The sequence below is a fragment of the Aggregatibacter kilianii genome, from assembly GCF_003129965.1.
GTDB classification, from domain to species: Bacteria; Pseudomonadota; Gammaproteobacteria; order Enterobacterales; family Pasteurellaceae; genus Aggregatibacter; species Aggregatibacter kilianii_A.
In genome coordinates this window covers 114,851-172,521 of the sequence record NZ_NRCJ01000006.1, presented here as the reverse complement: position 1 = coordinate 172,521, position 57,671 = coordinate 114,851, and the positions used below count along the sequence as shown (strand labels likewise).

55 protein-coding genes (2 of these 55 running past the window's edge) are annotated in these 57,671 nt (G+C 45.7%); 31 read left to right on the top strand and 24 right to left on the bottom strand.

Annotation, left to right across the window (positions count from 1 at the left end):
- A protein-coding gene (gene glnA, locus DK430_RS06190; protein WP_109078221.1) for a type I glutamate--ammonia ligase crosses the window boundary here: on the bottom strand, nt 1-543 show its 5' end (the start). Its footprint begins 867 nt before the window's first position; the window shows 543 of its 1,410 coding nt (coding positions 1-543); it begins with the start codon at nt 541-543; its stop codon lies off the left edge, out of view.
- A gap of 393 nt (nt 544-936) precedes the next feature.
- On the opposite strand from glnA, the gene typA reads away from it, so the two are divergent.
- Together typA and DK430_RS06180 are read left to right on the top strand one after the other, a co-directional pair.
- Nucleotides 937-2,787, top strand: coding sequence for a translational GTPase TypA (gene typA, locus DK430_RS06185; protein WP_109078220.1), 1,851 nt, complete (start codon nt 937-939; stop codon nt 2,785-2,787).
- 217 nt (nt 2,788-3,004) lie between these two features.
- A complete protein-coding gene (locus DK430_RS06180; RefSeq protein WP_109078219.1) occupies nt 3,005-5,689 on the top strand; it encodes an adhesin in 2,685 nt (894 codons plus the stop codon).
- 61 nt (nt 5,690-5,750) lie between these two features.
- Here DK430_RS06180 and bcp read toward each other — a convergent pair whose 3' ends face one another.
- Nucleotides 5,751-6,215 (bottom strand): thioredoxin-dependent thiol peroxidase, encoded by a 465-nt coding sequence (gene bcp, locus DK430_RS06175; protein ID WP_109078218.1) that lies wholly within the window; start codon nt 6,213-6,215, stop codon nt 5,751-5,753.
- A 158-nt stretch (nt 6,216-6,373) separates the two neighbouring features.
- Between bcp and dapA the strand changes: the two genes are divergently transcribed.
- The 7 genes from dapA (at nt 6,374) to DK430_RS06140 (ending at nt 13,233) form a co-directional block, all read left to right on the top strand.
- Nucleotides 6,374-7,267, top strand: a complete 894-nt coding sequence (dapA, locus tag DK430_RS06170; protein ID WP_109078217.1) for a 4-hydroxy-tetrahydrodipicolinate synthase — start codon at nt 6,374-6,376, stop codon at nt 7,265-7,267.
- A gap of 112 nt (nt 7,268-7,379) precedes the next feature.
- Complete coding sequence (bamC, locus tag DK430_RS06165; RefSeq protein WP_109078216.1) at nt 7,380-8,384, top strand: NlpB/DapX family lipoprotein; 1,005 nt, start codon at nt 7,380-7,382, stop codon at nt 8,382-8,384.
- A gap of 190 nt (nt 8,385-8,574) precedes the next feature.
- Nucleotides 8,575-10,092: an ABC transporter permease/substrate-binding protein gene (locus tag DK430_RS06160; RefSeq protein WP_109078215.1), complete on the top strand. Its 1,518-nt coding sequence runs from the start codon at nt 8,575-8,577 to the stop codon at nt 10,090-10,092.
- Between the two features lie 10 nt (nt 10,093-10,102).
- Nucleotides 10,103-11,056 (top strand): zinc-binding dehydrogenase, encoded by a 954-nt coding sequence (locus tag DK430_RS06155; RefSeq protein ID WP_109078214.1) that lies wholly within the window; start codon nt 10,103-10,105, stop codon nt 11,054-11,056.
- A gap of 12 nt (nt 11,057-11,068) precedes the next feature.
- Complete coding sequence (locus DK430_RS06150) at nt 11,069-11,932, top strand: SDR family oxidoreductase (RefSeq protein ID WP_109078213.1); 864 nt, start codon at nt 11,069-11,071, stop codon at nt 11,930-11,932.
- Nucleotides 11,933-11,937: 5 nt separating this feature from the next.
- Nucleotides 11,938-12,378 carry a hypothetical protein gene (locus DK430_RS06145; RefSeq protein WP_109078212.1) on the top strand — a complete coding sequence of 147 codons (441 nt, stop codon included), beginning with the start codon at nt 11,938-11,940 and terminating at the stop codon, nt 12,376-12,378.
- 18 nt (nt 12,379-12,396) lie between these two features.
- Nucleotides 12,397-13,233 carry an ABC transporter ATP-binding protein gene (locus DK430_RS06140; RefSeq protein WP_109078211.1) on the top strand — a complete coding sequence of 279 codons (837 nt, stop codon included), beginning with the start codon at nt 12,397-12,399 and terminating at the stop codon, nt 13,231-13,233.
- Between the two features lie 212 nt (nt 13,234-13,445).
- Here the strand turns inward: DK430_RS06140 and DK430_RS06135 are convergent, their stop codons facing one another.
- On the bottom strand, nt 13,446-14,132 hold the full coding sequence (locus DK430_RS06135) for a YggS family pyridoxal phosphate-dependent enzyme (RefSeq protein ID WP_109078210.1): 687 nt from the start codon (nt 14,130-14,132) through the stop codon (nt 13,446-13,448).
- Nucleotides 14,133-14,443: 311 nt separating this feature from the next.
- Between DK430_RS06135 and thrA the strand changes: the two genes are divergently transcribed.
- The 7 genes from thrA to hflC all read left to right on the top strand — a co-directional run bounded on the left by thrA (nt 14,444) and on the right by hflC (nt 22,656).
- Nucleotides 14,444-16,891 (top strand): bifunctional aspartate kinase/homoserine dehydrogenase I, encoded by a 2,448-nt coding sequence (gene thrA / locus DK430_RS06130; RefSeq protein WP_109078209.1) that lies wholly within the window; start codon nt 14,444-14,446, stop codon nt 16,889-16,891.
- 11 nt (nt 16,892-16,902) lie between these two features.
- The gene (thrB, locus tag DK430_RS06125; RefSeq protein ID WP_109078208.1) at nt 16,903-17,847 is read left to right on the top strand and encodes a homoserine kinase; all 945 of its coding nucleotides are present in this window, start codon (nt 16,903-16,905) and stop codon (nt 17,845-17,847) included.
- Between the two features lie 24 nt (nt 17,848-17,871).
- On the top strand, nt 17,872-18,312 hold the full coding sequence (locus DK430_RS06120; protein ID WP_109078207.1) for a hypothetical protein: 441 nt from the start codon (nt 17,872-17,874) through the stop codon (nt 18,310-18,312).
- Nucleotides 18,313-18,365: 53 nt separating this feature from the next.
- Nucleotides 18,366-19,640: a threonine synthase gene (gene thrC, locus DK430_RS06115; protein WP_109078206.1), complete on the top strand. Its 1,275-nt coding sequence runs from the start codon at nt 18,366-18,368 to the stop codon at nt 19,638-19,640.
- A gap of 57 nt (nt 19,641-19,697) precedes the next feature.
- The gene (locus DK430_RS06110) at nt 19,698-20,417 is read left to right on the top strand and encodes a 4'-phosphopantetheinyl transferase family protein (RefSeq protein WP_109078205.1); all 720 of its coding nucleotides are present in this window, start codon (nt 19,698-19,700) and stop codon (nt 20,415-20,417) included.
- Nucleotides 20,418-20,512: 95 nt separating this feature from the next.
- Nucleotides 20,513-21,769, top strand: coding sequence for an FtsH protease activity modulator HflK (hflK, locus tag DK430_RS06105; RefSeq protein ID WP_109078204.1), 1,257 nt, complete (start codon nt 20,513-20,515; stop codon nt 21,767-21,769).
- The gene (gene hflC / locus DK430_RS06100) at nt 21,769-22,656 is read left to right on the top strand and encodes a protease modulator HflC (RefSeq protein WP_109078203.1); all 888 of its coding nucleotides are present in this window, start codon (nt 21,769-21,771) and stop codon (nt 22,654-22,656) included. The genes hflK and hflC overlap by 1 nt, the downstream gene beginning before the upstream one ends.
- A gap of 167 nt (nt 22,657-22,823) precedes the next feature.
- Here hflC and tig read toward each other — a convergent pair whose 3' ends face one another.
- From tig to proC, 4 genes are all read right to left on the bottom strand, one after another.
- Nucleotides 22,824-24,122: a trigger factor gene (gene tig, locus DK430_RS06095; RefSeq protein ID WP_109078202.1), complete on the bottom strand. Its 1,299-nt coding sequence runs from the start codon at nt 24,120-24,122 to the stop codon at nt 22,824-22,826.
- Nucleotides 24,123-24,286: 164 nt separating this feature from the next.
- Nucleotides 24,287-25,180, bottom strand: coding sequence for a site-specific tyrosine recombinase XerD (xerD, locus tag DK430_RS06090; RefSeq protein WP_109078201.1), 894 nt, complete (start codon nt 25,178-25,180; stop codon nt 24,287-24,289).
- Between the two features lie 2 nt (nt 25,181-25,182).
- Nucleotides 25,183-26,343 carry a 3-phenylpropionate MFS transporter gene (locus tag DK430_RS06085; protein WP_109078200.1) on the bottom strand — a complete coding sequence of 387 codons (1,161 nt, stop codon included), beginning with the start codon at nt 26,341-26,343 and terminating at the stop codon, nt 25,183-25,185.
- On the bottom strand, nt 26,343-27,158 hold the full coding sequence (gene proC / locus DK430_RS06080; protein WP_109078199.1) for a pyrroline-5-carboxylate reductase: 816 nt from the start codon (nt 27,156-27,158) through the stop codon (nt 26,343-26,345). Before proC ends, DK430_RS06085 begins: the two co-directional genes overlap by 1 nt.
- A gap of 62 nt (nt 27,159-27,220) precedes the next feature.
- On the opposite strand from proC, the gene rdgC reads away from it, so the two are divergent.
- A complete protein-coding gene (gene rdgC / locus DK430_RS06075) occupies nt 27,221-28,126 on the top strand; it encodes a recombination-associated protein RdgC (protein ID WP_109078198.1) in 906 nt (301 codons plus the stop codon).
- Between the two features lie 94 nt (nt 28,127-28,220).
- On the opposite strand, the gene DK430_RS06070 is transcribed toward rdgC, so the two are convergent.
- The 3 genes from DK430_RS06070 to epmB all read right to left on the bottom strand — a co-directional run bounded on the left by DK430_RS06070 (nt 28,221) and on the right by epmB (nt 31,165).
- Nucleotides 28,221-28,595 carry an MliC family protein gene (locus DK430_RS06070; RefSeq protein ID WP_204352522.1) on the bottom strand — a complete coding sequence of 125 codons (375 nt, stop codon included), beginning with the start codon at nt 28,593-28,595 and terminating at the stop codon, nt 28,221-28,223.
- 61 nt (nt 28,596-28,656) lie between these two features.
- Entirely contained in the window at nt 28,657-29,976 is a 1,320-nt protein-coding gene (oapA, locus tag DK430_RS06065; protein ID WP_109078197.1) for an opacity-associated protein OapA, read from the bottom strand.
- Between the two features lie 169 nt (nt 29,977-30,145).
- Nucleotides 30,146-31,165 carry an EF-P beta-lysylation protein EpmB gene (epmB, locus tag DK430_RS06060; RefSeq protein WP_109078196.1) on the bottom strand — a complete coding sequence of 340 codons (1,020 nt, stop codon included), beginning with the start codon at nt 31,163-31,165 and terminating at the stop codon, nt 30,146-30,148.
- Between the two features lie 32 nt (nt 31,166-31,197).
- Here epmB and efp point away from each other — a divergent pair, with 32 nt between their 5' ends.
- The 3 genes from efp to DK430_RS06045 all read left to right on the top strand — a co-directional run bounded on the left by efp (nt 31,198) and on the right by DK430_RS06045 (nt 34,850).
- Nucleotides 31,198-31,764, top strand: coding sequence for an elongation factor P (efp, locus tag DK430_RS06055; RefSeq protein ID WP_109078195.1), 567 nt, complete (start codon nt 31,198-31,200; stop codon nt 31,762-31,764).
- A 333-nt stretch (nt 31,765-32,097) separates the two neighbouring features.
- Nucleotides 32,098-33,474, top strand: a complete 1,377-nt coding sequence (locus tag DK430_RS06050; protein WP_109078194.1) for a tyrosine phenol-lyase — start codon at nt 32,098-32,100, stop codon at nt 33,472-33,474.
- Between the two features lie 161 nt (nt 33,475-33,635).
- Nucleotides 33,636-34,850 carry an aromatic amino acid transporter gene (locus DK430_RS06045; RefSeq protein ID WP_109078193.1) on the top strand — a complete coding sequence of 405 codons (1,215 nt, stop codon included), beginning with the start codon at nt 33,636-33,638 and terminating at the stop codon, nt 34,848-34,850.
- A gap of 59 nt (nt 34,851-34,909) precedes the next feature.
- Here DK430_RS06045 and DK430_RS06040 read toward each other — a convergent pair whose 3' ends face one another.
- From DK430_RS06040 to lpxH, 3 genes are read right to left on the bottom strand one after another with little or no spacing between them, the layout of a single operon-like run.
- Complete coding sequence (locus DK430_RS06040) at nt 34,910-35,587, bottom strand: helix-turn-helix transcriptional regulator (RefSeq protein WP_109078192.1); 678 nt, start codon at nt 35,585-35,587, stop codon at nt 34,910-34,912.
- A 55-nt stretch (nt 35,588-35,642) separates the two neighbouring features.
- Nucleotides 35,643-36,149, bottom strand: coding sequence for a DUF2301 domain-containing membrane protein (locus tag DK430_RS06035; protein WP_109078191.1), 507 nt, complete (start codon nt 36,147-36,149; stop codon nt 35,643-35,645).
- The gene (gene lpxH / locus DK430_RS06030) at nt 36,142-36,885 is read right to left on the bottom strand and encodes a UDP-2,3-diacylglucosamine diphosphatase (RefSeq protein WP_109078190.1); all 744 of its coding nucleotides are present in this window, start codon (nt 36,883-36,885) and stop codon (nt 36,142-36,144) included. Before lpxH ends, DK430_RS06035 begins: the two co-directional genes overlap by 8 nt.
- A 108-nt stretch (nt 36,886-36,993) precedes the next feature.
- Here lpxH and DK430_RS06025 point away from each other — a divergent pair, with 108 nt between their 5' ends.
- Both DK430_RS06025 and DK430_RS06020 read left to right on the top strand, forming a co-directional pair.
- Nucleotides 36,994-37,737: a 1-acylglycerol-3-phosphate O-acyltransferase gene (locus tag DK430_RS06025; RefSeq protein WP_109078189.1), complete on the top strand. Its 744-nt coding sequence runs from the start codon at nt 36,994-36,996 to the stop codon at nt 37,735-37,737.
- 7 nt (nt 37,738-37,744) lie between these two features.
- Nucleotides 37,745-39,157: a multicopper oxidase domain-containing protein gene (locus DK430_RS06020; protein WP_109078188.1), complete on the top strand. Its 1,413-nt coding sequence runs from the start codon at nt 37,745-37,747 to the stop codon at nt 39,155-39,157.
- 72 nt (nt 39,158-39,229) lie between these two features.
- Here the strand turns inward: DK430_RS06020 and DK430_RS06015 are convergent, their stop codons facing one another.
- From DK430_RS06015 to focA, 5 genes are all read right to left on the bottom strand, one after another.
- Complete coding sequence (locus tag DK430_RS06015) at nt 39,230-40,093, bottom strand: DMT family transporter (RefSeq protein ID WP_109078187.1); 864 nt, start codon at nt 40,091-40,093, stop codon at nt 39,230-39,232.
- A 327-nt stretch (nt 40,094-40,420) separates the two neighbouring features.
- Complete coding sequence (gene pflA, locus DK430_RS06010) at nt 40,421-41,161, bottom strand: pyruvate formate lyase 1-activating protein (protein WP_109078186.1); 741 nt, start codon at nt 41,159-41,161, stop codon at nt 40,421-40,423.
- A 59-nt stretch (nt 41,162-41,220) separates the two neighbouring features.
- Nucleotides 41,221-41,508: a putative quinol monooxygenase gene (locus tag DK430_RS06005; RefSeq protein WP_109078185.1), complete on the bottom strand. Its 288-nt coding sequence runs from the start codon at nt 41,506-41,508 to the stop codon at nt 41,221-41,223.
- Nucleotides 41,509-41,600: 92 nt separating this feature from the next.
- Nucleotides 41,601-43,913 carry a formate C-acetyltransferase gene (gene pflB / locus DK430_RS06000; RefSeq protein ID WP_109078184.1) on the bottom strand — a complete coding sequence of 771 codons (2,313 nt, stop codon included), beginning with the start codon at nt 43,911-43,913 and terminating at the stop codon, nt 41,601-41,603.
- A gap of 99 nt (nt 43,914-44,012) precedes the next feature.
- Nucleotides 44,013-44,864, bottom strand: a complete 852-nt coding sequence (gene focA, locus DK430_RS05995) for a formate transporter FocA (protein WP_109078183.1) — start codon at nt 44,862-44,864, stop codon at nt 44,013-44,015.
- A gap of 313 nt (nt 44,865-45,177) precedes the next feature.
- Between focA and hinT the strand changes: the two genes are divergently transcribed.
- From hinT to rlmC, 4 genes are read left to right on the top strand one after another with little or no spacing between them, the layout of a single operon-like run.
- On the top strand, nt 45,178-45,528 hold the full coding sequence (gene hinT, locus DK430_RS05990) for a purine nucleoside phosphoramidase (protein WP_109078182.1): 351 nt from the start codon (nt 45,178-45,180) through the stop codon (nt 45,526-45,528).
- A complete protein-coding gene (locus tag DK430_RS05985) occupies nt 45,529-45,882 on the top strand; it encodes a YcfL family putative periplasmic lipoprotein (RefSeq protein ID WP_109078181.1) in 354 nt (117 codons plus the stop codon). It abuts the gene before it with no gap.
- Between the two features lies 1 nt (nt 45,883).
- Nucleotides 45,884-46,930: a beta-N-acetylhexosaminidase gene (nagZ, locus tag DK430_RS05980; protein WP_109078180.1), complete on the top strand. Its 1,047-nt coding sequence runs from the start codon at nt 45,884-45,886 to the stop codon at nt 46,928-46,930.
- A 1-nt stretch (nt 46,931) separates the two neighbouring features.
- Complete coding sequence (gene rlmC / locus DK430_RS05975; protein WP_109078179.1) at nt 46,932-48,116, top strand: 23S rRNA (uracil(747)-C(5))-methyltransferase RlmC; 1,185 nt, start codon at nt 46,932-46,934, stop codon at nt 48,114-48,116.
- 85 nt (nt 48,117-48,201) lie between these two features.
- Here the strand turns inward: rlmC and pfkA are convergent, their stop codons facing one another.
- The 5 genes from pfkA to ung all read right to left on the bottom strand — a co-directional run bounded on the left by pfkA (nt 48,202) and on the right by ung (nt 52,187).
- The gene (gene pfkA, locus DK430_RS05970) at nt 48,202-49,167 is read right to left on the bottom strand and encodes a 6-phosphofructokinase (RefSeq protein ID WP_109078178.1); all 966 of its coding nucleotides are present in this window, start codon (nt 49,165-49,167) and stop codon (nt 48,202-48,204) included.
- Between the two features lie 61 nt (nt 49,168-49,228).
- Entirely contained in the window at nt 49,229-50,149 is a 921-nt protein-coding gene (locus tag DK430_RS05965) for a cation diffusion facilitator family transporter (protein WP_109078177.1), read from the bottom strand.
- Complete coding sequence (locus tag DK430_RS05960; protein WP_109078229.1) at nt 50,149-50,709, bottom strand: HI_0983 family protein; 561 nt, start codon at nt 50,707-50,709, stop codon at nt 50,149-50,151. The genes DK430_RS05965 and DK430_RS05960 overlap by 1 nt, the downstream gene beginning before the upstream one ends.
- Nucleotides 50,710-50,713: 4 nt before the next feature.
- Nucleotides 50,714-51,493: a peroxide stress protein YaaA gene (gene yaaA, locus DK430_RS05955; RefSeq protein ID WP_109078176.1), complete on the bottom strand. Its 780-nt coding sequence runs from the start codon at nt 51,491-51,493 to the stop codon at nt 50,714-50,716.
- 25 nt (nt 51,494-51,518) lie between these two features.
- Nucleotides 51,519-52,187, bottom strand: a complete 669-nt coding sequence (gene ung, locus DK430_RS05950; protein WP_109078175.1) for a uracil-DNA glycosylase — start codon at nt 52,185-52,187, stop codon at nt 51,519-51,521.
- Nucleotides 52,188-52,473: 286 nt separating this feature from the next.
- On the opposite strand from ung, the gene grcA reads away from it, so the two are divergent.
- The 5 genes from grcA (at nt 52,474) to era (ending at nt 57,449) form a co-directional block, all read left to right on the top strand.
- Complete coding sequence (gene grcA / locus DK430_RS05945) at nt 52,474-52,857, top strand: autonomous glycyl radical cofactor GrcA (protein WP_109078174.1); 384 nt, start codon at nt 52,474-52,476, stop codon at nt 52,855-52,857.
- A gap of 170 nt (nt 52,858-53,027) precedes the next feature.
- Complete coding sequence (gene lepA, locus DK430_RS05940) at nt 53,028-54,824, top strand: translation elongation factor 4 (protein WP_109078173.1); 1,797 nt, start codon at nt 53,028-53,030, stop codon at nt 54,822-54,824.
- Between the two features lie 9 nt (nt 54,825-54,833).
- Nucleotides 54,834-55,856 carry a signal peptidase I gene (lepB, locus tag DK430_RS05935; RefSeq protein WP_109078172.1) on the top strand — a complete coding sequence of 341 codons (1,023 nt, stop codon included), beginning with the start codon at nt 54,834-54,836 and terminating at the stop codon, nt 55,854-55,856.
- Between the two features lie 7 nt (nt 55,857-55,863).
- On the top strand, nt 55,864-56,544 hold the full coding sequence (rnc, locus tag DK430_RS05930) for a ribonuclease III (protein WP_109078228.1): 681 nt from the start codon (nt 55,864-55,866) through the stop codon (nt 56,542-56,544).
- Nucleotides 56,541-57,449: a GTPase Era gene (era, locus tag DK430_RS05925; protein WP_109078171.1), complete on the top strand. Its 909-nt coding sequence runs from the start codon at nt 56,541-56,543 to the stop codon at nt 57,447-57,449. The genes rnc and era overlap by 4 nt, the downstream gene beginning before the upstream one ends.
- A 55-nt stretch (nt 57,450-57,504) precedes the next feature.
- Here era and mnmE read toward each other — a convergent pair whose 3' ends face one another.
- Nucleotides 57,505-57,671, bottom strand: the 3' portion of a protein-coding gene (gene mnmE / locus DK430_RS05920; protein ID WP_109078170.1) for a tRNA uridine-5-carboxymethylaminomethyl(34) synthesis GTPase MnmE. 1,189 nt of this gene lie beyond the right edge of the window; 167 of the gene's 1,356 nt are visible here — the last part of the coding sequence; its start codon lies off the right edge, out of view; its stop codon occupies nt 57,505-57,507.

The window sequence follows — 57,671 nt, the reverse complement described above, 5'->3', positions numbered from 1 at the left end:
GCCGCCTTTTTTCAGCGGGCGATAGGCATTGTTGCCATCTTCATAACGTTTATTGGTGTTCCATGCCGCTTCAATATCGTCCACTTGATAAGAATTGCCGTTCATAGAGACATCAAAACGTACGTCGTCAAACAGGAAAAACTCCGGCTCCGGTCCGAAGAACACTTGATCCGCCACACCGGTAGAGCGCATGTAATTTTCTGCGCGAAGCGCGATAGAACGCGGGTCGCGATCGTAGCTTTGCATAGTGGTCGGCTCAAAAATACTACAACGAAGAGAAAGGGTCGGAATCTGTGCGAAAGGATCAACAACGGCGGTTTCGGCAATCGGCATTAATAACATATCCGCTTTATTAATCGCCTTCCAACCTTCAACGGAAGAACCGTCAAACATTTTGCCGTCTTCAAATAAATCTTCATCAATCAAATTTACCGGCAGGGAAACACCATGTTCTTTGCCTTGAATATCGGTAAAACGCAGTAATACAAATTTGATGTCATTTTTTTCAATGAGCTTGAATACATTCTCAATCGCGTTGGACATAAGTAAATCCTCTGTAATAGATGTGGGTAAAATGAAAGAAAAAAGAATGCGTGTAAAAATAGCATAACATTCATAAAATTCAAGTGGTTTTTGAATAAAAACAAACAATAAAAATAAATAATTAGATAAAATCTAAAAATCACCACAAATAACAAAATAAAAAATCAAAAATCAATCCATTCTTTATACGCGCACTATTTTATTTCACAAATTTTTAGCGGGATCACGATCACAGAATTTGTCTCTTTTCTTCTGATTTCGTTCAAATTTTCCGCCATTATTTAATAGCCGATCATGTTAAAACGTTGTATAATCTGCGCCCTTCCGCCCCCTGTAAGGCCAAAAGTGCGGTGGAAAAAATCAGAATTTTTTAACTTAGCTCAAGAACTCTCAATGACAGATCAAATAGATATTAACAAATTACGCAACATCGCTATTATCGCGCACGTTGACCACGGCAAAACCACTTTAGTGGATAAACTATTACAACAATCCGGCACATTAGAAGCGACTCGCGGCGATGCCGATGAGCGCGTCATGGACTCTAACGATATCGAAAAAGAACGCGGTATTACTATTTTGGCAAAAAATACCGCCATTAACTGGAACGGTTACCGCATTAACATCGTAGACACCCCGGGACACGCGGACTTCGGCGGCGAAGTGGAACGCGTATTATCCATGGTGGATTCCGTATTGTTGGTTGTAGATGCCTTCGACGGTCCGATGCCGCAAACCCGTTTTGTCACACAAAAAGCTTTCTCCCACGGTTTAAAACCGATTGTGGTCATCAACAAAGTTGATCGCCCGGGCGCCCGTCCGGACTGGGTTGTAGATCAAGTATTCGATTTATTCGTCAACCTTGGTGCTACCGACGAACAATTAGACTTTCCGATTATTTACGCATCCGCCTTAAACGGGGTTGCAGGCTTGGATCACGAAGATTTAGCCGCCGACATGACGCCGTTATTTGAAGCCATCGTCGAGCACGTTGAACCACCGAAAGTGGAACTTAATGCACCGTTCCAAATGCAAATTTCCCAATTGGATTACAACAGCTATGTAGGTGTTATCGGTGTGGGGCGCATTAAACGCGGTACGGTTAAACCAAACCAAAGCGTCACCATCATCGACAGCTTCGGCAAAACCCGCAACGGCAAAATCGGGCAGGTATTAGGTCACCTTGGCTTACAACGCTACGAAGAAGACATTGCCAGTGCAGGCGACATCGTGGCGATTACCGGCTTAGGCGAACTGAACATTTCCGACACCATTTGCGACATCAACAACGTAGAAGCCTTGCCGGCATTAAGCGTTGACGAACCGACCGTGACCATGTTCTTCTGCGTCAATACGTCGCCATTCTGCGGTAAAGAAGGCAAATATGTCACCTCCCGCCAAATTTTAGAACGCTTGAACAAAGAATTAGTGCACAACGTGGCATTGCGCGTGGAAGAAACCCCGAACCCGGATGAATTCCGCGTTTCCGGTCGCGGCGAATTGCATTTATCCGTATTAATCGAAAACATGCGTCGCGAAGGTTACGAATTGGCCGTATCCCGCCCGAAAGTGATTTTCAAACAAGTTGACGGACATAAACAAGAACCGTTCGAGCAAGTGACCATCGACATTGAGGAACAACACCAAGGCGCCGTGATGGAAGCCTTAGGTATCCGCAAAGGCGAAGTGAAAGACATGGTACCGGACGGCAAAGGTCGCACCCGTTTGGAATACGTCATTCCAAGCCGTGGCTTAATCGGTTTCCGTAACGAATTCATGACCATGACTTCCGGTACCGGATTGCTCTACTCCAGTTTCAGTCATTACGACGACGTGAAACCGGGCGAAATCGGTCAACGTAAAAACGGCGTGCTCATTTCCAACGCTACCGGTAAAGCCTTGGCTTACGCCTTATGGGGCTTGCAAGAACGCGGCAAACTGATGATTGATCACGGTGCCGAAGTGTACGAAGGGCAAATCATAGGCATTCACAGTCGTTCCAACGACTTAACCGTGAACTGCTTACAAGGGAAAAAACTCACCAATATGCGCGCTTCAGGTAAGGATGATGCCATTGCGTTGACGACACCAATTAAATTCAGCTTGGAACAAGCCATTGAATTTATTGACGATGACGAATTGGTGGAAATTACCCCGCAATCTATCCGAATCCGCAAAAAATTATTAACGGAAACGGATCGTAAACGTGCCAATCGAACCACCACCAGTACCAGCACGCATTAATTAATTTCTCCCCATAAAAAGTGCGGTGCGTTTTTCAAAAGTTTTGTAAAACGCACCGCACTTTTGTATTTTATTTCTATTAATATTTCCTATTAAAAATATATTTAAAAAAAAATATATTAGGAATATAATAACGCCGCTTTCATTGTATTATTTTTTAAAAGTACAGCATTATAAATATATTTAGAACTTTATTTTTAGATAAATCCTAAGCCCTATGAAAAACCTACTAAAACCTTTTCGCTATTCAATTATAGCAACCGCTATCGCACTGGTATTTAACCAACCTGCTTTTGCCTCCGATACACTTTCCCAAACAAATAATCAACAATCCTCCACGGTTAAAACTAAAGGCAAAACACAGGCTCAAAAGAAAAGTAATATTGCTAATACACCAAAAGAATCCGTTGATCCTCAGCAAGCAGAAATTCAACGGATTACATCCGAACAAAGAATTGCCCGCCAAAAAGCAGAAGCCGCACAAAAAGAAGCGGAAGCGCGCGCAATCGCTCAAATAAAAGAAAAACGTCAACAAAGTCAGGCTCAAGAAAAAGAACTCGCACAAAAAAATGCCGAACTTATTCAACGTGAATATTTAGAAGCCAAACGTAAAATTCGCGAACAAGAAGCGGCCCGCCAAAAAACCGAAGAGTATCATCAGGCAACTCAAGCCCTTGCTGCAGTAAAACTAAAAAATACAAACCAACAGCATTTAACCGACGCACAACAGAAAGCACAGGAAGAAGCTGAACGTTTGGCAAGCGAACAAGAGATTGCCCGTCAAAAAATTAAAGCGAATAAACTTCAACAAGCGATTGATGAACAAAATAAATTAGCGGAAGTTGCTCGGGTTAAACGTGCGCTTATCGAACAAAAACAAGATACACCAAATCAGCAAACCGATGAAAAACTTCGCCAACAAGCTATTGAAGAAGAACGCAGAAAAGAAGAATTGGCAAATGCAGAACGTGAGCGTTTAGAAGCGGAACGTCGTGCCCGCGAAGAAGAAATTGCGAATAAAAAAGCAGAAGAAGCGCGTAAAAAATCTGAAGAGCTTGCTCGTCGTGAACGTGAACGCCTAGCACGTGAGCAAGAAATTGCACGTCAAAAAGCGGAAGAGGAAGATCGTCAGCGTGCCCTTGAAGAGCAAAAGCTCAGAGAGGAAGCGGCTCAAATTGAGCGCGAATATAAAGAAGCCGAACGCCTCGCCCGCGAACAAGAAATCGCCCGCCAAAAAGCATCGGAAGAAGAACGTCAACGCGCAATTGAAGCGCAACGTCAGCAGGAAGAAAATGCCCGACTGGAACGTGAGCGTGCTGAACGGGAAGAAGCCCAACGTCTCGCCCGTGAACAGGAGCTCGCCCGTCAACAAAAAGCGGCGGAAGAAGAACGTCAACGCGCAATTGAAGCGCAACGTCAGCAGGAAGAAAATGCCCGACTTGAACGTAATCGTGTAGAACAGGAAGAAGCACAACGTCTCGCCCGCGAACAGGAAATCGTCTCTCAAAAAATTGAAGAAAAACCGGAGGAAAATCCTGTTATTCTTGCTCGCTCGGCTTCCTCTATGAATTTGGCTAATGACATGGAACCTTTGGATATTGAGGCAATCCATGAAGAAAATGCCGAGGTAGAGAACACAGCGGATAGTACACCAAAGGAACACCTTGAAATTACCCACAACCAATCTCTTGCCGAAACAATCGAAACAACAGAGGTTATCGTTAACGCAGATGAGGTATCCGGTGCTTCTGAAAATCCTCAACCTGTAGAAACGGTTGCACAAAATTCAGACCAAACCACAACCGAGGTCGTAGCACAGGCAGAAGGAAATCCTCAATCAGGTGACGAAGCCACCATTGCCGTTGCAAAATTATTAACTGCCGAAGTGCCTTCAGCTATGCCGGAGACTCTTGAGCCGGTCCTTACGGAAGCTGCAGTTATTAGCGAAACAGAAGTAACCTCTCAGCCTGAAGTTGTCGCCCTTGCAGAAAGCGCAGAAGCGGAAGTAGCACCGCAAGCACCAACCGCAGCCTACAATCCAAATGAAATGTTTGTAAGCAATGCGATTGTTTCCGATGCGGCAATCTTAAATGCCTTGAATTTGGATCTGTCAGGACGTTTAGACAGAAAATTAGATAGAAGTAACTTCTATCGTCCTCTAGGTGGTGTTTGGGTAGAGTATGTTAATAGTGATATGCATGGTCGTGGTGGCGATACCAAAAATTATCGCGCGAAGAGTAGCCAAATTACTTTAGGCAACGACGAAGCACAGTTGGACAATGGTGTTGTTTTAGGCGGCACATTTACTCACGCCAAAACGAACAATGAATATGGCCCGTTGAGCGGCAAAAACACGTTCACCAAAATCACAGCATACGCCAAACAAAACTTTGATGAATACAGCAAATCCATTGATATTGGTTACGGCTGGTCAAGCAGTAAAATTGGCGATAGTAAACTTAAACGTAAAATTATCAGTGTTGGTATGAACTTCGCCTACGATATTGAATTCGAGGATTTGAAAGTCACGCCAATCTGGGGCTTGCGTTACCATCACTTAAGCTCTACCGGCGGTGAAGTAAATGGCTTATCGGTCAGAAGTCCGGGCTTCAGCATGGTGGCTTACCATGCGGGGTTAAAATTCAGTAACACCTATACGGTTGACGGCATTGAAGTGACGCCTGCATTCTCAACCTACTATGTAACGACCTTAGGTAAATCCTACAACCAAAATGTTAACGGTAAAGAATTTGGCGTAAACATCGGACCTTATTGGCACAATGACGCCAGCTTAAGTATCGGTTTGCAAGATTGGAATGTATCCGCCTATGCCGGGGTAAATCAAGGCAAACACGGAGAACGCCAAAATCAACTCGGTGTAAAACTGAATTATTACTGGTAAAAACACTTAAAAAAACGACCGCACTTTTTATGCGGTCGTTTCATTTCAAGCCAAAGACACATCATTTTTGTAAATAATCCAAGACCACTTGATGATGATCCGTGGTTTTAAATTTATCAAATACTTGCTCGATTTTGCCCTGTTCATCAATTAAAAAACTAATGCGGTGAATGCCGTCAAAAGTGCGTCCCATAAACTTCTTTTCACCCCACACACCGAATTGTTCGGCAACCTGATGATCTTCGTCAGACAACAAAGTGAAGTTCAATGCTTTCTTTTCGGCGAATTGAGCCAGTTTTTTCGGGCTGTCCGGGCTGATACCTAAAATCACTACGCCTAATTTTTCCAGTTCCGTTTTGCTGTCGCGCAAACCACAGGCTTGTGTCGTACAGCCCGGCGTTAAGGCTTTCGGATAAAAATAAACCAACACTTTTCTACCTTGAAATTGTGTTAAAAACACCGTTTGGTTGTGTTGATCTAACAAGGTAAAGTGCGGTGCGTTTTCGCCAACTTTTAATGTTTCCATTTGAAATCCTTCTTAAAATACAAAAAAATAAAAAAATCTCTTGCAAATTAAGGCTATTTTAGCGATCTTAAATAGCTATTAGCAAGCAAACACAACGGTTTTCGATCCCTTTTTATTCGGATTCCGATGACAAAATAACAAATAAAACGGAGGCTTTTATGTCAAATCATCCTTTATTTCAAGGTAGTATTGTTGCGTTAGTCACACCAATGGACAGCCATGGTGAAGTCGATTTCGAAACCTTAAAAAAATTAGTGGAATTTCACATCAAGAGCGGCACTGACGCTATCGTTTCCGTCGGCACGACCGGTGAGTCCGCAACCTTAAGCATTGATGAAAATGTAAAAACCATCCTGAAGACCGTTGAATTTGCCGCAGGTCGCATTCCTGTTATCGCCGGCACCGGTGCCAATGCCACCAGCGAAGCCATCACCATGACCAAATTACTCAACAACAGCGGCATTGCCGGCTGTTTATCCGTTGTGCCTTACTACAACAAACCGACTCAAGAAGGCATGTATCAACACTTCAAAGCAATTGCCGAATGTACCGATATTCCACAAATCCTCTATAACGTACCGGGACGTACCGGTAGCGATTTATTGCCGGAAACCGTCGGTCGTCTGGCAAAAATCAGTAATATTGTGGGAATCAAAGAAGCCACCGGTGACGTAAGCCGCGTACAAAAAATCAAACAACTTGCCGGCGAAGATTTCATCATTTTAAGCGGTGATGATGCCACCGGTTTCGAAGCCATGAAATTAGGCGCAGAAGGCGTGATTTCTGTCACCAATAACGTAGCAGCGGCAGACATGGCGAAAATGTGCCATTTAGCCCGCGCCGGTAAATTTGATGAAGCGGAGCAAATTAACCAACGCCTAATGCCATTACATAAAAACCTGTTTGTAGAATCCAATCCGATTCCGGTGAAATGGGCGTGTTATAAATTAGGCTTGATCCCAGAGCCGGTTTTACGTTTGCCGCTCACCACCTTAAGCGAACAAGCTCAGCCGAAAGTGTTAGACGCATTAAAAGCCGCCGGTTTGGTTTAACACAATAATCATCAGGGTCTATACACATAGGCCCTGAACTTTTCAAGTATTATTCTGTCGAAAAAAGACAATTTTCAAGTACCATCCTAATCATGAACCAAAAGGGTAATTTATGAAAAAGTGGCTATTAACTGTCGCAATCGTCACCGTACTTACCGCCTGCTCCACCAGCAACGAAAGCAAACAACAAGCAGGCGACACCTATCAAAAATCTAACAACGAATTACCATATTTTTCGCCCTTAGCCAGTGGCGGTGTCAACTTACCGGCACAAAGCGCAGAGTATCAATTACCGCAAGTCAAAATCAGTCGAACCGACGGTGTCGATATTCGTCCGCCATCGCTGCCCTTAGCTATTATCAACAATTCCGTCACTCAGTTTGACGGCGAACGCGCACTCATCGCTTATACGCCGGACAAACAAAGCGTTTACAACCTAAAACAGGTTGAACGCCTGTTAAAAGAACAGGACATCAGCTACACTGTCGAAGGCAATAAATTAGTCACCGACTGGGCGAATACCGGTCGTGCCGATGACTTGGAAAACACCAAAATCCGTTATCAAATTGAAGAAATTAACGCGCAACACGCCAGCGCATTGGTGGTTTCCGTGCAACAAATGAAACGTGACGACACCATTTACACGCCGAACTTTACGGACAAACAACGCTATGCTTCCGATCGATTAAATCAACTGGTAGGCGAATTAAATTCTGCGTATCAAAAACAACAACAGGATCTGAACAGTGCCTCATCCTCACCAATTCAATCAGCGATCTCTACCGATTCCAACGGCAGAACCGCTTTAGTTTTAGGCACATCCTTTGATAACGCTTGGCAACGTTTAGGTTCCGCCTTGCCGAAACTGGGTTTTGAAATTAAGGAAGAAACCGGTAGCCGCGGTATTCGCGAACTGGATTACAAACCGCTCTCCGAAGAGGAATGGCGACGGGTCGGCATGCAACTACCTGACTTAGAAAAAGGCACTTACCAAATGCAGCTTGCCGCTGTCGGCAAACAAAGTGCGGTCGTTATTTCCGATGAAAATAAAAATGCCCTCTCCGGCGAACAAGCACAAATTATTTACCAAGCACTGCAAAACGTCTTGGCAAAATAATTTCTGTCATCTCTCTCCGAAACGCCACTTTGATGAAAAGTGGCGTTTTTCTTTTTCCGTTGAGATGTAGAAATGATGTAAAACATCCCGAAAAACGACCGCACTTTATTATGTCTATTGACGAACCCCATTTCCCTTATCGCCTCAAAACCGATACAATCCAAATACTCTCAGTTTTAAGGACGAATCTATGTTTGAAACGCTCCCCTTCACCTTGTCTGAAGTCAGCGCCATGTTGCTCACCCACCTTTGGCTTTCGCTGTTGGCATTACTTGCCGCCGTGGCGATTGCCGTGCCTGCCGCCGTGTTGTTATCGCGGAAACGTCATCTGGCAGAACTGGTGTTGCAATTCACCAATGTTTTGCAAACCATTCCATCTCTGGCGTTACTTGGTTTGCTCATCCCTTTCGTCGGCATCGGTTCAGCACCTGCGCTTATCGCGCTGACGCTGTATGCACTACTCCCGATTTTCCAAAACACCTATCTGGGCTTAAGCCAAATCGACCAATCCATTCAAGATGCTTACACCGCCTTTGGCTTATCCCGCTGGCAATCCTTGTGGCGCATTGAACTGCCGATGGCGTTACCGGCAATGATGTCGGGCATCCGCACCGCCGCAGTGTTGATTATCGGCACGGCAACCTTGGCGGCGCTGATTGGCGCGGGGGGATTGGGCAATCTGATTTTGCTCGGGATCGATCGCAATAATATGGTGATGATGTTTACCGGCGCGTTGCTTTCAGCCTTACTCGCCATTGGTGTGAGTGGGTTCATCGGCATTTTGCAAAAAACTCGCCATAAAAAACCCCTTGTCATCGCCTTAATCTTAGGGCTAAGTGCGGTTGGTTTTTCACAAGTTTCTTCGGTAATGTCAGGCAACACGCCAACACAAAAAGTCGTGATTGCAGGCAAACTCGGGAGCGAACCCGATATTCTGATTAATCTATATAAGCAGTTGATTGAGCAAGAAAATCCTTATATTCAGGTGGAACTTAAACCGAATTTCGGCAAAACCGCCTTCTTATTTAATGCCTTAAACAGCGGCGAAATTGATATTTACCCCGAATTTACCGGCACGGTGTTGGAAACCTTGGTGCAGGTTCCTAATGAACAGAAAAACCGTCATATTTCCCCTGAAGCCACCTATCAGCTTGGCAAACAATTATTGGCGGAACAATTCCATCTTACGTTGCTACCGCCAATGGCATATCAAAACACCTACGCGCTAGCGGTAAAAGAAAGCTATGGCGAAGCGCATCAACTGCGCACCATCAGCGAATTACGTAACGTCGAAAACCAAATTCGCGCGGGCTTTACCTTAGAATTTCTTGACCGCGCCGATGGCTACAAAGGCATGAAGGCTCAAGGCATTGTGCTTAAAAACATCGCCACCCTTGAGCCTGCACTGCGTTACACCGCGTTGCTGAATAACAAAATTGATTTAATCGAAGCCTATTCCACCGATGCGGAACTGAAACAATATCAGCTTCGCTTGCTGAAAGATGACATCAATTTATTCCCCGCTTACCAAGGCGCACCACTCATGCGTGCGGACTTTGCCGCCAAAAATCCGCAAATTTTGACCGCACTTAACCGCCTCGCCAACCGCATTTCCGAACAAGAAATGAGCGAAATGAATTATCGGGTGAAAGTGCAGGGAGAAAGTGCGGAAGCTGTGGCGAGAGAATATTTGGACAAAATGAAGTAGAGGGAAAAATATGAAAGCCATCAAAATTTATGAACCCGGCTCTCCCGACAAACTCATCTACCAAGAAGTGCCGACACCGCAAGTCAAAAACGGTTGGTCGTTGGTTAAAGTCAAAGGCTTCGGTATCAATCATTCGGAAATTTTTACCCGCGAAGGGAAATCGCCAAGTGTGCAATTTCCCCGAATTTTAGGAATTGAATGCGTGGGCGAAGTGACAGAAAGCACCACATCTGCACTTCAAGTTGGGCAAAAAGTGATTTCCATTATGGGCGAAATGGGGCGCGCGTTTGACGGCAGTTATGCGGAATATGTACTACTACCCAACGAGCAAATTTACCCGATTGAAACCCATCTGGACTGGACAACGCTTGCCGCCATTCCCGAAACATATTACACCGCCTTTGGCTCAATGCAACAATTACGCATTGAACCCAAAGAGTGTGTATTGGTACGTGGCGCAAGCAGTGGCGTGGGCGTGGCATTTGCTCAGCTGCTCAAAGCGCAATTTCCGCAGATAGTTTTACACGGTAGCACAAGAAATTCAGCAAAAGCCGAACGCCTACTGTCGGTCGGATTTGATCAAATCATTGTAGAAACGAACGGCGTACTGCAAACAGAACACACCTACGACAAAATCCTTGAACTGGTAGGGCCCGCAACACTGCGTGATTCTTTCAAGCACATCAATGAAAACGGCATGATTTGTAGCACAGGACAACTCGGCAATCAATGGTATCTCAACGAATTCGACCCGATTATTGAGCTTAAACACAACAGCTATCTCACCACTTTTTATTCAGGCTTGGTTTCGCAAGAACGATTGGAAAAAATGTTCCGTTATATCGAACAATTTAACGTGAACATTCTGATTGAACGCGTGTTTAACCTAGAACAAGTGCCGGAAGCGCACCGGTTTTTACAAAGTGCGACAGGCTTTGGTAAAGTGGTTGTCATCAACGAATAACGGGAGAACAACATGAACATTGCAATTACAGGCGCAAGCGGAAATATCGGTGGCATGGTGGCACGCCATTTAAGCGAACGCGGCTTTTCATTGATTTTGCCGTTACGCAATCCTGCCAAAGCGCCGAATTTACCCAACATGGAAACCCGACGTTTTAGCTATGGCGATTTTGAACTGGCGAAAACTGCTTTGAGCGGCGTGGATTTGCTGTTTATGGTGTCGGCGGCGGAAAGCCCGACGCGCGAGCAGGAACATTTAACCCTAGTGCGTGCCGCCGAAGCGGCAGGTGTGCAACATCTGGTTTATCTTTCCTTTGCCGGCGCGTCGTTAGACAGCACTTTTACACTGGCGCGCACCCACGCCGTGACCGAAAATGCAATTCGTCAAACAGCAATGCATTACACCTTCCTACGCGATAATTTTTATAGCGAAATGATGGCGCACCTTGCCAATGCGGAAAATGTGATTGCCGGCCCTGCGGAAAATGGGCGCGTGGCGTGCGTATCACAAAAAGACGTCTCAGAAGCGACGGCAAATGTGTTGACGGACATCGCCCGAAAAAACACCGTACATTCCGACCGCACTTATACGCTTACAGGCAGTGAATCCCTCAACTTTAGTCAAATTGCCAATATGTTGACGACAATCACCGGCAAGACTTATCGCTATCACAACGAAACCTTGGACGAAGCCTTCGCCAGCCGCAAACACGACTATCCCGACACCCCCGACTGGCAAATCGAAGCCTGGGTTTCCACTTACACAGCAATCGCCAAAGGCGAACTGGCGGAAGTTTCCCCCGATTTAGCGCAATTGCTAGGACGGGTGCCACTTCGTTTCGAACAAGTAGTTAACTATATTTATTCCGAGAGATAACGATTATGACAAAATTAGAAATTATTGAAGAAATAGAGAAACTTAATTTTTCTATAACGAATTACCACACAAGACTAAATGATGAGTCTGTTTGGTTATTTTTAGCTACCTTGGGGTGCTATGGTGTGTCACCATGGTGGGTGAAAATAATTGCTTTGATATTTGTATTCATACTATTCGCAAATAAAGTTGCTAAATTCCGAAAAGAAGAAATTCCATTTGGTAGCAAGCTGTACTCTTATTCTGAATATATAACTTATATAGATGTTCTTATAGATAAACATTTACAAAATGATGAGAAAAAAGAATGTCTCCAAAGATTGGGTGAGTGTAATCAATTAATTTCTTTAAAGTCCCTTCTTTCTAAAAGAAATCTAATTTTTTTAATGTGCTTTATATTTTGGATGATTACAGCGCTTGTATTTATGTCAGAGCTAGTCGTATAGTTTTTACTGGAAAAATTTATGAATATCCAAACTTCTCCTTTTATCGAATTTCGCGGCGCAGGCAAGCATTATGACGGGCAATATGCGGTGCAGGATCTCAATCTCACCATTTATCAAGGCGAGTTTTTCGTGTTGGTGGGCGGTTCGGGCAGCGGCAAATCCACCACCTTGCGTATGATTAATGCGTTGACCGAACCCACGGACGGCAACGTGTATTTTCAAGGCAAACGGATTAAGGATTATGACATCCGCACGCTTCGCCACAGGATTGGCTACGTGTTGCAACAAATCGCCCTGTTTCCGACCATGACCGTGGCACAAAATATCGCGTTGATGCCGGACATTCTTGGTTGGTCAAAAGGCGAACGCAAAGCCCGCGTGAATGCGTTGTTGGAATTGGTGGATTTACCGCCCGAGCAATACCGACAGCGCTATCCCCATGAATTGTCCGGAGGTGAACAACAGCGTATCGGCATTCTTCGCGCCATTGCCGCCAAGCCGGATTTATTGCTGATGGACGAGCCATTTTCTGCGTTGGATCCGCTGGTGCGTACGACCTTGCAAGATCAAATTTCTATGATCCACAAAAAATTCGGCACGACCATCGTGTTTGTCACCCACGATATGCAGGAAGCATTGAAATTGGCGTGTCGAATTGGGGTGATGCACAACGGCAAACTGGTGCAAGTGGGCACATCCAATGAAATTCAGCAACAACCCGCCAATGATTATGTAAAATCCCTTTTCGCCCCGGCTGAACAGGCGTTAACGGCAGACAAAGTGATTATGCAATATCAACAATTAAGCAAGTCCGAACAGGCTAGTGTACGGAAAAGGCTGGCGCAGGAGGGCTAAAAGTGCGGTCACACAAAAAATTATATTTTTTGAATGTTGGCTCTGCCAACAGCCCCGTTAGGGGTGAACAAGTAAGCCTGCTTACTTGTGAATAAAATCCAACGGATTTTTGAACGTTGGCTTTGTCTACCGCTCCAACGGGGGTGAACAATTGAACTTGATTCGATTGAGTAATTTTGGGGTGTTTTACCCTGACCGCATTTTTAACACAATTAGACGCGCTTACCAAAAATCGCCGTACCCACGCGCACCATGGTGGAACCGCATTTAATGGCGGTTTGCATATCATCGGTCATGCCCATGGATAACGTATCGATTTGCGCCTTCGGCAAGGCTTGTTTTAACTGTTCGAACAATGACCGCATTTGATGGAACGTATTTTCCTGTTGCGCCACATCGTCGGTGGGTTCGGGAATCGCCATCAAACCGCGCAAACGTAAGTGCGGTAGATTTTCCACGTGTTTTGCAAGGGGAAGGATTTCCTCGGGCTGAACGCCGGATTTGCTGGCTTCATTGCTGATATTCACCTGAATTAACACATTTAACGGCGCTTTGTGCGGCGAGCGTTGTTCATTTAAACGATCGGCGATTTTGGCGCGTTCAAGGGTTTGCATCCAGTCGAAATGTTCTGCCACCAAACGGGTTTTATTGGACTGCAACGGTCCGATAAAATGCCATTCCAAGTGGATATTATGCTGTTGGCAATATTGAATTTTTTCCACGCCTTCCTGCACATAATTTTCCCCGAATGCTGTTTGCCCCGCTTGATGCGCCGTTAATATATCTTCAACGGGTTTGGTTTTGGAAACGGCCAGCAATTTGACCGCACTTTTTGTCTCGGAAGCCGCTTCGCATTGTGCAATTTGCTGCCGAATGCGGGCAATATTTTCTGCAATCATATTCTCTCCTTTGAATCAAAATACCCGGCAATTTTACCTCAACTAAAAAAGTTAGAAAATAATCCAAAATTCGCTGATTTCTGTTTGACAAGTAAATAAAATTTCGGTATTTCTAAGCACATTCTTTTTTCACGCAAAAACACCATGAAAAACAACCGCACTTTTATGATTATGCCAACCACCATGATTATTACCATTACGATGATTAATGGGGCGGGCTAGTGCGTTAAAGAACAAAATTCATAAACCCGCATCTCCAAAGAGCGGGTTTTTTTATGCAAATTCAAACATCACATTATCAGGAGAATATCATGCGCGTACTTAAATTTGGGGGCACTTCGTTAGCCAATCCGGAACGGTTTTTACAGGCGGCTGAAATCATTGAAAAAGCCCATTTGGAAGAGCAGGCGGCGGGCGTTTTATCGGCACCTGCGAAAATCACCAACCATCTTGTCGCCCTTTCCGAAAAAGCCAGTTTAAACCAACCCACCGATTCCCATTTCAACGAAGCATTAGATATTTTCTACACCATCATTAACGGCTTACACGCCAAAAACAACAACTTCGACCTTGCCGGCACCAAACACATCATCGACCAAGAATTTCAACAAATCGCTTCTTTATTGGAAAAAATCCGTCAGGACGGCAAAGTGGAAGATGCCATCAAAGCCACTATCGACTGTCGCGGTGAAAAACTGTCCATCGCCATGATGAAAGCTTGGTTTGAAGCTAACGGTTATGGTGTTCATGTCGTTGATCCGGTCAAACAATTACTCGCACAAGGTAGCTATTTGGAGTCATCCGTAGATATTGAAGAATCCACCAAGCGCGTAGATGCAAAATCCATCGGCAAAGACAAAGTGGTGTTAATGGCGGGCTTTACCGCCTGTAACGATCAAGGCGAATTGGTGTTATTGGGGCGTAACGGTTCCGACTACTCCGCCGCTTGCTTAGCCGCTTGTTTGGGTGCCAGCGTATGCGAAATCTGGACGGACGTTGACGGCGTTTATACCTGCGACCCACGCTTAGTACCGGATGCGCGCCTATTGCCAAGTCTGTCTTATCGCGAAGCCATGGAGCTTTCTTATTTTGGCGCCAAAGTCATTCACCCACGCACCATCGGTCCGTTAGTGCGTCCGAATATCCCGTGCTTAATTAAAAACACCGGCAATCCCGGCGCGCCGGGCTCTATTATCGCCGGTGACATTAAATCCGAAGGTTTGCAGGTGAAAGGCATTACCAATTTGGATAATGTGGCAATGTTCAACGTGTCCGGCCCGGGCATGCAAGGCATGGTCGGCATGGCGTCCCGCGTGTTTTCTGCCATGTCCAACGCCAAGGTGTCGGTCATTTTAATCACCCAATCTTCTTCCGAATACAGTATCAGCTTCTGCGTGCCGGTGAAATCCGTGGACGTTGCATTAAAAGCCTTGGAAGCGGAATTTGCGCAGGAATTGAAAGCCCATCAATTGGATCCGATTGAAGTCATCAAAGATTTATCCATTATTTCCGTGGTAGGCGACGGTATGCGTCAAGCCAAAGGCATTGCCGCCCGCTTCTTCTCTGCATTGGCACAAGCCAACATCAGCATTAACGCCATTGCACAAGGTTCTTCCGAACGTTCCATTTCTGCCGTGGTGGCGCAAAATAAAGCCATTGAAGCGGTCAAAGCCACGCATCAAGCGTTATTTAACAATAAAAAACTCGTTGAAGTGTTTCTCGTGGGCGTCGGCGGTGTGGGCGGCGAATTGATCGAACAAATCAAACATCAAAAGGAATATCTGGCAAAGAAGGACATTGAAATCCGCGTTTGCGCCCTCGCCAACTCCAATAAAATGTTACTCAATGAAAACGGCTTGAATTTAGATCATTGGCAAGCGGATTTAGAAAATGCGACTCAGCCTTCAGATTTTGATGTGTTGCTGTCTTTCATCAAATTACATCATGTCGTAAATCCTGTTTTCGTCGATTGCACGTCGGCAGAATCCTTGGCGAGTCTATACGAACGCGCCTTGGCAGAAGGATTCCATGTGGTCACCCCGAATAAAAAAGCCAATACCCGCGCCTTGGACTATTACCACAAACTGCGCGAATTGGCACATAAAAACCAGCGTAAATTCCTGTATGAAACCAACGTAGGCGCCGGTTTGCCGGTCATCGAAAATCTGCAAAATCTACTTGCTGCCGGTGATGAAGTGGAACGCTTCGACGGCATTTTATCCGGCTCTCTGTCCTTTATTTTCGGCAAATTAGAAGAAGGGCTAACGCTGTCCCAAGCCACCGCCCTTGCCCGTGAAAAAGGCTTTACCGAGCCGGATCCGCGTGACGATCTTTCCGGTCAGGACGTTGCCCGCAAGTTACTGATTTTAGCGCGCGAAAGCGGTTTGGAACTGGAATTGGAAGACGTCGAAGTGGAAGGTGTACTACCGAAAGGCTTTGCTGAAGGGAAATCCACCGAAGAATTTATGGCAATGTTGCCGCAACTGGACAGTGAATTTAACGCCCGCGTGGAAAAAGCCAAAGCGGAAGAAAAAGTCTTACGTTATGTGGGACAAATCGAAAACGGCAAATGTAAAGTATCTATTATGGAAGTGGGCAAAGACGATCCGCTCTACAAAGTGAAAAACGGTGAAAACGCCCTTGCATTTTATACTCGTTATTATCAGCCGATTCCGTTATTATTACGCGGCTACGGCGCCGGCAATGCAGTCACAGCCGCCGGGATTTTCGCCGATATTTTAAGAACCTTGAAACACTAAACGGAGCCCCCATGTTACGAATCTATGCGCCGGCATCCAGCGCCAATATCAGTGTCGGTTTCGACACGCTGGGTGCGGCAATTTCGCCGATTGACGGCTCGTTATTGGGCGATGTGGTACAAATCGAACCTATCGCCAACGGTTTTGAGCTGGAAAGTGCGGGTTATTTTGTGCGTAAATTGCCGAAAGAGCCGCAAAAAAACATCGTTTATCAGGCGTATGTGTTATTCAGCGAACAGCTCAAATTGCGTAATGTTAAAGTGAAACCGTTGCGTCTGACCTTAGAGAAAAATATGCCGATCGGTTCCGGTTTAGGCTCCAGTGCCTGCTCCATCGTCGCGGCGCTGGTGGCGTTGAACAAATACCACAATGAGCCGTTTTCCAAAATGGAATTGTTGGAAATGATGGGCGAACTGGAAGGTCGGATTTCCGGTTCTATCCATTATGATAATGTAGCGCCTTGTTATTTAGGCGGCGTACAATTTATGGTGCAGTCCCTCGGTAACATTTGCCAAAAATTGCCGTTTTTCGATAACTGGTATTGGGTTCTGGCGTATCCGGGCATTGAAGTGTCCACCGCCGAAGCCCGCGCCATTTTGCCGAAAAGCTATACCCGCCAGGATGTCATTGCGCACGGCCGCCATCTCGGCGGATTCGTGCATGCTTGCCACACGCAACAGGAAAATCTGGCGGCAATGATGATGAAAGATGTGATTGCAGAGCCTTATCGTGAAGCCTTATTACCGAATTATGCGGAAGTAAAACAGGCGACCCGCGACCTAGGTGCGTTAGCCACGGGCATTTCAGGCTCCGGCCCGACGATTTTTGCCATCGCACCGGATTTAATTCATGCGACAAAACTCGCCACCTATTTAGAGAACCATTATTTACAAAACAATGAAGGCTTTGTACATATCTGCAAGGTCGATAATGCCGGCGCCCGAGAGTTGGGCTAACCGGCAACGATAACAGGATAAAAAATGAAAAAAATTCTTACCGCACTTTTTTGCAGTTGCCTTATTTCCCCGTTCGCAAACGCCGAAGCCTTAGCTGACGGCTTGCCGCCACAAGTAGCGGGTGATTATGTCTTATTAGATCCGCATCAAAATAATACCGATGTGCAATTTCGTTTAAAACTTAAAGGAAAACAATGGCTGGCGGATGGCTCCCAAAATGCCGGGAAAAGTTGGTCTCCGGTGTGTGAAGCCAACGGTGAATGTAAACTGGAAACTTCCTCTAAAGCGCAAATCGAAAACTTCTTCGAGCAATACCCGCATGTATTAAGCCGCGCCGACGTAAGTTGCATTCACAATATGGCATTCGCCTTCTGCGGATTAACCGTAGATAAAAGAACTGATTATGTGATGCTCGCATTGGTGACCAATCCGCCGCAAATCATGCCGTATAACCGAATTAAGTAACTTCCCATAACGGTAGAAAACCTGCCGTTAATGTCAACGTCACGGAATTAACCATGAATTTATACAACATCAAACACCCCGAAGAACAAGTAAATTTCGCCCAAGCGGTACGCCAAGGGTTGGGCAAAGATCAGGGCTTATTTTTCCCGCAAAACATACCGCACTTAAGCAACATCGACGAACTGTTGGCATTGCCGTTAGTTGAACGCAGCCAAAAAATTCTCGGTGCCTTAATCGGCGATGAAATCCCACAGGCGCAACTTGAACAAATGGTACGCAACGCCTTCACATTCCCGGCGCCCGTGGTGCAAGTGGAAGATAATATTTATGCGCTAGAATTGTTCCACGGACCGACACTTGCCTTTAAAGACTTCGGCGGACGTTTCATGGCACAAGCGCTTGCCACCGTGCGCGGTGACGGCAAAATCACCATTTTAACGGCGACTTCCGGCGACACCGGTGCTGCTGTTGCCCACGCGTTCTATGGTTTAGAAAATATTGAGGTGGTGATTTTATATCCGAAAGGCAAAATCAGCCCGTTACAAGAAAAACTCTTCTGTACCCTTGGCGGCAATATTCGTACCGTCGCCATCAACGCCGATTTCGACGCTTGCCAAGCCTTAGTAAAACAAGCCTTTGACGATGCGGAATTACGCCAAGCCATCGGCTTAAATTCTGCCAACTCCATCAATATCAGCCGTTTGTTGGCGCAAGTGTGCTACTACTTTGAAGCGGCAGCGCAATTACCAAAAGAAAAACGCGATAATTTAGTTGTTTCCGTGCCAAGCGGTAACTTCGGCAACCTGACCGCAGGCTTAATCGCCAAAACCCTCGGTTTACCGATTAAACGCTTCATCGCCGCCACCAACGCTAACGACACCGTGCCGCGTTACTTACACAGCGGAAACTGGTCGCCGAATGCCACCGTTGCTACCCTTTCCAACGCCATGGACGTGTCCCGCCCGAACAACTGGCCGCGCGTGGAAGAATTATTCAAACGTAACAGTTGGGCGTTAAACGAATTGCATTCCGCCGCCCTTTCTGACGCGCAAACGGAAGACACCTTGCGTGCCATGAATCAACTTGGCTATTTGTGCGAACCGCACGGCGCCGTGGCATATGAAGTGCTAAAACAGGATTTGCTGGCGGGCGAAACCGGCTTATTCCTGTGCACCGCGCACCCGGCAAAATTCAAAGAATCCGTTGAACGCATTTTGGATGTCACCCTGCCGTTGCCGGAAGCCTTGGATAAACACAACAAACTGCCGTTGTTATCGGACGAAATGGATAACGATTTTGCGCAGTTAAGAGCTTATTTGTTGAAATAAAGCGAAAAAGTGCGGTAACAAAATTCAACGGATGTTAACCGCACTTTTCTTATCATCATGACAACGCTAATCGCCTGGGGAAGCATTCACACTCCGTTTCCTTTTCGTGAAATCCCTGCCGAACTCGTGCCGGCAAATTTACTGACATTACACAGCGATAACCCGCGCGTGCAGCAACGCTGGCAATGTCGTCGTTTAGCGCATTTTCTATTATGGCAGTTATTAAAAACAGCAGGAAAACCGACCGCACTTTTAGGCCAAATTTCCCGCACACCGAGCGGTCGTCCGCAATTTCCGTCTTCCGATATTGATTTTAATATCAGCCATTCCGGCGATTGGGTCGCCGTAATTTTACATATTAACCATAACGGCGAAAAAAGTGCGGTAGGAATCGACATCGAATCGCCACGTAAAGAACGCCCTTATTTCGCCTTGTTGGAGCATTTTGCGCCCGCTGAAGAAATCCGTTGGTTTCAGCAACATCCGGATCCAAAATCCGCGTTTTACCGTATTTGGTGCTTACGTGAAGCCGTGCTGAAATCCCAAGGCGTCGGCATTGTGAAATTATCGGAAGTCACTCACCAACCTGAAACCTTGCAGATTTCCTCCGACCATTGCCCGCGCGGACAATTGGTTTTTACGGACGAACTGCCTTTTTATCTGGCGTTTTTCGTTAATCAAAACCCGCCAAATTCATTACGTTATTTTGTTTGGAACGGCAAACAGCTCGACACGCAAAATCTTTTTCAAAAAATTCTCTACGATGTAAATAGTTAGCCCTTTAAAATCCGCTAATTACCCCCATTAATGATTAGACTTAACACTCGATTTTGTTTAGACTTGTAACAATTTTTTGACAAACGGAGAAAGCAATGTCGTTAAACGGTTCAGATCAGGATCCTTGGGGCAAACCAAAGCAAAACGGGCAATCGTCAGAAAACAATTCGTCCGATAAAAATGAAGGTCAGTCCAATTGGGATCGTTCGTCCAACTCACAAAAAAAGAATGAGCAATCGCCGCCGGATTTAGAAGAAATTTTCAACAATTTATTGAAAAAAATGGGTGGTAAGGGTTCGAAAAACAGCAACTCAAACTATTCAAATCTGCCTTCCGGCTTGGGTAAATTATTGCCTATCGCCATTGCGGCAGGCGTCATTTTATGGGGCGCCAGCGGTTTTTATACTATCAAGGAAGCGGAGCGCGGTGTGGTGTTGCGTTTGGGACAATTCCATTCTATCGAACAGCCCGGTTTAAACTGGAAGCCGACTTTTATTGATCGCGTCATTCCGGTCAACGTGGAACGCGTACAGGAATTAAAAACGCAAGGTTCCATGCTCACTCAGGATGAAAACATGGTGAAAGTGGAAATGACCGTGCAATATCGCGTACAAAATCCTGAAAAATACCTGTTCAGCGCAGTTAACGCCAACGACAGCTTAAATCAAGCCACCGACAGTGCGTTGCGTTATGTGATCGGTCACATGACCATGAACGATATTTTAACCACCGGTCGTTCCGTCGTACGTGAAAACACCTGGAAAGCCTTAAATCAAATTATCGAGCCGTACGACATGGGATTGGAAGTCATTGACGTAAACTTCCAGTCCGCCCGTCCGCCGGAAGAAGTGAAAGACGCTTTCGACGACGCCATTAAAGCGCAAGAAGACGAACAACGTTACATTCGCGAAGCGGAAGCCTATGCCCGCGAGAAGGAACCAATTGCGCGCGGTAACGCCCAGCGTATTCTAGAAGAAGCGACCGCGTATAAAGATCGTGTGGTATTGGATGCGAAAGGGGAAGTGGAGCGTTTCCAGCCGCTGTTGCCTGAATTCAAAGCGGCACCGGATGTGTTCCGCGAGCGTTTGTATATTCAATCCATGGAAAAAGTGATGGCGAATACGCCGAAAGTCATGTTGGATGCCGCAAACGGCAATAACTTAACCGTGTTGCCGCTGGAGCAATTGCTCAAAGGAAAACAAATGAATTCCGCTGAAATCAATAATAGTGAGGAAACCCAACAAAGTGCGGTCAATTCTGCGCCTGTTTCCCGCACTGAAAATCGGGCAAACACGCCAAACCGTCCGATGGAAACCAGAAACGAAAATAGCCGCCAAGGGAGATTTAACTAATGCGTAAACTGTTATTACCTGCCATTTTAGTTATTGTCGCTGTCGTCTATTCCAGTATTGTGGTGGTCACCGAAGGAACACGTGGCATTATGTTACGTTTCGGTAAAGTACAGCGTGACGCCGACAACAAAGTCACCATTTATACCCCGGGATTACATTTTAAGATTCCATTTATCGATAACTTAAAAGTGCTTGATGCGCGTATTCAAACCCTAGACGGACAAGCGGATCGCTTCGTCACTGTGGAGAAAAAAGACCTTTTGGTGGATTCCTATGTGAAATGGCGGATCAACGATTTCGGTCGTTTCTTCACCACAACCGGTGGCGGTGATTACGCACAAGCCGCCAACTTACTACGCCGTAAAGTCAACGACCGTTTGCGTTCGGAAATAGGTTCCCGCACTATTAAAGACATCGTATCCGGTACACGTGGCGAGCTGATGGCGGGTGCAAAAAAAGCCCTCAATAGCGGACAAGACAGTACCGCTGAGCTGGGCATTGAAGTGTTAGACGTGCGTATTAAACAAATTAATTTGCCGGATGAAGTATCCTCCTCCATCTACCAACGTATGCGTGCGGAACGTGATGCGGTCGCCCGTGAACACCGTTCGCAAGGTAAAGAAAAAGCGGCGTTTATTCAGGCGGATGTAGATCGTAAAGTGACATTGATTATCGCCAACGCAGAAAAAACCGCACAGGAATTGCGCGGTAACGGCGACGCTACAGCAGCCAAAATCTTTGCCGATGCCTTCGGTAAAGAACCTGAGTTTTACAGTTTCATTCGTAGCTTGAAAGCCTATGAAGGCAGCTTCGCCAATTCAGACAATTTGTTGATTTTAAAACCGGACAGCGATTTCTTCCGTTTTATGCAATCACCAAGTAAATAAATTTTAAATATGAAAAAGGGGGTATCTTCAGATACCCTTTTTTATTGCCGGTTGAAACCTAGCAATTAGACTCACAAGACAAAAAAATACCTCGATATTCGTCGAGGTATTCACTAAAAAACACTTAAATTTTCGACCGCACTTTTTGCGGAGAATAACGGAAAATATTAAGCTTGCGGATTCATGATCTCATCAAAAGTTGCCGCTTTTTCGGTAACTTGCGCTTTAGCCAGCACTGCGTCAACTGCTTGTTCTTCCAATACAACGTTACGAATATTGTTCATTAATTCGTTGTTTTTGCTGTAGTATTCAACCACTTCAGCAGGTTGTTCGTAAGCAGATGCAATGTCTTCGATCATGGCTTTCGCACGTTTTTCATCGGATTTTAATTCGTTGGAAGCAATCACTTGCGCTAACAATAAACCGACCAATACGCGGCGTTTCGCTTGTTCTTCAAACAATTCTCGCGGCAATTGCGCCACTTGTTGTGCGTTACCGCCGAAGCGTTGTGCCGCTTGTTGACGCAATACGTCAATTTCTTGATCAACTGCTGCGCTTGGTACGTCAATTTGGTTTTGTTCAACTAAACCATCGATTACTTGGTTTTTCACGCGAGTCGTTAACGCATTTTTCAATTCGCGTTGCATGTTTTTACGAATTTCGCTGCGTAAATCAGCAACAGACTTGGTGTTCGGACCGAATTTCGCAACGAATTCATCAGTCAACTCAGGCAATACCATCACTTCAACTTTCTTCAAGGTAATGTCGAATTTCGCCGCTTTGCCTTTTAATTTTTCAGCGTGGTATTCTTCCGGGAAAGTCACGTCGATAGTAAATTTATCACCGGCTTTGTGACCTACGATGCCTTCTTCAAAGCCCGGAATCATGCGACCTTGTCCCATGAATAAAACGAAATCTTCGGATTTTCCGCCTTCGAATTCTTCGCCGTCAACAGAACCCACGAAATCGATGGTGACACGATCTTCCGCTTTTGCGGCATCTTGGGTTTCGGACCAAGTGGCTTGTTGTTTGCGTAACACTTCAACCATTTTGTCAACATCAGCTTCGGAGATTTCAACAACCGGTTTTTCCACTTTGATATTTTCTAAACCTTTTAATTCAACTTCAGGATACACTTCAAAGGTTGCGCTGAATTTTAATTCTTTACCGTCTTCAAATTGTTCAACAGTGAAGCTTGGGCGACCTGCCAAGTTAACTTTGTTTTCAATAACCGCTTGGAAGAAATGTTTTTGTAATAAATCGCCTAAAATGTCTTGACGAACGGAAGCGCCGAAACGTTTTTCAATGATTTGCGGAGGGACTTTACCTTTACGGAAACCGTCAACACGTGCGTTTTTGGCAACGCGTTTTAATTCTTCGCGTACAGCCTGACTAACGGTTTCAGCCGGAACGGTGATGGTTACACGACGCTCTAAACCTTGAGTCGTTTCAATATTTAATGACATTATGATGTTACCTCAAATTGATGCACTCGGCGAATGCTCACACCGAACACGTTATTAATAGAAAATAAGACGATGAATTATAACGGGACAAAGGCTTTGCGTCGAGGAAATGCGCAATAAAAGCGCATAATTGATTAAAAAATATTCGATTTATTCGCACAAAATTAGCCACGCGGATGATAGCGTTCGTGCAGACGTTTTAAGCGTTCTTTCGCCACATGAGTATAAATCTGCGTGGTGGATAAATCGCTGTGCCCTAGCAACATTTGCACCACGCGCAAATCTGCGCCGTGATTCACCAAATGGGTGGCAAATGCGTGGCGTAAAACGTGCGGCGATAGCATGTCGCTATCAATTTCCGCTAATACGGCATAATGCTTAATCCGATACCAGAACGTCTGACGCGTCATTTGCGTACCGCGTCGGCTCGGGAACAACACGTCGGAACTTTGCCCGTCCAACAGCATCGGGCGGGCGTATAACATAAACTGCTTCACCCAATGGGTCGCTTCCTCCCCCATGGGCACAATGCGCTCTTTGTTGCCTTTGCCGATGACCCGCACCACGCCTTGATTCAGGCTAAGGCTGTCGGTGTGCAACGAAACCAATTCCGTGACCCGTAGCCCCGTGGCATATAACAGCTCCAACATCGCCTTATCACGTAGCTCAATGGGCTGTTCCAGGCTTTGCACGTTCAACAAATCCGTCACTTGTTGTTCGGTTAAATATTTCGGCAGACGGCTTGGCAATTTGGGCGAACTCAGCACCGCACTTGGATCGTCCGTGCGATATTTTTCCTGATACAAATATTGAAAAAGCTTGCGGATAGCACTGAGCAATCGTGCCGTGCTGGTGGCTTTGTAGCCCTGTTCAACCCGCTCGCCCAAAAACGTTTGCAAATCCACCGCATCCAAGCCGAGCAAGGACAAATTGCGCTCGCCCAGCCAATCGCACAGTGCGGTCAGATCCAGCCGATAAGATTGCACGGTATTCGGCGACAACCCTTTACCAATCCAAAGCTCATTCAGGAATAAATCCAGCAACGCAAGGTTATTCATGTTTATCCCCGATTAACCAAAAAGGCGTCCACTTTGCGCGGAGTGACCACAAAAGCAAGGGCGGCGACAATTGCCATCAGCATAAAAGTTATCGGTGCCGAATACGGGTAAATCACGCCGGAAAGTGCGGTCAAAATCGCCACCATAGCGCTGTTGGACACGCCGTTATAAAGCGCTTGTAATTTAGAAATGTGGGGCTGCGGTTGCGTCGTGATATAGCGCACCATGCCGTAATGCGCCACCGCATAAGTTAAACTGTGAAGTAATTGTAAAAGGGCGATGAGCCAAACCTCGCTCGCGGCGGCAAGCCCAAGCCAGCGCACAATGCAAGCGAAGGTCGCCAAATAGAACAGAGAACTGACTTTCCAATTTTGCAGTAAACGACGGGAGAAGAAAAATAACAAAATTTCCGCCACCACCGCCAAGCCCCACAGCAAGCTGGTTTGTGCCACGGGAATACCGAGATTCGTCCAATACAACACACTATAAACATAGTAGGCAGCGTGCGAGCCTTGAATTAAAGAGGAAGCCAATAAAACGCGCAAGGTGGTTTGATTTTTTAACAAATCCCAATAACGAACTTCGACAGCGCTATGTTCCGACTGCTCGTCCTGCGGCGGAATCGTCGGATTCACGCACTGCATAAAGGTATAAGCCAGTAAAAGTGCGGTCAAAATCCAGACAATATTTTGCTCGCCGAAAAAGCCGATCACATTGCCGAACAAGGTCACGCCCACCACAAACGCCACGGAGCCGATTAACCGTGCCTTGCCGTAATCCAGTTGAATTTGACGTTGCCAAGTGGTCGCCAACGAATCCGTGATCGGCATCCCGGCGGCATTCACCATGGCGAACAAACCGATCGCGGCAAAAAGCCACCAAAAACTCTCGGCGACAACGCTTAGCCCCGCCATAATCAACGCACTGGCAAGCGCCAATACGCGCAATGAATTGATTAACTGTGACGCCCGTTTAATCAAACCGGAAAAAAACAAGCCGCCGACGAAACGAAACACATAAGCACTTGCCAGCACCATGCCGATCAATTCCTCGCCATATTGCTGAGATTTCATCCACACGGGGAAAAATGGCACGAATACGCCGTAAGCGCAATAGTACCCGAAAAAGCTCAGCGCGAGCCAGGTGAAAGGACGAACTTGCATCAGAATAAGGCTTCCATTTCTTTAGAACGCACCACGCAAGCCAGCATTGCCTGTTGCACGATGTCATTAAATTGACGTTGATTAAACACCTCCAACGCCGCTGCCGTTGTGCCACCTTTGGAGGTGACATTTTGGCGCAAAGTTGCCAAATCCAGCTGCGGATTTTCCACCACCATTTTTGCCGCCCCCAACATTGCCTGCTGCACCAACTCACGCGCCTGCATTTCGCCCAAGCCCATTTGAATCAGACCCTGCTGCATGGCTTCCAGGATTTGAAAAAAATACGCCGGGCTACTGCCGGAAGCGGCAGTCACCGCGTGCATTTGTTCTTCCCGCTCCACCCAAAGGGTTTTGCCCACAGCGGATAACAAATCCTGCGCAAAAGTGCGGTCATTTTTCGAGGTGTTTTTAGCGGCGAATAAACCTGCCATGCCCTCGCCCACTAATGCCGGCGTATTCGGCATGACGCGCACGATGGATTGCGCGCTCGGCAAAAGTGCGGTCAATCTGTCAACTGAAATGCCGGCGGCGATGGAAATCAGCAATTTAGCCTGAAAATCCACCGCACTTAAAGGCGCACAAACCTCCGCCAACATTTGCGGCTTCACCGCCAATAACACCACATCCGCCTGTTTTGCCGCTGCAACATTATCCTGGCTCGTACGCACGCCTTTTTGTGCAAATAACTCCCGTTTCTCTTCATTAGGATCGCACACGATAATTTTATCGGCGGGATAGGCTTGCTTTAACAATCCGAACACAATGGCTTGCGCCATGTTGCCGCCACCGATAAAAGTAATCAATTTATGTTGCATATTTCACCTTCAAGTAAGTTACAATAGCGCACATTTTACCTGAATAAGAATAAGGATCTACTATGTTTTGGTTCAAAAACGCCATGATTTACCGCCTGACCAAATCCCTTGATTGGTCGGAACAAACCCTCTCCAATGCCCTCGAACATAATCAATATCATCCTTGCCATCAATCGGAACAAAGCAAATTCGGTTGGTCTCAACCGCTAAAGGGCAGCGAATTGTTATATTTCGCCGTGGGCAAACAGATTTTATTGCTTGCGCAAAAAGAAGAGAAAATCTTGCCTTCTCATGTGGTGAAGCGTGAATTGGACGCCCGCGTGGAAAAATTGGAACAAGCGGAAAATCGCAAGCTGAAAAAAGTGGAAAAACAAACCTTAAAAGACGATGTGATCGCCACCTTATTACCACGCGCATTCAGTAAATACCAACAAACGGCGATTTGGATCGATGCGGAAAAAAATTTGGTTTATGTGGATGCCGCCTCTGCTAAACGGGCAGAAGAGGTGCTGGCATTGTTGCGTAAATCCTTAGGCTCATTGCCTGTTGTGCCTCTGACGTTCGCCAACGAACCTGCACTGGTGATGCAAAATTGGATCGCACAGGAAAGCACACCGGAATGGCTTGTGCCGCTGGAAGAAGTGGAATTGCGCGATATTCAAACGGACGGCGTGATTCGTTGTAAACAGCAAGCATTGGACAGTGAGGAAATTCTTTCTTTGGTGCATTCTAAATTCGTTACCAAACTGGCATTGGAATGGGAAGAACGCCTGTCATTCGTCTTAAACGAAGATTGCAGCCTGAAACGACTGAAATTCGCCGACCAAATTCGTGAACAAAACGATGATATTTTAAAAGAAGATTTCGCCCAACGCTTTGACGCCGATTTTGTGCTCATGACGGGCATTTTAAGCAAGCTGACAGAAAATCTGTTGCACGATTTCGGTGGCGAGAAAGCGCGGTTATAACCGCTTGAGTCTAAAAATGTTTTAAAAGCAGACCGCACTTTTTGGTGACAAAAGTGCGGTCATTTTTTTCGGTGTTTTTAAAGGTGGAAAATTATCACTGCGCAACGCATTGCTCGGCGAGAATTCCACCTGCGCTACTTTTTAGAATAGAGAACTCTTTGCGCTCCAGCCATAGCCAATGAATATTGGAATAATTGCGTCCGTTTTCGGCGATGGTTGGAGTTAATCTATGTGTCACATTATTAAAGGTCACACTGATAGAATTTAATTTCTTCTTATTTTTCGTCGTGTGACGAACAACCCGAACCGTTTTATCATCCTTACAACGATAATCCTGTGCCGAACCCTTTTGGGTAGATTTCTGCAGAACCTGTGTGCGCGGTTTTTCCGGCGCTTTGGGCGGCGTCGGTTTTGCCGTACAAGCCGCTAAGCCGATGAATGCCATTAAAACGAAGCTCGCTCTTAACATAATATAGTCTCTTTTAAATGGAATAAGCGTAGCCAATACTACGCTTATTGAATTTTACGGATTACTTCTTAAATTGATAACTGCCGTCGGATTGGCGGGTAAAGCGGGCGCCGTTAGCTAAACGTAATTCGCTAACGCGACCTTGTGCATTTAAAGAAACCTGTACTTTGTCGCCCGGCTTGAAGCTGCTTAATGCATTGCCTACGCCGTTGGCTTTGGTCATGGCGTTTACATCGCCGACCGGCAAATGATTGTCGCGGAACACTTGCATTAAGGTGACACCTTGCGGAATGGTTAGCGTCTTACTCCCTGCCGCGGCTTTTGTTGTGGAGGTCGTCGTTGTCTTACCTTCCAGAATATCCCTTACCTCTTTTTCGGTTTTAGCGGATTGTTTCGCCGGTTGATGTTTAGTCGTGGTTTTTTCCGTCGGTTTGGCTTTTTCGGTTTTAGCTACTTCTGGCTTTTTCGCAGTCTCATGCGGCTGACGAGGTTTCACCGCCTCTTGTGTTTTCGGCGGCTCGGTGGATTTAACGGTTTCTGTCGGCATCGGTTTGACTTCTACCGGTTTATTTTCAACTGCCGTAGTCGCCGCTTGCTCGGCAACGGAGGTTGTTGCACCTTGTTCCGTCGGTTGTGGCTCTGTTGTAGTAACGCTGGCATTTTCCGTCGTTGTCGCCGTTGCCGGTTGTTGTGCCGCCGTGTTATCGGTTTGCGGCGCAGGATTATCCAACACCGTCGGTTCAACGGTTTGTGATTGATCTAATTGTTGAAACTGAATCGGTACACCGTTATTGCTTTGTTGTTCGTAAGATTGCACGGTATCGGAACTCGGTCTCATCCATAAAATGAAAATCAGCAATAACACCACGCCGAATAATGCCACAAAAATACGGCGGTGTTTTTGCGGAAGGATACTTAAAATCGCCCAATTTTCAGGGTTTTTGAAGCCGGCTTTTGGCTTTTCTTGAAATGCCGATGCTTCCGGGTGCACCTGTTCAACGGTTTCTTCAATTTCCGTTACAACAGGTTCGGCTGAGGATTCTGAGGTGATCTCTGCCACAGTTTCGACGGAAATCTGCGGTTCATTATTGTTTTCATTGCGGTCTTCTGTGGAAAATTTCTCGCTTGGGTTTTCGCTTGTCATGCTTGTTTCTCCAGTCGCACCGGCGCTACCGAATACGGGCTCTTTGCGGGTAGCAAATTGATTTTCCGTATTTTTTTGTTCTTTCTTAGCGAAGATCCCTTTAGCTTTTGCAAAGAAAGACGGTTCCGGTTTAATCACTTTTTTCGGGGTGATCGGTTCCATTTGACTAAAGCCTAAATCCAATTCATTTTGTGCCGGATTATTTTCGTTTTCCGGGGTTCTTTTTTCAGAATCCACAATATACCTCTGATTAAATAATGCTGATATGCCGTAAAAGTGCGGTGGTTTTTTCCTGCGTTTTTCACACTACGGATTCACACAGGAAGCGAATAAGCCACGACATAAATTGATAAGTAAAAAATCGCGCCTATTCTAAAACATCTTTCACTTTTTTGGTATCGGAATATCAGGGCACATACAAGGTTTTATTTGGCTCACAACCAATTTCACGGGCAAGCTTCGGCACCAAATAACCGGAGGTCATAGTTTGTAATTGTTTGTAGATTCTTAAGGCTTGCGCATCGTCCAAATAAAAATGCGCCGCGCCCTCCACCTTATCGAGCAGAAACAAATAATAAGGCAGAATCCCCACCGAAAATAAACGGTCACTTAACGCTTTCAGAATATGGGCATCGTCATTCACGTTTTTCAGTAAAACCGATTGGTTTAATAATACGACACCGCAATTTCTTAATTTATCCATGGCATTGGAAAAATCTTCATCAATTTCATTGGCATGATTCACGTGCGTGACCAGAATCTTTTGCAACCGGGTTTGCATCAGAATACGGCAAAGATCATCGGTTATGCGCTGTGGGATCACTACCGGCAGGCGTGAATGGATACGCAGACGCTTTAAGTGCGGTAGATTTTCCAGGTGTTTTATCAGCCACTCGAGCTCGTGGTCTTTTGCCATCAGCGGATCACCGCCGGAAAGAATGACTTCCTCAATTTCAGGGTGATCGGCAATATAGCGTAAAGCGTTTTGCCAATTTTGTTTATTGCCCTTATTTTCTTCGTAAGGAAAATGACGACGAAAACAATAGCGGCAATTCACCGCACAACCGCCTTTAACCAAAAATAATAAACGATTCCGGTATTTATGCAGAATGTTGGGGACAACGTTTTTATCGCCTTGTTCCTCCAGCGGATCTTTGCTGAATCCTTCTGCCTGTAAGAATTCATCCACATCTGACATGACTTGTAAAAATAAGGGATCGCGCGGATTACCTTTTTCCATTTTTGCCACAAAAGGCAAAGGCACACGCATGGCGAATAATTTACGGGCTTCAACGTCTTGTTTGAACGGTTCGAGAGGGAGTTCCAGATGTTGTAATAAGATTTTTGGGTCGGAAATGCCTTTTGCAAGGTGTTCCAACCAACTTTGTTCTTCTCTAATCGAGATGTTTTGATGTAGAATAGCCACTTTTAAAAAACAATCTTTTTCTTGAGGATAATATGGCTACATATACTACCAGTGATTTCAAACCAGGTCTAAAATTTATGCAAGACGGCGAGCCTTGCGTCATCGTTGAAAATGAATTCGTTAAACCCGGCAAAGGTCAAGCGTTCACCCGCACCCGTATTCGTAAATTAATTTCCGGCAAAGTCTTGGATGTAAACTTCAAATCCGGGACTTCCGTTGAAGCCGCTGATGTAATGGACTTAAACTTAACCTATTCTTACAGAGACGATGCCTTCTGGTATTTCATGCACCCGGAAACATTCGAACAATATTCCGCTGACGCGAAAGCCGTGGGCGATGCCGAAAAGTGGTTGTTAGACCAAGCAGATTGTATCGTGACCTTATGGAACGGCGCGCCAATTACCGTGACCCCACCGAACTTCGTAGAATTAGAAATCGTTGACACTGACCCGGGTCTGAAAGGTGACACCGCAGGTACCGGCGGTAAACCGGCAACCTTAAGCACCGGCGCTGTGGTGAAAGTGCCGTTATTCGTTCAAATCGGCGAAGTGATTCGTGTAGATACCCGCTCCGGCGAATATGTTTCTCGTGTGAAGTAAAATTTACCATTCTCATTTCATAACAATAGCCCCAAAACGGGGCTATTCTTTTATCTGCACATTTTTGTCGCCTCTTCTTTTAAATATAAATCAATATTTTCTGCTGATAACGCCTCTCAAATACAAAAAATCGCCCATAAATTAATCACGAATCTATAAAAAATTATTATTCATTTGAAAAAATCTAAAATTTAATAATTTTTTATTATTTGTAACCTTGCTCACAGTAACGATGAAAAATTTTTATTAGTATAAGCACAACTCGATGATAGTGGTTTGAGAAACGAGTTACCAAACATGGACTTTAAACTCATCATAAATAGGAGACAAATTATGACATACTATCCAGCAGAGCCGTTCCGTATCAAAAGTGTTGAACCGGTTTCCATTTTACCGAAAGCAGAACGCGAAAAAGCAATGAAAGAAGCGGGATATAATACTTTCCTACTTGATTCAAAAGACGTGTATATCGACCTTTTAACCGACAGCGGTACCAACGCAATGAGTGACCGTCAATGGGCCGGTATCATGTTGGGCGACGAGGCTTATGCCGGTAGTAGAAACTTCTATCATCTGCAAGAAACCGTGCAAGAACTATTCGGCTTTAAACACGTTGTGCCAACCCACCAAGGTCGTGGTGCGGAAAATATCCTTTCCCGTATCGCCATTAAACCGGGACAATACGTACCGGGCAATATGTACTTCACCACCACCCGTTATCACCAAGAAGCCAACGGCGGTATCTTCTACGATATTATTCGTGACGAAGCCCATGACGCGACCTTAGATGTGCCGTTTAAAGGCAATATCGACCTCAAAAAATTAGAAAATCTCATCAATGAAAAAGGCGCTGAAAATATTGCTTATGTATGCTTGGCGGTCACTGTTAACCTTGCAGGCGGTCAACCTGTATCCATTGCTAACATGAAAGCAGTGCGCGAATTAACCGCGAAACATGGCATTAAAGTGTTCTACGATGCCACCCGTTGCGTTGAAAATGCGTACTTCATTAAAGAACAGGAAGAAGGCTACAAAGATCGTTCCATTAAGTCCATCATTCAAGAAATGTTCAGCTATGCCGACGGCTGTACTATGAGTGGTAAAAAAGACTGCTTAACCAATATCGGCGGTTTCTTATGTATGAATGATGAAGAGTTGTTCATGAAAGCCAAAGAGTTGGTAGTGGTATTTGAAGGTATGCCGTCTTACGGCGGTATGGCAGGTCGTGATATGGAAGCCATGGCAATCGGTTTGAAAGAAGCCACCCAAGAAGAATACATCGAGCACCGCGTAAAACAAGTACGTTACCTCGGCGAAAAATTAAAAGCCGCCGGTGTACCGATTGTTGAACCGATTGGTGGTCATGCCGTGTTCTTGGATGCCCGTCGTTTCTGCCCGCATTTGAAACAAGAAGAGGACTTCCCGGCACAAGCCTTGGCAGCGGCTATCTACATTGAATGTGGTGTACGTACCATGGAACGCGGTATCGTATCCGCCGGTCGTGATATAAAAACCGGTGAAAACCACCATCCGAAACTGGAAACCGTACGGATCACCATCCCACGTCGTGTCTATACCTACGCGCACATGGATTTAGTGGCTGACGGTATCATCCATCTATTCAAACATAAACAAGACATCAAAGGTCTTCGTTTCGTGTATGAACCGAAACAACTCCGTTTCTTCACTGCACGTTTTGAACAAAAATAGTCATATCAACCCTTACTTCGGAAACGAAGTAAGGGTTTCTTATATCCAATCGGAATTTTAATGGAAAAAATGCGAAAACATTCTAGTGACATTGTAGTTTGATGTATTGTCAGATAAGGAAGTGACTAGCCTTTCTACGAACATAAGAAAGGAGAAAACTCATGAACAAAACATTAGGCAGTACGCTGATTACATCGGGGACGATGATCGGCGCGGGGATGCTTGCCATGCCACTGACATCGGCGGGTATCGGCTTCACATTTACGGTGGTTTTACTTTGCGTTTTATGGGTATTGCTGACTTATAGCGCACTGCTTTTCGTAGAAGTGTATCAAACGGCGGAATACGACGCGGGTATAGGCACCTTGGCGGCACAATATTTCGGCAGAGCGGGACGGGTTGTGGCAACCACCGTACTCATGGTTTTCCTGTATGCGTTGCTCTCCGCTTATGTCACCGGTGGTGGCTCCATACTGGCTTCAACGTTGCCGGACTTTGCGACTCCGGATCTCAAAATGAAAGGATCCATCCTACTCTTCACCGTCTTTTTCGGCATGTTTATCGTTATCGGAACCAAAATTGTTGACGGCTTAAATCGTATTTTATTTTTCACCATGATCGCCGCCTTATTCGTTGCCCTTGGGTTAATGATTCCGGAAATTCATGTAGATAATCTCATGGCAATGCCCATAGATAACGCTTTACTGATTTCCGCCAGCCCGGTCTTTTTTACTGCGTTTGGCTTTCACGGTTCTATTCCAAGTTTAAACAAATACTTAGAAGGTAATGTTAAAGCGTTGCGAATTTCCATTATTGCCGGTTCGGCAATTACGCTCATCGGGTATATTTTGTGGCAATTTTCCACTCACGGTGTATTAACTCAAACCCGCTTTTTAGAAATTTTAAATCAGGATCCGACCTTAAATGGCTTAGTGGAAGCGGTAAAAGTCATTACCGGCAGCAACATGATTGCAGGCGTAGTGAAACTGTTCTCCGCCCTCGCCTTGATTACGTCATTCCTCGGCGTTGCATTAGGCTTGTTTGAATGTATTGAAGACCTGCTCAAACGCGCCTTCAATATTGATGCCAACAGACCTTGTCTCGGCGTGCTCACATTCTTCCCGCCGTTATTGTTCGCATTCTTCTACCCTGAAGGTTTCATCTTAGCGTTAGGCTATGCCGGACAAATGTTTGCATTCTATGCGGTAGTCTTGCCGGCCGCATTGGTGTGGAAAGCCCGTCAACGACACCCGAATTTACCCTATCGCGTACCCGGCGGCCCAGGATTATTATTGTTCGTCTCGATTTTAGGTATCATCATCGTGAGCATTCCGTTCCTGATCAAACTCGGCTACTTGCCGGTTGTCGTCGGCTGATAAAATACTGCCTCATAAAAACAATTGACATTCTAACCGCACTTAGAATGTCAATTTTTTTATTCTTTTTCTTGGACTAATTTTAAATAGCGATAAACGCTTGGCACGGAGATTCTTAAATATTTTGCCACAATCGGAATGGCCCCTTTCAGATTAAATACCCCTTTCTCAAATAATATTCTCACTGAATTTTCCCTTTGTCTTATACTCAGGCTTTTACCGGAATTTAATAAATTAGGATCGAGGTATTCCGAGAGGATATCCTCAAGGGAATGTTCCAATTTTTCTTTGCTGGTAATTTCCTCCGTTTCGTTTTTATCCAATGAAGGATCAAAACCTAACACATTGATAAAATTTCCCAGATTTTCCAATGAAATTAATTTCGACATGGCATCCATCAACTCGGAGGTATCATGGTTAATACACAAAATCCCTTCTAATCGCTTGCCGTTTTTAATAAAAAACGTGGAGCCGCGAATCATCTTGTCGGAATCCGCAACGGCTTTGTAATTAAAGATAAAATCTTTATCTAAATAGACTTTTTCCTGCAACATATTCGAGGCGAAGGAACTGAGCGGCGAAGAAAGGTTTCTGCCGCTCACATGGCTATTCACGATGGCTTCCATGGAAGCTTTATTTTTATCAAAGGAATGGAACACCACTTCATATTTCGGGCCGAGAACATTGCCCAAAAAGTGAGTCAATCCAATAAAATATCTTTTTTGTATCTTATTCATATGAGTTACAACTCCGTTTATTGGTTACCTTAATTTTTATTTGTAAGAGAAAAAATTAAATTTGATATTTGCTTTTATCGCCGATATCAAAATGTAACGGCATACGCCATTTTTGAATACTTAATAATAGAATTAAAATGCCTGTAACAATAGACAGTAAAGTGCTTAGCCATGTGAGATGAAACAACAACGCGAACCACAACATCGCAAAAAACAGAGGTTGCAGATTGAGCGCAAACACACGGAAACAAAAATATTCTTTATAACTTAACCCGCCCAGCACCAAAAACGACGCGCCCAACGCAAGCTGAGGAAAACCCAGAATTTGGCACAACAACCCCAACCACATGGCAAACTGAAAAATATAGCGAAAATTTTTCATATACAAGTGCACGCAGGCGGCACACAAGGTGGCTACGATTAATAGGCCGATGTGCGCCGTTTCAGGATACCAAGGTAGTATCAACAACATCGGGGCAGCAAGGCAAAATCCCGAGCGATAGATAACAACCGTCGCGTAATCCCAAACGTCCATGGGCGATTTAATATGCGGATCAGCCATGTTCCCTCCTAAGCGTATCATTAATAAATCGAATGGAATAAGGCGTCACTTCCAAAATCGAAGAGGCTTCCCCCCAATCACCGAGTACGATGCGGTGCAAAATAGGCGCAAAGTGCGGTGAAATTTCATGGTGTTTTTGACGGTGCGTGTGCCCGTGAATGATTTGTGCCACCTGAAATTTCGCGAAGGTTTGCTGCACAAAATCCGCATTTACGTCCATAATTTCCGTCGGTTTCGTTTGTTTATCCCGACGGCTTTTCGCCCGAATTTTCTCTGCGATTTTTAACCGCACTTTTAACGGCAAATGCAGGAACAGCCATTGACGCCATTTTTGATGTACTTTTTTGCGGTATTGTTGGTATTTCACATCATCCACGCAAAGGGTGTCGCCATGGCATAAAAGCGTAGACACGCCGTATAAATCAATCACCTGATAGGTCGGCAATAGCGTTAATCCGCAGGCGGCGGCAAATTTTTTGCCGATTAAAAAATCCCGATTACCATGTTGAAAATAGCATTGCACGCCTTGTGCCGTCAGGTTTTTTATTAATTGCTGAACATCGGCGATTAACGGGGATTGTTCATCATCGCCAATCCAAAAATCAAATAAATCGCCTAAAATATAGAGCTTTTCCGCCTGAGGCGCCAGTTCCTGCATAAACTGGCGAAAAAGCGCCAATAAGTGCGGTCGATTTTCGCTAAGATGTAAATCCGCAATGAAATAGGTTTTTTGCATAAGAATTCAATTAAAAAAATTTCGCTTAGATTAGCACATTTGGCAGTTATTAATACACTTAATGGGTTAATTTCGCTATACTTAGGCAAATTTTTAAGGGGCTTTATCATGTTAAAAATCGCCAGAATTTTCATTATTGTGATTTGTTGTATTCTTATTTGTGTCTTCGGCACGCTTTATTCTTTCATCCGTTTTCGCAATCCGAGTAATGTGGGCATTTTCGCCCGTTGGTTCGGTCGGTTACATCCATTATTCGGTTTAAAAGTAGAACACCGCTACCCGCCGAATGCGGATAAAATCGGACGTTGCATTTACATCGGCAACCACCAAAACAACTATGACATGGTGACAATTTCTTACATGGTGATGCCGCGCACCGTGAGCGTCGGCAAAAAAAGCCTGATTTGGGTGCCGTTTTTCGGCATTTTATATTGGGCGACAGGCAATATTTTCTTGGATCGCGACAATCGTTCCAAAGCCCATAACACCATGACCGAATTGGCACGCCGCATTAACAACGATAACTTATCTATTTGGATGTTCCCGGAAGGCACACGCAGTCGCGGGCGCGGCTTACTGCCTTTCAAAACCGGCGCATTCCATGCTGCCATTGCCGCCGGCGTGCCTGTCGTGCCGGTGGTCTGCTCCACCACCCATAATAAAATTGATTTGAACCGTTGGGATAACGGCAAGGTGATTTGTGAAATGTTGGAACCTATCGATGTTTCCGGCTACACGCGCGAAAATGTACGCGAGCTCGCGGAATATTGCCACGATGTGATGCAAAAGCGCATTACCGAACTCGATCAGGAAATTGCCCAATCCGCGCCAACTCATTCATCAGCAGGCTAATACGCAAATGAAATCCTGTTCCCGTCGCCAATTATTAAAAACAACTTTATTTTCCACCGCACTTTTTACCGTGCCGGCGCCTTTACTGGCGGCAACCAACCCGCCGCTGTACGTGCCGCCGTTATTTGAAACCCGTCGCGGCAAGCCGATTTTCCTCAATATGCAAAATACCCAAACGCCTCTATTGGCGGGTAAACGCACGGAAGTTTGGGGATTTAACGGTTCCTACCTCGGACCGACCATCAAAATTAAAAAAGGCGATTTTGCAAAATTGAACTGGAAAAACAATTTACCGCAATTTGTCGCGATGAACATTCAGGGCTTGCAAGCTTCCGGCGAACTCATGGGCGGCATCGCTAAAAATCTGCAACAAGGCGAAACCTGGGCGCCCATTGTGCCGATTACACAAGCACCCGCCACTTGTTGGTATCACGCCTGTACCCTTGCCAGCGCCGCCTACCAAACATATCGCGGGCTTGTGGGGCTGTGGATTATTGAAGACAAAGACAGTGCAAAATTGGGATTGCCACAGAAATACGGCGTGGATGATATTCCGCTGATTCTGCAGGATATGCAGCTCAACGGCGAAGGGGCGCAATTGTTCCAACAAAATCAAAACTCGCTGATCGGCGACCGTTTATTTGTCAACGGGCAGGAAGAGCCTTATTTAACCGCGCCGCGCGGTTTGGTGCGACTACGCTTGTTGAACGCGTCCCTTTCCCGCGCCTATGAAATTCGCTTTGACGACGAACGGGAATTTACGCTGATTGCGCAAGATCTCGGCTTCTTACCACAAGGCAAAAAAGTCAATGTCGTTCATCTCGCGCCAAGCGAACGGGTGGAAATTCTGGTGGATTTAAACAACGGCGAAACGGTGAGTTTAATTGCCGGTCATAAACGCGGCTTTTTCGATAAAATCGGCAATTTCTTCAGCTCGGACGGTGAGTTGATTGACAACACCATTTTAGAGTTACGCCCGGACGGCCTAGCCGGCGCCTTTGAGCAGAAAGAAAAAACCTGGCAATTTGAAACGGATGCACCAAGTGTGTTATCCGCCCAAGTACAACAGGAACGCAGTTTCCATATTGATACGAACAACGCCACCATCAACAAAAATCGATTCGACCCGCGCCGTTTGGATATTTCTGCAAAATTAGACAGCGTGGAACGTTGGACGCTGACCGCCTCCTCCGCTGTGGGATTTTCCGTCCGCGGGGCGAAATTTATCGTCGAATCTGTCAACGATACGCCGTTGGAAGCTGCCGAGATCGCGTGGAAAGACACGGTTTGGATTAACGGCACGGTCACGCTTTTGGTGAAATTTGAAAACACCTCCTCCAACAATTATCCCTTTACTTTCGGCGCGTCGGATTTAATGCTGGCGGATAAAGGCTGCATGGGCTTGATGATCGTGCAGTAAAAACACCGATAAAAACCACCGCACTTTATGCGCTGCAACATAAAGTGCGGTGTTTTTTTAACGTTTTTAAGGCTAATCGGCGCGACGCACTAAGCGCGGATAGACACTGGAAATCAAGGTAGTGCTGACTACCGCCAAAATTCCCAACCAAGAAAGCGGGCTGATATTCTCACCCAGTAATAACACCGCCAAGATGATGGCAAACACCGGCTCCAAAGACACCAAAATGCCGGCGAGATTAGAATCCACACTGTTAATGCCTTTGTTCCATAAATAATACGCCAGCCAGCTGCAACCTATACCGATATACAACAAGCCTGCGACGCCCTGCCAATTCCAGTGGATTTGCCAGCTTTGCGTCAGCCATAAGGTGAACGGAATGCAGGTAATGGTGCCAAGCACAATGCTGGTGGTGGTATAAACCTGCGCGGTGAGTTGTACGATGATTTTTTGCGTCCAACGCAGACAAGAAGCGAACACAACGCCGGCAAGCAGAACCAAAAGACAACCGAATAGACTGATATTGCCCGTTTCCTCGCCTCCGGCGATTAATAATGCAACACCTAAGAACGCAATTAAACCGAAAATCCAATGGTGGGTTTTGGCTTTATCACCAAAGAAAAAATGCCCGATAAGCACGACCAGAAAAGGCTCCAGCCCCAACATGGTGGAAGCGCTGGACGCGGACGTGTGACTTAAGCCGATAAACTGCAATAAAAAAATCGCGGGATAATTAAAGAAACCCAGCCACCAGACTTGCGGGCGAACCTCTCTGGGTACACGTTTCCAAACCCGAATAAACACGGGCAGCACAATCAGGGCGGCAATCAACAAACGCATTTGCACCATCAGTACCGGGTCAAGCATGGTGTAAGTATATTTACCGGCAACAAAAGAGCTGCTCCATAAAAATAGCGCGATGAGAATGTAGCGCATGGGATTCCTTAAAACAGAAGGGATTGAGTGGTTATTGTAGTGCGGTTTTATGGCAGCGTAAACGAGGAAGACGGTTTATTTACGGGAAAAGTGCGGTCATTTTTTTTAGGTGTTTTTGTGTAAGGGCGGGTCCTGTGACCGCCCGTGAAATCAAACCAAAATTCGGGCGGGCATTTGATAGCGCACGCTTCCTAGCGTGTGCTTGTAATACATTGACATAAAAAAGCACGCGTTAGGAAACGCGCGCCAGCGGTGAGGTAAGAGTGAATTGAATGCAACCGTTGTCTAAAAATGTTTTTTAGAAAAGATAAATACCTTCCTACCTGATTAATATTTCACAACGTGACCGTAACCTTCAAGAATACCTTTAATGTGCTCCAAGGATTCTTTTGTCGGCGGTTTGACATCTTCCAATTCGTATTTTTCGCCCATTGCCGCCCATTTGTGGGCGCCCAAGCGGTGGTATGGCAGAAGCTCCACTTTTTCGATATTGTTCATGCCCTCAATAAATTGTCCGAGCAGATGCACGTCGTGGTCTGAATCCGTATAACCGGGTACGACCACATAACGAATCCATACAGGCTGATTGCGTTTTTGCAAATACTTGGCAAATTCCAGAGTGCGTTTGTTCGGCACGCCGATAAGATTTTGGTGTACTTTGTCATTGAGCTCTTTTAAATCCAGCAACACTAAATCAGTGACATCAATGAGTTCATCAATGATGTGATCGTAATGACGTACGAATCCGTTGGTATCCAAGCAGGTGTGAATGCCCTCCGCTTTACAGGCACGGAACCAATCGCGTACGAATTCCGCCTGCAAAATCGCCTCACCGCCCGATGCAGTCACACCGCCGCCGGTAGCATTCATAAAGTGGCGATAAGTCACCACCTCTTTCATGAGTTCTTCTACGGTAATTTCTTTGCCGCCGTGCAAATCCCAAGTATCGCGGTTATGGCAATACTTACAACGCATTAAACAGCCTTGCATAAATAAGATAAAACGAATCCCCGGCCCGTCAACGGTTCCGCAGGATTCATAAGAGTGGATTCTTCCGACAACTGACATGTATTCCCCGATAATTTGTCATGAATAGCTAAAAGTGCGGTTGTTTTTGGCGGTATTTTTTATTCCGCTTTTTGGAACGTTTGCACCACCGGCGCTTGTTCGCAATATTCCACCAAGACAGGCACGATGGAGGTGAAATGCGGTGTGGCAAAATGTAATTCTAAATCGGCTTTGCTTTTCCACTGTTCTAAAAAGACGTAGTGATTCGCCTGTTCGGTATTTTGTTGTAATTCATAGGAGAGGCAGCCTGCTTCTTGGCGGGTATGTTTAATCAATTCCCGGCATTTCGCCAGAAAATCGCCGATATTATTCTCTTTTACTGAAAATTGTGCAATTACGGTAATCATTTTACTTTCCCCAACATACTTAAATACAGAAAAAATCAGACCGCTTACCTGAAGGTAAGCGGCTGATATATTAACGTCGTTTTATCACTAAATTACATGGTTTGAGTGAATGTACGAGTGATAACGTCTTGTTGTTGCTCTTTAGTCAACGAGTTGAAACGTACGGCGTAACCAGATACGCGGATGGTTAATTGCGGATATTTTTCCGGATTTTCCATTGCGTCTAACAACATTTCACGGTTCATTACGTTAACGTTCAAGTGTTGACCGCCTTCAACAGAGGCCTCATGATGGAAGTAACCGTCCATTAAGCCTGCCAAGTTACGTTTTTGCGCTTCGTAATCTTTACCTAACGCATTTGGTACGATGGAGAAGGTATAAGAAATACCGTCTTTCGCGTAAGCAAATGGCAATTTAGCAACAGAAGTTAAAGACGCTACCGCACCTTTTTGGTCACGACCGTGCATTGGGTTAGCACCCGGTCCGAATGGTGCGCCTGCGCGACGACCGTCCGGTGTGTTACCTGTTTTCTTACCATATACCACGTTAGAAGTGATAGTAAGCACTGATTGTGTCGGTGTTGCATTGCGATAAGTGTGGTGAGTTTGAATTTTCTTCATGAAACGTTCAACCAAGTCGCAGGCGATGTCATCAACGCGCGGATCGTTGTTACCAAATTGCGGATATTCGCCTTCGATTTCGAAGTCGGTTGCCACATTAGACGCCACAACATTGCCGTCTTTATCTTTGATGTCGCCACGAATCGGTTTAACTTTCGCATATTTGATTGCTGCCAAAGAGTCGGCTGCAACGGAAAGTCCTGCGATACCGCAAGCCATGGTGCGATAAACGTCACGATCATGGAACGCCATTAATGCCGCTTCATAAGCGTATTTATCGTGCATGAAGTGGATGATGTTCAAGGCGGTAACATATTGTGTTGCCAACCAATCCATGAAGCTGTCCATGCGGGTCATCACGGTGTCGAAATCAAGCACTGCGTCTTGGATCGGCTCGGTTTTCGGACCGACTTGCATACCGTTTTTCTCATCGATACCGCCGTTGATTGCGTATAACAAGGTTTTCGCCAAGTTCGCACGGGCACCGAAGAATTGCATTTGTTTACCTACCACCATCGGAGATACACAGCACGCGATAGCATAGTCATCGCTGTTGAAGTCCGGACGCATCAAATCATCGTTTTCGTATTGTACGGAAGAGGTATCAATAGATACTTTGGCACAGAAACGTTTGAATGCGTCAGGCAATTGTTCGGACCAAAGAATGGTTAAGTTTGGTTCCGGAGACGGTCCCATGGTGTAGAGGGTGTGTAAGATACGGAAGCTATTTTTGGTCACTAAAGTACGACCGTCTAAGCCCATACCGGCTAAGGTTTCGGTTGCCCACATCGGGTCGCCGGAGAATAATTGATCGTATTCAGGTGTACGCAAGAAACGAACCATACGAAGTTTCATCACCAAGTGATCGATTAATTCTTGCGCTTCTTGTTCGGTAATTTTGCCATTTTTCAAATCACGTTCAATGTAAATATCTAAGAAGGTAGATACACGACCGAATGACATTGCCGCACCGTTTTGGGATTTTACGGCTGCCAAGTAAGCAAAATAAGTCCATTGAACAGCTTCTTGCGCGTTGGTTGCCGGGTTAGAAATATCGTAGCCGTAAGACGCCGCCATTTCTTTGATTTTGCCTAATGCACGATGTTGTTCGGCAATTTCTTCGCGCAATTGAATGGTAGCTTGAATGTCTTCGCCACGTTCTAATTTAGCTTGTAAGGAAGCGAATTGTTTTTTCTTATCCGCCATTAAGAAATCAATACCATAAACTGCTAAACGACGATAGTCACCGATAATACGACCACGACCGTAAGCATCCGGCAAACCGGTTAACACGCCGGATTTACGGCAACGAAGAATGTCCGGCGTATAAACGTCGAAAACACCTTGGTTGTGGGTTTTACGATATTCGGTAAAGATATGTTCTACTTCAGGATCCAATTGACGACCATAAACTTCACAAGAACCTTTCACCATTTTGATACCGCCGAACGGCATAATTGCACGTTTTAACGGCGCATCGGTTTGTAAACCGACGATTTTTTCTAAATCTTTGTTGATATAACCCGGTTTGTGGGAAGTGATTGTAGATGGGTTATCCGTATCAAAATCTAACGGCTCATGCGTTTTGTTTTCGATTTTAATCCCTTCCATTACTTTATCCCACAACTCAGTGGTTGCAGGTGTTGCATCGGCTAAGAAAGATTCGTCGCCTTCATACGGAGTGTAGTTTTTTTGGATGAAGTCACGCAGGTTAACTTCTTTTTGCCAATCTCCACCGACAAAACCTTCCCAGGCTTTTTGTTGAGCTTCTGTTAATTGAGTCATAACATTCCTCTTTTAGATTATTGATAACAAACTATCTACTTACTGGGAAAGAAAGAAAAACATACCCTCTTCTTTTCTTTCCATCCCACCATAAACCGATTAGTGCGGTCGGTTAATTGACCATAAGGTCAATGCAATACAGCAACCACCACCAACAATATTCCCCAATGTAACCGGAATCAGGTTCTTCACCACAAAATGATAAAGATCCAAATCCGCAAACTGCTGAGGATCCATATTAATCGCTTGCCAAAACTCCGGTGAACTGAAGTGCGCAGTAATAATCCCCATAGGAATCATAAACATATTTGCTACGCTGTGTTCAAACCCGGAGGCTACAAACAAAGCAATCGGTAAAATCATAATGAACGCTTTGTCTGTTAATGTTTTCCCGGCGTATGTCATCCAAATGGCGATACACACCATGATATTACACAAAATACCCAAGCAAAACGCTTCAAACCACATGTGGTGAATCTTATGTTGCGCCGTGCTTAAAATGGTGAGCCCCCACTGCCCATGAGCAGCCATTGTCTGACCGGAAAACCAAATGACCAACACAATAAAAATCGCACCGACGAAATTCCCGCAATAAACCACAACCCAATTTCGCAACATCTGGAACGTACTAATACGACCACTGGCGCGGGCAACTGTCGTCATTGTAGAAGAAGTAAATAACTCGGAGCCGCAAACCACTACCATAATGACCCCTAACGAGAACACGATCCCGCCGACTAACTTCGTCAGCCCCCAAGATGCGCCAACGCTCCCCGTTTGCGTAGTGGTATAAAAAACGAACGCCAATGCAATAAACGCACCGGCCGGAATTGCTGAAAAAAACGATAAAATCTGTCTTTTTGAAGCTTTGTAAACACCGACGTCCTCACCAATTTGGCTCATTTCTGCCGGAGACACCATACAAGTAGTTTTGGAAGTTTCGGTATCCATTTCAAAATCCCCCTTTATAATTTTTTGACTCGTAAATACTCTAACTTACAACCGTACTACACTGCGTGAGCAGCAAAAGCTTAAAAAAAATTTTATTTTTTATAATTTTTGTTAATTATATTTTCTTTCCGGGGCAAAGTAAAAATATTTCTCGGTTTTAAAGAGGGAACTTTGTTCTTTGTCAATAATTAGATAGGCGTAACCTGATTGAGGTAAACGATGCCGGTAAAAAATCAAGGGGAAATTGCTATTTAGCCTGTTTTCTGCTAAAAAGTGCGGTCATAAAACGCAACGTTTTTTTAAGGAGAACATCATGGCAGAAGAAACCATTTTCAGCAAAATTATCCGCAAAGAAATCCCCGCCAATATCGTATATCAAGATGAGCTTGTCACCGCATTTCACGATATTGCGCCACAAGCAAAAACGCACATTTTAATCATTCCGAATAAATTGATCCCGACCGTCAATGATGTCACCGAGCAAGACGAAGTCACCCTCGGTCGCCTATTCACCGTCGCCGCCAAACTTGCCGCGCAGGAAGGCATTGCGCAAGACGGCTATCGTTTGATCGTCAACTGCAACAAACATGGCGGGCAAGAAGTGTTCCATTTACATATGCACCTCGTCGGCGGCGAACCTCTCGGCAAAATGTTGGATAAATAAATGAAAAAGCAAATTTCACTGTTTTTTTTAACCGCACTTTTAGCCGCGTGCAGCACAAAAACCCCGACCTTATTAAACACCCAAAGCCCGATTCTGAACATTGAAGCTCCTGCGGCGGCAAGGGTGGAAGCGGGTGTTAATCGCGACAACGCTTGGGTGAAAAACAAAACCGGGCGCATCGTGGATTTGGCTTATAGCCTGTTTTGGTATGACAAAAACGGGGTAACGACTCTCGCGGAAGAACAACCCACATGGCACGCACTGACCTTGCAACCCATGCAAAAACAAACGCTGACTTTATCCCGCCCAAGTGCGGACAGCGTCAACTACCGTCTCTATATCCGCTTGAAATAATATGTCCACATTACTTATCGACTTAGCCGGTTACGAGCTTGCACAGGAAGAAATCGAACTGCTGGAACACCCGCTGGTGGCGGGATTGATTCTGTTCACCCGTAACTTTCACGATCGCGCCCAACTTCAGGCGCTCATTCAATCCGTACGGCAAAAAGTCAAAAAACCGTTGCTGATTACCGTCGATCAAGAAGGCGGGCGGGTACAGCGCTTCCGCGAAGGTTTTACCCAACTGCCCGCCATGCAGGCGTTCTCCGCGCTGATTCAAGATCCTGTGGAACAACAAAAAACGGCGCTAGAAGCCGGCTGGCAAATGGCGGCGGAAATGACCGCACTTGACATTGATCTCAGCTTCGCGCCGGTGCTCGATCTCGGGCATCAATGCAAAGCTATCGGTGATCGCAGCTTCGGCTGTGAAGTTAAAAGTGCGGTGGATTTGGCGGCCAATTTTATTCGCGGCATGCATCAGGCCGGTATGGCGGCGACAGGCAAACATTTCCCGGGACACGGGCACGTTATCGCCGATTCCCACTTGGAAACGCCTTACGACGAACGTAGCAAAAAGGACATTTTTGAGCAGGACATTCAACCGTTCCAACAACTTATTGAGCAAAATTTGTTGCAAGCCATCATGCCTGCTCATGTGATTTATTCTCAATGCGACAGCCAACCGGCAAGCGGTTCCAAATATTGGTTACAAGACATTCTACGCCATCGGCTGCATTTTAACGGGGCGATTTTCTCCGACGATCTCGGCATGAAAGGCGCGGGATTTATGGGCGATTTTGTGGCGCGCAGCGAACAGGCGCTCAACGCCGGTTGCGATTTATTGTTGCTTTGCAATGAACGGGACGGCGCAATCCAAGTATTGGATAATTTAAAACTCTCAGAAAAACAACCGCACTTTAATCTCAGACAAGAGCGTTTACACAGCCTGTTCAAACGTAAACATCTCACTTGGTCGGAATTGGATTCCGCGCCACGCTGGTTAGAAAATCGCAAAAAATTGACCGCACTTCAACAGCAGTGGTTGGCGACGAAAAGCTAATATGATCCCCTGCACACATTACCAACGGGGCGATTGCCGCTCCTGCCAATGGCTGGAAATGCCTTATACCGCTCAACTGGAACAAAAAATCGCGCACCTGCAACAGCAACTGCGCGGTTTGGACGATTCCCACTTAAACCGGTTTGCTCCTTTTCAGTCTGCTCCCGACGCTTTTCGTAATAAAGCCAAAATGGTGGTCAGCGGCGCAGTGGAACGCCCGATTCTTGGCATTTTGCCGAATCCGCTCGATCCGCAAAGTGCGGTGGATTTGTGCGATTGCCCGCTTTATCCGCCCCGCTTTCAGGCGGTTTTTCCTGTGCTCAAAGACTTCATCGCCCGCGCCGGGCTGGTGCCTTACAACGTAGCGAAACAGAAAGGCGAACTGAAACACCTTCTGCTAACAGAAAGCCAATACAGCCATCAACTGATGCTGCGTTTTGTGCTACGTTCGGAAAGTAAACTGCCGCTGATTCAACGGGAATTGCCGGCATTACGCGAAAAACTGCCGCAACTTGCCGTCATCAGCGTCAACATTCAGCCGCAAAATGCCGCGATTTTAGAAGGGGAAAAAGAAATTTTCCTCACGGAACAACACACCTTGCCCGAATCTTTTAACGGCATTCCGTTGTTTATCCGCCCGCAAGGTTTCTTCCAAACCAATCCGCAAGTTGCCGAAGGCTTGTACGGCACGGCGCAGCAATGGGTAAAAGATCTGCCCATCAACAGCCTTTGGGATTTGTTCTGCGGCGTGGGCGGTTTCGGGTTGCATTGCCTGCAAGCCTTGCAACAACAAAATCCGCAAAAAACCATTCGTCTTACCGGCATTGAAATCTCCGCCTCTGCCATTGCCGCCGCCCGATTATCAGCACAGCAACTCGGGCTTGCCGAACAGGTGCATTTTCAATCTTTAGACGCGGCGAACTTCGCCTTAAAGCAAGCGGATAAACCCGATTTGGTCATCGTCAATCCGCCACGACGCGGTATCGGCAAAACACTTGCCGAATTTCTCAATGAAATGCAACCGCACTTTATCCTCTATTCCAGCTGCAACGCAGAAACCATGAGAAAAGACCTACAATCCCTCACCCGCTACCAAGCGGAAAAAATCCAACTGTTCGATATGTTCCCGCACACGTCGCATTATGAAGTGTTGATGTTGTTGAAATTAAAAAATGAGCGCCAATAGAAAGGAAAATGACAGACACAAAAAAGTGCGGTCGAAAATTTAATGGTTTTTCCGACCGCACTTTTTTAGTGAGAAAGGAGATGAATTAGTCCAAACGTTTAGACATGTTCAACCAATCGGCTTTAAATTCGCGGCGCATATTGTTGATCGCGTCGATGATGTCGTGGTGAACCAGTTGCTCATTTTGGATACCCACGCAGTAGCCGCCTTTGCCTTGCAAGAGCAAATCTACCGCATACACCCCCATGCGTGAACCCAAAATACGGTCGAAGGCGCATGGCGTACCACCGCGTTGAATGTGCCCTAAAATCGTCGCGCGGGTTTCGTGTTTCACGCGGGCCTCAATTTCGCGCGCCAATTCGTTTACGTCACAAATTAACTCGGTAATTGCAATAATGGCGTGGCGTTTGCCTTTGATAATGCTTCTTTCGATTTGGCGAATTAATTCTTCACGATTAAATTCGATTTCTGATGCCACGATGTATTCACAGCCGCCGGCGATACCTGCGGAAATGGTGAGGTCGCTACAATGGCGTCCCATGATTTCAACGATGGAGATACGTTGGTGAGAGCTTGACGTGTCGCGTAAGCGGTCGATGGCTTCAACGGCGGTTTCAAGGGCGGTTTGATAACCGATGGTGTAGTCGGTGCCGGCGACATCGTTATCAATCGTGCCCGGAATACCGACACAAGGGAAGCCGTGTTCTTCGGTCAATAATTTTGCCCCCATGTAGGAACCGTCACCGCCGATAACCACTAAGGCGTCAATGCCGTGGGAACGTAAAATCTCCGCGCATTTTGCCCGCACTTCAGGATCTTTAAATTCAGGGAAGCGGGCGGAACCGAGGAATGTGCCGCCGCGATTAATCACATCGGACACGCTATAACGGGTTAATTGCTTGATTTTATTGTTATATAAACCATGATACCCGTCGTAAATACCATACACTTCCAACCCTTCGGCCAATGCTGAACGAACCACACCGCGAATTGCGGCGTTCATGCCCGGCGCATCGCCACCACTTGTTAATACTGCAATTTTTTTAATCATAAGTCATACCTTACATAAGTTTAAAATTTTAAGAAAATCGGTTTTTACCAAAATGCGCAAATTATATCACTTTTTTATTCGCTTGCATTTCCTGTTGCACAACGATTGTAGGCTCGGGATGAATCACAATGTCGCTGCGCGGAAATAACGCTTGTAACTGCTGTTCCAGGTGTTCGGTGATGTCGTGCGCCGCGAGAAACGACAGTTCGTCCGCCAGCTCCAAATGAAACTGAATAAAACGAACGGCACCGGAACGGCGGGTGCGCAAATCATGGAAGCCCAGAATACGTGTGTCCGCAGTGATTTCGGCATGGAGCACCGCATTGATTTGTTCAATTTCTTGCGGCGGCAACATTTGATCCAATAACAACTGCACGGAGTCAAACAGCATTTTGGCGGCATTTAACAGAATATACAGCGCAATTAAAATCGCAAAAATCGCATCTGCCAACAGCACGCCGTAAGCACTCAGGCCCAGAGAAATTAAAATCGCCACATTCATCAGCAAGTCCGTTTGATAATGCAGTCGATCCGCTTTAATCGCCGGACTGTCCGTTTGTTTAATCACGCGGGTTTGATACCACACCAAAAGTAACGTCGCCACAATGGAAAACAGCGTCACCGCAATGCCGAGCGATGTATTAGTCAGTTCCTGCGGTGAGTTAAATCGATGAATCCCTTGTAATAACAGGAAAATCGCCGATCCGGAAATAAAGGCGCTTTGCACTAACGATGCCAGCGATTCCGCTTTGCCATGCCCGAAAGAATGGTTGTGATCGGCCGGCATCAATGCAAAACGCAAAATCAACATACTCATCAAAGACGCCAACAAATCCAGCATGGAATCGGTGATGGACGCCAGCATGCTGACAGAGCCTGTTTGCCACCAGGCAACACCTTTTATCACAATTAAAATCAGCGCGGTGAGAATAGCGAAATGCGCCGCTTTTTTCACCTGCGCGGAGTAAGCGATAGCAGGCATTATCTTCTACATCCCAGCGCCCAATCCGCTTGGGTCAGTTTTTTCATTTCTTTGTCCACAAAGAATTTCTTCAAATGGCTGACGATTTTTTTATTGCTCATATTGCGTAATTTATGAGAACGCGGAAATTTCATGGAATACTGATATTGCACAAAACCGCAATGCGCCACATTTTTGCCTTTCGCTACGTTGACCTGCCAATCCTTACTTTGTGCAGAGGGCTCATAAATTACATAGGAATACAGGGCATCATCTTTTACGTCTAACTTGAAATGCTTCACGCCGGTGTTGGTGTAAACCTGTTTACGCCAATCTGCGCGATCTTGTAGCGTACGCTGCAGCTCATTACGATCGAGCAAAATTTCCACCGCACTTTGCCATTTATCCGCCCGCTCCCCCGGCAATACATAAAAATAACGGGCGACGGAATCTAAATCCTGTTGACTCGCCAAATCATAGGTTTTCTGATTATGTTGCAAGGTTTGCGGCACTTGTAATTGCGGCTTGGCAGCACACGCCGCCAGAAAAAGTGCGGTAAGAATAAGAAGTGTTTTTTTCATCATGTTATTCCGCCAAATCCCGTTTGAAGACAAATTCCGTTTTGCTTGATGACGCAGCATCAAACCAATAACCGCCGAAATCAAAATCTTTTAACTGCTCTACTTCCGTTAAACGATTTTGAATAATGTAACGACACATTAAGCCACGGGCTTTTTTCGCATAAAAACTGATGATTTTGTATTTGCCGTTTTTATTATCCAGGAATACCGGTTTGATGATTTGCGCGTTTAAATCGGACGGTTGCACGGATTTATAATATTCGTCGGACGCCAAATTCACCAATACATTATCATTCTGTTCATCAATCGCCGCTTGTAGCGCCTGCGTCACCAAACCATGCCAGAACGCATATAAATCCTTGCCTTTGCCATTGACTAATTTAGTCCCCATTTCCAAACGATACGGCTGAATCAAATCCAACGGCGTCAATAAGCCGTACAATCCCGACAAAATGCGCAAATGTTGCTGCGCGAATAACATATCGTCTTCCGTTAATGAATCCACGTCCAAGCCGGTGTAAACATCGCCTCTGAAAGCATATACCGCCGCTTTCGCATTCTGTGCGTTATGTTCCAATTGCCATTCGCCAAAACGGGCGGCATTCAGCCCGGCAAGTTTATCGCTGATGGACATGAGTGAAGCGATTTGCGCCGGTGTCAGCTGACGGCAAACGTCGATAAGCTGTTGGCTTTGCGGTAAAAAGTGCGGTTGAAATTGCGGGAGTTTTTTCGGCACGGCGGCGTGAAAATCTAAAGTCTTCGCGGGAGAAATAATGGCGAGCATAAAAATTCCTATTAATTAATAAAAGCTAAATTGACGTTAATTGCCAGTTAATCGGCGCAATATGATGTTGTTGTAGATATTCATTGGCTTTGGAGAAATGGCGACAACCAAAAAAGCCGCGATGGGCGGATAACGGCGATGGGTGTACGGAAGTCAGCACACAATGCTTTTCGCGATCAATAAACCGCCCTTTTTTTTGCGCCGGACTGCCCCACAATAAAAAGACCAAATGTTCCCGTTGCGAATTTAAAGTTTCGATGACTTTGTCGGTAAACATTTCCCAGCCCCAATTGGCGTGAGAATGCGCCAGCCCCTGCTCCACCGTTAATACCGAATTCAGCAACAGCACGCCTTGCTGCGCCCACTCCAGCAAACAACCGTGATTGGGGATTTGAAAGCCGTCGATGTCTTTCGACAATTCCTGATAAATATTCACCAACGACGGCGGTGGGCGGACACCATGTTTCACGGAAAAAGACAAACCGTGCGCCTGATTCGGTCCGTGGTATGGATCTTGTCCCAAAATCACCACTTTGACCTGTTCAAATTCGGTTAATTTAAAGGCATTAAACACATCGGCTGCCGGCGGATAGATAATCTTGCCATGCTCACGCTCCGCATGCACCCGCTCCAACACCTGCTGAAAATAAGGTTGTTGTTTTTCTTGTCCGATGACGTCTTTCCAGGTTTTCATAGCAAAATTCCGACTCATTTCTCAATGAGCTGAGATTATAAAGAACCTCGGGCAAAATTCATAGTAACCGACGCAGTTTATTTGTTATAAAAATGTAACGAAAACAACTTAATTTTGTTAAAAATAAACTCAAAATGACGGAATATATTTGACATGTGTCAAATATTAAAAATTAATTGCAAAAAGACTTTGGTTCCAGGTCAAATTAATTTGAAAACTTCAAAATTTTTGATAAAATCCGCAGCGTTTAATTAATATACAAACGCGCCAAATTTAGGAGGCATTTATGATTAAAGGTATTCAAATTACCCAAGCGGCTAACGACAATCTGTTAAACTCTTTCTGGTTGTTAGATAGCGAAAAAGGCGAAGCTCGTTGTTTATGTGCAAAAGGCGATTACGTTGAAGACCAAGTGGTTGCAGTAAGTGAACTTGGTAAAATCGAATATCGCGAATTGCCGGTAGATGTTGCGCCAACCGTTAAAGTTGAAGGCGGTCAACACTTAAACGTGAACGTATTACGTCGTGAAACATTGGAAGATGCGGTGAAACACCCTGAAAAATATCCGCAATTAACCATCCGTGTTTCCGGTTATGCCGTACGTTTCAACTCCTTAACACCGGAACAACAACGCGACGTTATCACCCGTACTTTTACTGAAAGCCTATAATTTCAGTTTGAATTGAAAGAAACCCCGAAGCGATTCGGGGTTTTGTTTTTTCAAAACGCCGTAAAAAACGACCGCACTTTTCCTTTTCTTTCCTAGCACTCCCCCGCCTTTTCAGGTACAATCCGCCAGTTAAATTTAATGACTTTTGAATTGAGAAAACCTACCTATTTATGAAGAATATTCGCAACTTTTCTATTATTGCCCATATTGACCACGGTAAATCGACTTTATCGGATCGTTTAATCCAAACTTGCGGCGGCTTGTCCGACCGCGAAATGGCGGAGCAAGTATTGGATTCCATGGATCTGGAACGCGAGCGCGGGATTACCATTAAAGCGCAAAGCGTAACTTTAAATTACACTGCCAAAGACGGCGAAACCTATCAACTGAATTTTATCGACACCCCGGGACACGTTGACTTTTCTTATGAAGTGTCCCGTTCCCTTGCCGCTTGTGAAGGCGCGTTATTGGTGGTGGATGCGGGGCAAGGCGTGGAAGCGCAAACCTTGGCGAACTGCTACACCGCCATTGAAATGAATTTGGAAGTCGTACCGATTTTAAACAAAATCGACCTGCCTGCCGCCGAACCTGAGCGTGTTGCGGAAGAAATTGAAGACATCGTAGGCATTGATGCCATTGACGCGGTGCGTTGTTCCGCCAAAACCGGCGTGGGTATTGAGGACGTATTAGAAGAAATCGTGGCGAAAATTCCGGCACCGGAAGGGGATCCAAATGCGCCGTTGCAAGCCTTGATCATCGACTCTTGGTTCGACAATTATTTGGGCGTGGTCTCTTTGGTGCGCATTAAAAACGGCACGTTGCGTAAAGGCGACAAAATCAAAGTGATGTCCACCGGTCAATCTTATAACGTAGATCGTCTGGGCATTTTCACGCCGAAACAAGTGGATACCACGGTTTTAAATTGCGGCGAAGTGGGCTGGGTGGTGTGTGCCATTAAAGATATTTTAGGCGCACCGGTGGGCGATACCTTAACTCTGCATAATAATCCGGCAACCTCTGTATTGCCGGGCTTTAAGAAAGTCAAACCTCAGGTGTATGCGGGACTATTCCCGATCAGCTCCGACGATTACGAAGCCTTCCGTGATGCCCTTGGCAAATTAAGTCTGAACGATGCGTCCCTGTTCTATGAGCCGGAAAACTCCACTGCGCTGGGCTTCGGTTTCCGTTGTGGTTTCCTTGGGCTGTTGCACATGGAAATTATTCAGGAACGTTTGGAGCGCGAATACGATTTAGATTTGATCACCACCGCGCCGACGGTAGTCTATGAGGTCGAACTGACCAACGGTGAGGTTGTCTATGTAGATAGCCCGTCGAAACTGCCGCCGTTGAATAATATCGCAGAAATTCGCGAGCCGATTGCTGAATGTAATATGCTGTTGCCGCAGGCTTATTTGGGTAACGTGATCACGCTGTGCGTAGAGAAACGCGGCGTACAAACCCATATGGTGTATCACGGTAATCAGGTGGCGCTCACTTATGAAATCCCGATGGGTGAAGTGGTACTGGACTTCTTTGATCGTCTGAAATCCACCTCTCGCGGTTACGCTTCCTTGGATTACGGTTTCAAACGCTTCCAAGCGGCGGACATGGTGCGCGTAGATATTATGATCAACGGCGAGCGCGTAGATGCGTTGGCATTAATCGTACACAAAGACAACGCGCCGTATCGTGGTCGTGAATTGGTGGAAAAAATGCGTGAGCTGATTCCGCGCCAGCAATTTGACATCGCCATTCAGGCAGCGATCGGCAATCACATTATTGCCCGTTCCACCGTGAAACAATTGCGTAAAAACGTGTTGGCGAAATGTTATGGCGGTGACGTAAGCCGTAAGAAAAAACTGTTGCAAAAACAAAAAGAAGGTAAGAAACGCATGAAGTCTTTGGGTAACGTGGAAGTGCCGCAAGAAGCGTTCTTAGCTATCCTGCATGTAGGAAAAGATAAATAGGAAGTAGCAATGTCAAACTTATTTACGATTATTTTAATCGCTGTCGGATACGGTTTGTGGAAGCTATTGGATCATTTTCAATTGCCTAACACATTCTCAATTTTGCTGATCATTTTCACCGCACTTTCCGGCGTGGTTTGGTGTTATCTGCGCTTTGGCGTATTGCCGAAACGCGCCAGACAAATCAACCGCCTGGAACAACGCAGCGGCAAAACCCTCAGTGATGAAGAAAAAGCACAAATCGAGCCGATCTCCGAAAGCTCTGAATTTATGGCATCACTGTTCCCGGTATTGGCATTTGTGCTTATTGTGCGTTCGTTTATTTTTGAGCCTTTCCAAATTCCGTCCTCTTCTATGGAGCCGACTTTACGCATTGGCGATTTCATTGTGGTAAACAAGTTCGACTACGGCATTAAAGATCCCGTATTCCAAAACACCTTAATCCAAATGGGCAAACCGCAACGGGGCGATATTATCGTTTTCAAAGCGCCGGAAGATCCAAGCAAAGATTATATTAAACGCGTTATCGGCACGCCGGGCGATCGCGTTATTTATAATGACGCCAACCGCCATTTAACCCTTGTTTACGGCAAAGACGGCAAAGAATGCTTAACCGATTGTGAAACTAAAGAATTTGCCTACAGCCAACCGCAACCGAACGAAAACTTCCGTTTTATTATCGGTCGTGATTACAGCGGCAAAATTCAATACGGTCCGTCGCCATTGGAAACCATTGAAAGTGGCGATGTCACCCACGCCATTCACTGGTTCCCGCAACCGGTCAATGAAAGCTACCGCTACAAGGCATTCAATAAGCAAGACAATTACGTCACCGAATGGGTAGTGCCGGAAAATCAATATTTTGTCATGGGTGACAACCGAAATAACAGTGAAGACAGCCGTTTTTGGGGCTTCGTACCGGAACAAAACATCGTCGGCAAAGCCACTTATATTTGGCTGAGTTTGAAAAAAGAACAGGATGAATGGCCGACCGGCGTACGCACCGAGCGATTGTTCCAAAAAATCCAATAATAAAAATATGAAAGACATTCAGTTAGAACGTTTACAACGCCAGATTAACTATGAGTTCCAAGACATTTCGCTACTCAAACAAGCCCTTACCCATCGTAGCGCGGGGCACAAGCATAATGAGCGACTGGAATTTTTGGGCGACGCTATTTTGAATTTAACCATCGGTGAGGCGTTGTACCACCAATTTCCCAAATGCAATGAGGGAGAACTGAGTCGCATGCGCGCCACGTTGGTGCGTGAACCGACCCTTGCCCTGCTGGCGCGGGATTTCAAACTGGGCGATTACATGCTACTCGGTCAAGGCGAACTGAAAAGTGGTGGTTTTCGCCGTGAATCCATTCTGGCGGACTGCGTGGAAGCCATTATCGGTGCCATTTCCCTCGACAGTAATCTGACTAACGCTACGCAAATCGTGCGTCAGTGGTATCGGGATTTATTACGAGACATCAAACCGGGCGATAATCAAAAAGACGCAAAAACCCGCTTACAGGAATATTTACAAGGTAATCGCCTGCCGTTACCAAATTACAATATCGTGAATATTCAAGGTGAAGCGCATAATCAATTATTCACCGTGGAATGTTCCATTCAAAATAATGACCGCACTTTTATCGGTAAAGGCTCCAGCCGTCGTAAAGCGGAACAGGCGGCGGCAGAACAAATTCTTCAAGAGTTGAAAATCAAATGACAGCACAGCAAAACGAAACCTATTGCGGATTTATTGCCATCGTAGGTCGCCCGAATGTAGGCAAATCCACGTTACTCAACAAAATCCTCGGACAAAAAATTTCCATCACCTCGCGCAAAGCGCAAACCACCCGCCACCGTATTGTGGGCATTAAAACCGAAGGCCCGTATCAGGAAATTTATGTGGACACCCCGGGATTGCACATTGAGGAAAAACGCGCAATCAACCGTTTAATGAACCGCGCCGCCAGCAGTGCCATCAGTGACGTGGATTTGGTGATTTTCGTGGTGGACGGCACACACTGGAACGATGACGATGAAATGGTGCTCAACAAATTGCGCAAAACCAAAGCGCCCGTGGTGCTTGCCATTAATAAAATCGACAACATCAAAAATAAAGACGATTTGTTGCCGTTTATTACGGAAATCAGCAGCAAATTTAATTTTGCCGACATCGTGCCGATTTCTGCCGAGAAAGGGAATAACATCAACGTACTTGAACAAATCGTGCGCAAATCTTTGCGCCCCGGCGTGCACCATTTCCCGGAAGATTATGTAACCGACCGCTCTCAGCGTTTCATGGCGTCAGAAATTATCCGCGAGAAACTCATGCGTTTTATGGGCGAGGAACTGCCTTATTCTGTCACAGTAGAAATAGAGCAATTTAAGGTTAACGAACGCGGCACTTATGAAATCAACGGTTTAATTTTGGTCGAGCGTGAAGGACAGAAAAAAATCGTCATCGGTCACAAAGGCGAAAAACTGAAAAAAATCGGTACTGAAGCCCGTTTGGATATGGAACGTTTGTTTGACAATAAAGTGCATCTGGAACTTTGGGTGAAAGTAAAATCCGGCTGGGCGGATGACGAACGCGCCTTGCGCAGTTTGGGGTATATGGAAGATTAGACGAATAAGAAAGTGCGGTGGAAAAAACACGTAAAATTTCCACCGCACTTTTGCTTTATTTCCCGATACAAAACGAACTGAAAATATTCGTTAACAAATCATCTGAGGTAAATTGCCCTGTGATCTCACTTAGTGCACCCTGCACCATACGTAACTCTTCTGCCAGCAACTCTCCCGCATGGAATTGAGTAAGTTGAACATGCCCTTCCTGCAAATGTTGTG

What these genes read in the sequence shown, in the direction of transcription:
- DK430_RS06180 (WP_109078219.1), top strand. Translation starts at nt 3,005, where the DNA reads ATGAAAAACCTACTAAAACCTTTTCGCTATTCAATTATAGCAACCGCT.
- grcA (WP_109078174.1), top strand. Translation starts at nt 52,474, where the DNA reads ATGATTAAAGGTATTCAAATTACCCAAGCGGCTAACGACAATCTGTTA.
- thrA (WP_109078209.1), top strand. Translation starts at nt 14,444, where the DNA reads ATGCGCGTACTTAAATTTGGGGGCACTTCGTTAGCCAATCCGGAACGG.
- thrB (WP_109078208.1), top strand. Translation starts at nt 16,903, where the DNA reads ATGTTACGAATCTATGCGCCGGCATCCAGCGCCAATATCAGTGTCGGT.
- hflK (WP_109078204.1), top strand. Translation starts at nt 20,513, where the DNA reads ATGTCGTTAAACGGTTCAGATCAGGATCCTTGGGGCAAACCAAAGCAA.
- nagZ (WP_109078180.1), top strand. Translation starts at nt 45,884, where the DNA reads ATGTCCACATTACTTATCGACTTAGCCGGTTACGAGCTTGCACAGGAA.
- tig (WP_109078202.1), bottom strand. Translation starts at nt 24,122, where the DNA reads ATGTCATTAAATATTGAAACGACTCAAGGTTTAGAGCGTCGTGTAACC.
- DK430_RS06145 (WP_109078212.1), top strand. Translation starts at nt 11,938, where the DNA reads ATGACAAAATTAGAAATTATTGAAGAAATAGAGAAACTTAATTTTTCT.
- proC (WP_109078199.1), bottom strand. Translation starts at nt 27,158, where the DNA reads ATGCAACATAAATTGATTACTTTTATCGGTGGCGGCAACATGGCGCAA.
- DK430_RS06005 (WP_109078185.1), bottom strand. Translation starts at nt 41,508, where the DNA reads ATGATTACCGTAATTGCACAATTTTCAGTAAAAGAGAATAATATCGGC.
- pflB (WP_109078184.1), bottom strand. Translation starts at nt 43,913, where the DNA reads ATGACTCAATTAACAGAAGCTCAACAAAAAGCCTGGGAAGGTTTTGTC.
- DK430_RS06110 (WP_109078205.1), top strand. Translation starts at nt 19,698, where the DNA reads ATGACAACGCTAATCGCCTGGGGAAGCATTCACACTCCGTTTCCTTTT.
- ung (WP_109078175.1), bottom strand. Translation starts at nt 52,187, where the DNA reads ATGAAAACCTGGAAAGACGTCATCGGACAAGAAAAACAACAACCTTAT.
- DK430_RS05960 (WP_109078229.1), bottom strand. Translation starts at nt 50,709, where the DNA reads ATGAAAAAAACACTTCTTATTCTTACCGCACTTTTTCTGGCGGCGTGT.
- lepB (WP_109078172.1), top strand. Translation starts at nt 54,834, where the DNA reads ATGTCAAACTTATTTACGATTATTTTAATCGCTGTCGGATACGGTTTG.
- efp (WP_109078195.1), top strand. Translation starts at nt 31,198, where the DNA reads ATGGCTACATATACTACCAGTGATTTCAAACCAGGTCTAAAATTTATG.
- hflC (WP_109078203.1), top strand. Translation starts at nt 21,769, where the DNA reads ATGCGTAAACTGTTATTACCTGCCATTTTAGTTATTGTCGCTGTCGTC.
- rlmC (WP_109078179.1), top strand. Translation starts at nt 46,932, where the DNA reads ATGATCCCCTGCACACATTACCAACGGGGCGATTGCCGCTCCTGCCAA.
- DK430_RS06120 (WP_109078207.1), top strand. Translation starts at nt 17,872, where the DNA reads ATGAAAAAAATTCTTACCGCACTTTTTTGCAGTTGCCTTATTTCCCCG.
- focA (WP_109078183.1), bottom strand. Translation starts at nt 44,864, where the DNA reads ATGGATACCGAAACTTCCAAAACTACTTGTATGGTGTCTCCGGCAGAA.
- DK430_RS06070 (WP_204352522.1), bottom strand. Translation starts at nt 28,595, where the DNA reads ATGTTAAGAGCGAGCTTCGTTTTAATGGCATTCATCGGCTTAGCGGCT.
- DK430_RS06150 (WP_109078213.1), top strand. Translation starts at nt 11,069, where the DNA reads ATGAACATTGCAATTACAGGCGCAAGCGGAAATATCGGTGGCATGGTG.
- DK430_RS06140 (WP_109078211.1), top strand. Translation starts at nt 12,397, where the DNA reads ATGAATATCCAAACTTCTCCTTTTATCGAATTTCGCGGCGCAGGCAAG.
- bcp (WP_109078218.1), bottom strand. Translation starts at nt 6,215, where the DNA reads ATGGAAACATTAAAAGTTGGCGAAAACGCACCGCACTTTACCTTGTTA.
- era (WP_109078171.1), top strand. Translation starts at nt 56,541, where the DNA reads ATGACAGCACAGCAAAACGAAACCTATTGCGGATTTATTGCCATCGTA.
- xerD (WP_109078201.1), bottom strand. Translation starts at nt 25,180, where the DNA reads ATGAATAACCTTGCGTTGCTGGATTTATTCCTGAATGAGCTTTGGATT.
- DK430_RS06015 (WP_109078187.1), bottom strand. Translation starts at nt 40,093, where the DNA reads ATGCGCTACATTCTCATCGCGCTATTTTTATGGAGCAGCTCTTTTGTT.
- DK430_RS06045 (WP_109078193.1), top strand. Translation starts at nt 33,636, where the DNA reads ATGAACAAAACATTAGGCAGTACGCTGATTACATCGGGGACGATGATC.
- DK430_RS06135 (WP_109078210.1), bottom strand. Translation starts at nt 14,132, where the DNA reads ATGATTGCAGAAAATATTGCCCGCATTCGGCAGCAAATTGCACAATGC.
- rdgC (WP_109078198.1), top strand. Translation starts at nt 27,221, where the DNA reads ATGTTTTGGTTCAAAAACGCCATGATTTACCGCCTGACCAAATCCCTT.
- DK430_RS05985 (WP_109078181.1), top strand. Translation starts at nt 45,529, where the DNA reads ATGAAAAAGCAAATTTCACTGTTTTTTTTAACCGCACTTTTAGCCGCG.
- pflA (WP_109078186.1), bottom strand. Translation starts at nt 41,161, where the DNA reads ATGTCAGTTGTCGGAAGAATCCACTCTTATGAATCCTGCGGAACCGTT.
- thrC (WP_109078206.1), top strand. Translation starts at nt 18,366, where the DNA reads ATGAATTTATACAACATCAAACACCCCGAAGAACAAGTAAATTTCGCC.
- yaaA (WP_109078176.1), bottom strand. Translation starts at nt 51,493, where the DNA reads ATGCTCGCCATTATTTCTCCCGCGAAGACTTTAGATTTTCACGCCGCC.
- hinT (WP_109078182.1), top strand. Translation starts at nt 45,178, where the DNA reads ATGGCAGAAGAAACCATTTTCAGCAAAATTATCCGCAAAGAAATCCCC.
- DK430_RS06160 (WP_109078215.1), top strand. Translation starts at nt 8,575, where the DNA reads ATGTTTGAAACGCTCCCCTTCACCTTGTCTGAAGTCAGCGCCATGTTG.
- DK430_RS06040 (WP_109078192.1), bottom strand. Translation starts at nt 35,587, where the DNA reads ATGAATAAGATACAAAAAAGATATTTTATTGGATTGACTCACTTTTTG.
- DK430_RS06035 (WP_109078191.1), bottom strand. Translation starts at nt 36,149, where the DNA reads ATGGCTGATCCGCATATTAAATCGCCCATGGACGTTTGGGATTACGCG.
- lpxH (WP_109078190.1), bottom strand. Translation starts at nt 36,885, where the DNA reads ATGCAAAAAACCTATTTCATTGCGGATTTACATCTTAGCGAAAATCGA.
- DK430_RS06050 (WP_109078194.1), top strand. Translation starts at nt 32,098, where the DNA reads ATGACATACTATCCAGCAGAGCCGTTCCGTATCAAAAGTGTTGAACCG.
- lepA (WP_109078173.1), top strand. Translation starts at nt 53,028, where the DNA reads ATGAAGAATATTCGCAACTTTTCTATTATTGCCCATATTGACCACGGT.
- DK430_RS05965 (WP_109078177.1), bottom strand. Translation starts at nt 50,149, where the DNA reads ATGCCTGCTATCGCTTACTCCGCGCAGGTGAAAAAAGCGGCGCATTTC.
- DK430_RS06085 (WP_109078200.1), bottom strand. Translation starts at nt 26,343, where the DNA reads ATGCAAGTTCGTCCTTTCACCTGGCTCGCGCTGAGCTTTTTCGGGTAC.
- dapA (WP_109078217.1), top strand. Translation starts at nt 6,374, where the DNA reads ATGTCAAATCATCCTTTATTTCAAGGTAGTATTGTTGCGTTAGTCACA.
- DK430_RS06020 (WP_109078188.1), top strand. Translation starts at nt 37,745, where the DNA reads ATGAAATCCTGTTCCCGTCGCCAATTATTAAAAACAACTTTATTTTCC.
- bamC (WP_109078216.1), top strand. Translation starts at nt 7,380, where the DNA reads ATGAAAAAGTGGCTATTAACTGTCGCAATCGTCACCGTACTTACCGCC.
- DK430_RS06025 (WP_109078189.1), top strand. Translation starts at nt 36,994, where the DNA reads ATGTTAAAAATCGCCAGAATTTTCATTATTGTGATTTGTTGTATTCTT.
- rnc (WP_109078228.1), top strand. Translation starts at nt 55,864, where the DNA reads ATGAAAGACATTCAGTTAGAACGTTTACAACGCCAGATTAACTATGAG.
- DK430_RS06155 (WP_109078214.1), top strand. Translation starts at nt 10,103, where the DNA reads ATGAAAGCCATCAAAATTTATGAACCCGGCTCTCCCGACAAACTCATC.
- pfkA (WP_109078178.1), bottom strand. Translation starts at nt 49,167, where the DNA reads ATGATTAAAAAAATTGCAGTATTAACAAGTGGTGGCGATGCGCCGGGC.
- typA (WP_109078220.1), top strand. Translation starts at nt 937, where the DNA reads ATGACAGATCAAATAGATATTAACAAATTACGCAACATCGCTATTATC.